Source organism: Streptomyces sp. NPDC025784, assembly GCF_055558435.1.
The window spans coordinates 112,616-169,613 of sequence record NZ_JBVHMN010000003.1 but is presented as its reverse complement, the minus strand read 5'-3'; the positions used below and the strand labels follow the sequence as shown (position 1 = coordinate 169,613).

Annotated in this window: 47 protein-coding genes, 4 tRNA genes and 2 pseudogenes (2 of these 53 cut by a window edge); 33 read left to right on the top strand and 20 right to left on the bottom strand. The window is 72.2% G+C overall.

Annotated features, from left to right (window positions below):
• The 6 genes from ACZ4IF_RS10315 to ACZ4IF_RS10290 form a co-directional block, all read left to right on the top strand.
• Positions 1-555, top strand: partial view of an ABC transporter ATP-binding protein gene (locus ACZ4IF_RS10315; RefSeq protein WP_359495029.1) — the 3' portion only. The gene continues 408 nt to the left of window position 1, outside the view; only the last 555 of its 963 coding nucleotides appear in the window; the start codon falls outside the window, past its left edge; its stop codon occupies positions 553-555.
• Positions 545-1,450 (top strand): ABC transporter permease subunit, encoded by a 906-nt coding sequence (locus ACZ4IF_RS10310; RefSeq protein WP_467561351.1) that lies wholly within the window; start codon positions 545-547, stop codon positions 1,448-1,450. Before ACZ4IF_RS10315 ends, ACZ4IF_RS10310 begins: the two co-directional genes overlap by 11 nt.
• Positions 1,447-2,358, top strand: coding sequence for an ABC transporter ATP-binding protein (locus ACZ4IF_RS10305; protein ID WP_028804041.1), 912 nt, complete (start codon positions 1,447-1,449; stop codon positions 2,356-2,358). Before ACZ4IF_RS10310 ends, ACZ4IF_RS10305 begins: the two co-directional genes overlap by 4 nt.
• A gap of 10 nt (positions 2,359-2,368) precedes the next feature.
• On the top strand, positions 2,369-3,088 hold the full coding sequence (locus ACZ4IF_RS10300; RefSeq protein ID WP_467561349.1) for an ABC transporter permease: 720 nt from the start codon (positions 2,369-2,371) through the stop codon (positions 3,086-3,088).
• Between the two features lie 153 nt (positions 3,089-3,241).
• Positions 3,242-3,475, top strand: a complete 234-nt coding sequence (locus ACZ4IF_RS10295) for an SGM_3592 family protein (protein WP_467561347.1) — start codon at positions 3,242-3,244, stop codon at positions 3,473-3,475.
• Positions 3,476-3,798: 323 nt separating this feature from the next.
• Positions 3,799-3,883: transfer RNA gene (locus ACZ4IF_RS10290), tRNA-Ser, on the top strand.
• A 205-nt stretch (positions 3,884-4,088) separates the two neighbouring features.
• On the opposite strand, the gene ACZ4IF_RS10285 is transcribed toward ACZ4IF_RS10290, so the two are convergent.
• The 9 genes from ACZ4IF_RS10285 to ACZ4IF_RS10245 all read right to left on the bottom strand — a co-directional run bounded on the left by ACZ4IF_RS10285 (position 4,089) and on the right by ACZ4IF_RS10245 (position 14,370).
• On the bottom strand, positions 4,089-4,868 hold the full coding sequence (locus ACZ4IF_RS10285) for an HAD family hydrolase (RefSeq protein WP_467561772.1): 780 nt from the start codon (positions 4,866-4,868) through the stop codon (positions 4,089-4,091).
• 104 nt (positions 4,869-4,972) lie between these two features.
• Complete coding sequence (gene serS, locus ACZ4IF_RS10280) at positions 4,973-6,250, bottom strand: serine--tRNA ligase (RefSeq protein WP_359494955.1); 1,278 nt, start codon at positions 6,248-6,250, stop codon at positions 4,973-4,975.
• 780 nt (positions 6,251-7,030) lie between these two features.
• Positions 7,031-7,963, bottom strand: a complete 933-nt coding sequence (gene pheA, locus ACZ4IF_RS10275) for a prephenate dehydratase (protein ID WP_345640347.1) — start codon at positions 7,961-7,963, stop codon at positions 7,031-7,033.
• A gap of 160 nt (positions 7,964-8,123) precedes the next feature.
• A complete protein-coding gene (gene efeB / locus ACZ4IF_RS10270; RefSeq protein ID WP_467561344.1) occupies positions 8,124-9,404 on the bottom strand; it encodes an iron uptake transporter deferrochelatase/peroxidase subunit in 1,281 nt (426 codons plus the stop codon).
• Between the two features lie 8 nt (positions 9,405-9,412).
• Positions 9,413-11,419 carry a copper resistance CopC/CopD family protein gene (locus ACZ4IF_RS10265; protein ID WP_467561342.1) on the bottom strand — a complete coding sequence of 669 codons (2,007 nt, stop codon included), beginning with the start codon at positions 11,417-11,419 and terminating at the stop codon, positions 9,413-9,415.
• A 13-nt stretch (positions 11,420-11,432) separates the two neighbouring features.
• The gene (locus ACZ4IF_RS10260; protein WP_467561340.1) at positions 11,433-11,915 is read right to left on the bottom strand and encodes a copper chaperone PCu(A)C; all 483 of its coding nucleotides are present in this window, start codon (positions 11,913-11,915) and stop codon (positions 11,433-11,435) included.
• Complete coding sequence (locus tag ACZ4IF_RS10255; protein WP_467561338.1) at positions 11,912-12,565, bottom strand: SCO family protein; 654 nt, start codon at positions 12,563-12,565, stop codon at positions 11,912-11,914. The genes ACZ4IF_RS10260 and ACZ4IF_RS10255 overlap by 4 nt, the downstream gene beginning before the upstream one ends.
• Positions 12,566-12,686: 121 nt before the next feature.
• Positions 12,687-13,430 (bottom strand): YcnI family copper-binding membrane protein, encoded by a 744-nt coding sequence (locus ACZ4IF_RS10250; RefSeq protein ID WP_467561336.1) that lies wholly within the window; start codon positions 13,428-13,430, stop codon positions 12,687-12,689.
• Positions 13,431-13,539: 109 nt separating this feature from the next.
• Positions 13,540-14,370, bottom strand: a complete 831-nt coding sequence (locus tag ACZ4IF_RS10245) for a hypothetical protein (protein WP_467561334.1) — start codon at positions 14,368-14,370, stop codon at positions 13,540-13,542.
• A 223-nt stretch (positions 14,371-14,593) separates the two neighbouring features.
• Here ACZ4IF_RS10245 and ACZ4IF_RS10240 point away from each other — a divergent pair, with 223 nt between their 5' ends.
• Both ACZ4IF_RS10240 and ACZ4IF_RS10235 read left to right on the top strand, forming a co-directional pair.
• Positions 14,594-15,049, top strand: coding sequence for an ATP-binding protein (locus ACZ4IF_RS10240; RefSeq protein ID WP_345640366.1), 456 nt, complete (start codon positions 14,594-14,596; stop codon positions 15,047-15,049).
• A 452-nt stretch (positions 15,050-15,501) separates the two neighbouring features.
• Positions 15,502-16,329, top strand: a complete 828-nt coding sequence (locus ACZ4IF_RS10235; protein ID WP_467561332.1) for a triphosphoribosyl-dephospho-CoA synthase — start codon at positions 15,502-15,504, stop codon at positions 16,327-16,329.
• Here the strand turns inward: ACZ4IF_RS10235 and ACZ4IF_RS10230 are convergent.
• The 4 genes from ACZ4IF_RS10230 to ACZ4IF_RS10215 all read right to left on the bottom strand — a co-directional run bounded on the left by ACZ4IF_RS10230 (position 16,319) and on the right by ACZ4IF_RS10215 (position 22,591).
• Positions 16,319-17,602, bottom strand: coding sequence for an MFS transporter (locus ACZ4IF_RS10230; RefSeq protein WP_467561330.1), 1,284 nt, complete (start codon positions 17,600-17,602; stop codon positions 16,319-16,321). The two genes, ACZ4IF_RS10235 and ACZ4IF_RS10230, sit on opposite strands and share 11 nt — an antisense overlap.
• 318 nt (positions 17,603-17,920) lie before the next feature.
• On the bottom strand, positions 17,921-19,300 hold the full coding sequence (gene pdxR / locus ACZ4IF_RS10225) for a MocR-like pyridoxine biosynthesis transcription factor PdxR (protein WP_467561328.1): 1,380 nt from the start codon (positions 19,298-19,300) through the stop codon (positions 17,921-17,923).
• A gap of 125 nt (positions 19,301-19,425) precedes the next feature.
• Positions 19,426-20,913 (bottom strand): aminopeptidase P family protein, encoded by a 1,488-nt coding sequence (locus tag ACZ4IF_RS10220; RefSeq protein ID WP_467561326.1) that lies wholly within the window; start codon positions 20,911-20,913, stop codon positions 19,426-19,428.
• A gap of 166 nt (positions 20,914-21,079) precedes the next feature.
• Entirely contained in the window at positions 21,080-22,591 is a 1,512-nt protein-coding gene (locus ACZ4IF_RS10215; RefSeq protein WP_467561324.1) for a PP2C family protein-serine/threonine phosphatase, read from the bottom strand.
• 483 nt (positions 22,592-23,074) lie between these two features.
• Between ACZ4IF_RS10215 and ACZ4IF_RS10210 the strand changes: the two genes are divergently transcribed.
• Positions 23,075-23,740 carry a bifunctional DNA primase/polymerase gene (locus ACZ4IF_RS10210; protein WP_359494924.1) on the top strand — a complete coding sequence of 222 codons (666 nt, stop codon included), beginning with the start codon at positions 23,075-23,077 and terminating at the stop codon, positions 23,738-23,740.
• A 56-nt stretch (positions 23,741-23,796) separates the two neighbouring features.
• Complete coding sequence (locus ACZ4IF_RS10205; protein WP_467561322.1) at positions 23,797-24,339, top strand: hypothetical protein; 543 nt, start codon at positions 23,797-23,799, stop codon at positions 24,337-24,339.
• Positions 24,340-24,573: 234 nt separating this feature from the next.
• On the opposite strand, the gene ACZ4IF_RS10200 is transcribed toward ACZ4IF_RS10205, so the two are convergent.
• The 3 genes from ACZ4IF_RS10200 to ACZ4IF_RS10190 all read right to left on the bottom strand — a co-directional run bounded on the left by ACZ4IF_RS10200 (position 24,574) and on the right by ACZ4IF_RS10190 (position 27,415).
• Positions 24,574-25,563 carry a DUF5926 family protein gene (locus tag ACZ4IF_RS10200; protein ID WP_359494919.1) on the bottom strand — a complete coding sequence of 330 codons (990 nt, stop codon included), beginning with the start codon at positions 25,561-25,563 and terminating at the stop codon, positions 24,574-24,576.
• A gap of 292 nt (positions 25,564-25,855) precedes the next feature.
• A complete protein-coding gene (locus tag ACZ4IF_RS10195; RefSeq protein WP_345640389.1) occupies positions 25,856-26,488 on the bottom strand; it encodes an ATP-binding protein in 633 nt (210 codons plus the stop codon).
• A gap of 117 nt (positions 26,489-26,605) precedes the next feature.
• A complete protein-coding gene (locus tag ACZ4IF_RS10190) occupies positions 26,606-27,415 on the bottom strand; it encodes a glycerophosphodiester phosphodiesterase (protein ID WP_359494917.1) in 810 nt (269 codons plus the stop codon).
• Positions 27,416-27,671: 256 nt separating this feature from the next.
• On the opposite strand from ACZ4IF_RS10190, the gene ACZ4IF_RS10185 reads away from it, so the two are divergent.
• From ACZ4IF_RS10185 to ACZ4IF_RS10175, 3 genes are all read left to right on the top strand, one after another.
• Entirely contained in the window at positions 27,672-29,168 is a 1,497-nt protein-coding gene (locus ACZ4IF_RS10185) for a S1C family serine protease (RefSeq protein WP_467561319.1), read from the top strand.
• Positions 29,169-29,214: 46 nt separating this feature from the next.
• Positions 29,215-29,301, top strand: a tRNA-Ser gene (locus ACZ4IF_RS10180).
• Positions 29,302-30,213: 912 nt separating this feature from the next.
• A complete protein-coding gene (locus ACZ4IF_RS10175) occupies positions 30,214-30,426 on the top strand; it encodes a DUF4287 domain-containing protein (protein WP_467561317.1) in 213 nt (70 codons plus the stop codon).
• 20 nt (positions 30,427-30,446) lie between these two features.
• Here the strand turns inward: ACZ4IF_RS10175 and ACZ4IF_RS10170 are convergent, their stop codons facing one another.
• Positions 30,447-31,328, bottom strand: coding sequence for a bifunctional DNA primase/polymerase (locus ACZ4IF_RS10170; protein ID WP_467561315.1), 882 nt, complete (start codon positions 31,326-31,328; stop codon positions 30,447-30,449).
• Positions 31,329-31,700: 372 nt separating this feature from the next.
• Here ACZ4IF_RS10170 and ACZ4IF_RS10165 point away from each other — a divergent pair, with 372 nt between their 5' ends.
• From ACZ4IF_RS10165 to ACZ4IF_RS10130, 8 genes and pseudogenes are all read left to right on the top strand, one after another.
• Positions 31,701-32,006: a hypothetical protein gene (locus ACZ4IF_RS10165; RefSeq protein WP_345640417.1), complete on the top strand. Its 306-nt coding sequence runs from the start codon at positions 31,701-31,703 to the stop codon at positions 32,004-32,006.
• 212 nt (positions 32,007-32,218) lie between these two features.
• Entirely contained in the window at positions 32,219-33,463 is a 1,245-nt protein-coding gene (locus ACZ4IF_RS10160) for an acyl-CoA dehydrogenase family protein (protein ID WP_467561313.1), read from the top strand.
• Entirely contained in the window at positions 33,460-34,464 is a 1,005-nt protein-coding gene (locus ACZ4IF_RS10155; RefSeq protein ID WP_467561311.1) for a bifunctional MaoC family dehydratase N-terminal/OB-fold nucleic acid binding domain-containing protein, read from the top strand. The genes ACZ4IF_RS10160 and ACZ4IF_RS10155 overlap by 4 nt, the downstream gene beginning before the upstream one ends.
• 1 nt (position 34,465) lies before the next feature.
• Complete coding sequence (locus ACZ4IF_RS10150) at positions 34,466-35,527, top strand: acyl-CoA dehydrogenase family protein (protein ID WP_467561309.1); 1,062 nt, start codon at positions 34,466-34,468, stop codon at positions 35,525-35,527.
• A pseudogene (locus ACZ4IF_RS10145) lies at positions 35,524-35,904 on the top strand (MaoC family dehydratase); the annotation flags it as partial. The gene ACZ4IF_RS10150 and the pseudogene ACZ4IF_RS10145, both read left to right, overlap by 4 nt.
• 158 nt (positions 35,905-36,062) lie before the next feature.
• On the top strand, positions 36,063-37,229 hold the full coding sequence (locus tag ACZ4IF_RS10140; protein ID WP_467561307.1) for a lipid-transfer protein: 1,167 nt from the start codon (positions 36,063-36,065) through the stop codon (positions 37,227-37,229).
• 427 nt (positions 37,230-37,656) lie between these two features.
• A complete protein-coding gene (locus tag ACZ4IF_RS10135; protein WP_467561305.1) occupies positions 37,657-38,220 on the top strand; it encodes a SigE family RNA polymerase sigma factor in 564 nt (187 codons plus the stop codon).
• Between the two features lie 162 nt (positions 38,221-38,382).
• On the top strand, positions 38,383-40,038 hold the full coding sequence (locus ACZ4IF_RS10130; RefSeq protein WP_467561303.1) for a long-chain fatty acid--CoA ligase: 1,656 nt from the start codon (positions 38,383-38,385) through the stop codon (positions 40,036-40,038).
• Positions 40,039-40,150: 112 nt separating this feature from the next.
• Here ACZ4IF_RS10130 and ACZ4IF_RS10125 read toward each other — a convergent pair whose 3' ends face one another.
• Positions 40,151-44,275 (bottom strand): hybrid sensor histidine kinase/response regulator, encoded by a 4,125-nt coding sequence (locus ACZ4IF_RS10125; protein WP_467561301.1) that lies wholly within the window; start codon positions 44,273-44,275, stop codon positions 40,151-40,153.
• A gap of 279 nt (positions 44,276-44,554) precedes the next feature.
• A complete protein-coding gene (locus tag ACZ4IF_RS10120) occupies positions 44,555-45,091 on the bottom strand; it encodes an SSI family serine proteinase inhibitor (RefSeq protein ID WP_467561299.1) in 537 nt (178 codons plus the stop codon).
• A 254-nt stretch (positions 45,092-45,345) separates the two neighbouring features.
• Here ACZ4IF_RS10120 and ACZ4IF_RS10115 point away from each other — a divergent pair.
• The 3 genes from ACZ4IF_RS10115 to ACZ4IF_RS10105 all read left to right on the top strand — a co-directional run bounded on the left by ACZ4IF_RS10115 (position 45,346) and on the right by ACZ4IF_RS10105 (position 47,075).
• A tRNA-Ser gene (locus ACZ4IF_RS10115) sits at positions 45,346-45,436 on the top strand.
• Positions 45,437-45,662: 226 nt separating this feature from the next.
• Positions 45,663-45,735, top strand: a tRNA-Arg gene (locus ACZ4IF_RS10110).
• Between the two features lie 251 nt (positions 45,736-45,986).
• A complete protein-coding gene (locus ACZ4IF_RS10105; RefSeq protein ID WP_467561297.1) occupies positions 45,987-47,075 on the top strand; it encodes a DUF1152 domain-containing protein in 1,089 nt (362 codons plus the stop codon).
• A gap of 6 nt (positions 47,076-47,081) precedes the next feature.
• Here ACZ4IF_RS10105 and ACZ4IF_RS10100 read toward each other — a convergent pair whose 3' ends face one another.
• A complete protein-coding gene (locus tag ACZ4IF_RS10100) occupies positions 47,082-47,564 on the bottom strand; it encodes a MarR family winged helix-turn-helix transcriptional regulator (RefSeq protein ID WP_467561295.1) in 483 nt (160 codons plus the stop codon).
• A gap of 95 nt (positions 47,565-47,659) precedes the next feature.
• On the opposite strand from ACZ4IF_RS10100, the gene ACZ4IF_RS10095 reads away from it, so the two are divergent.
• From ACZ4IF_RS10095 to ACZ4IF_RS10055, 9 genes and pseudogenes are all read left to right on the top strand, one after another.
• Positions 47,660-48,040, top strand: coding sequence for an HGxxPAAW family protein (locus ACZ4IF_RS10095; protein ID WP_467561293.1), 381 nt, complete (start codon positions 47,660-47,662; stop codon positions 48,038-48,040).
• A 47-nt stretch (positions 48,041-48,087) separates the two neighbouring features.
• Positions 48,088-48,960, top strand: coding sequence for a DUF2797 domain-containing protein (locus ACZ4IF_RS10090; RefSeq protein ID WP_467561291.1), 873 nt, complete (start codon positions 48,088-48,090; stop codon positions 48,958-48,960).
• A 240-nt stretch (positions 48,961-49,200) separates the two neighbouring features.
• On the top strand, positions 49,201-49,551 hold the full coding sequence (locus tag ACZ4IF_RS10085) for an antibiotic biosynthesis monooxygenase family protein (protein ID WP_426677152.1): 351 nt from the start codon (positions 49,201-49,203) through the stop codon (positions 49,549-49,551).
• Between the two features lie 136 nt (positions 49,552-49,687).
• A complete protein-coding gene (locus ACZ4IF_RS10080) occupies positions 49,688-50,524 on the top strand; it encodes an amidohydrolase family protein (protein WP_467561770.1) in 837 nt (278 codons plus the stop codon).
• A 124-nt stretch (positions 50,525-50,648) separates the two neighbouring features.
• On the top strand, positions 50,649-51,389 hold the full coding sequence (locus ACZ4IF_RS10075; protein ID WP_179332490.1) for a response regulator transcription factor: 741 nt from the start codon (positions 50,649-50,651) through the stop codon (positions 51,387-51,389).
• A complete protein-coding gene (locus ACZ4IF_RS10070; protein ID WP_467561289.1) occupies positions 51,386-52,984 on the top strand; it encodes a sensor histidine kinase in 1,599 nt (532 codons plus the stop codon). The genes ACZ4IF_RS10075 and ACZ4IF_RS10070 overlap by 4 nt, the downstream gene beginning before the upstream one ends.
• Positions 52,985-52,998: 14 nt before the next feature.
• Entirely contained in the window at positions 52,999-54,489 is a 1,491-nt protein-coding gene (locus ACZ4IF_RS10065) for a bifunctional glycosyltransferase family 2/GtrA family protein (protein ID WP_467561287.1), read from the top strand.
• Positions 54,486-56,795 (top strand): ArnT family glycosyltransferase, encoded by a 2,310-nt coding sequence (locus ACZ4IF_RS10060; RefSeq protein WP_467561285.1) that lies wholly within the window; start codon positions 54,486-54,488, stop codon positions 56,793-56,795. The genes ACZ4IF_RS10065 and ACZ4IF_RS10060 overlap by 4 nt, the downstream gene beginning before the upstream one ends.
• A gap of 99 nt (positions 56,796-56,894) precedes the next feature.
• Positions 56,895-56,998 (top strand): annotated as a pseudogene (locus ACZ4IF_RS10055) (MFS transporter); its annotated part runs 616 nt beyond the window's last position; the annotation flags it as partial.

Here is a 56,998-nt window from a genome sequence, read left to right as displayed (position 1 = left end):
AAGCAGCGCGTGAAGCTCGCGCAGGCCCTCGTCCACGACCCCCAGCTGGTCTTCCTCGACGAGCCGACCAACGGCCTCGACCCGGTCGGCCGCGACGACATGCTCGGGCTGATCCGCCGGATCCACACCGACTTCGGCATCTCGGTCCTGGTCACCTCGCACCTCCTGGGCGAGCTGGAGCGCACCTGCGACCACGTCGTCGTCATCGACGGCGGCCAGCTGCTGCGGTCCAGCTCCACCACGGACTTCACCCAGACCACCACGACCCTCGCCATCGAGGTCACCGACACCGACGAGCACCCGGACGGCACCCGCGCGGTGCGCGACGCGCTGCACGCGCGCGGGATCGAGACCCACGACGGCAGCGGCTTGCCGGGCGCCGGGCACATCCTGCTGCTGACCGCCGAGGGCGAGGAGACGTACGACCTCGTCCGCGACGTCGTCGCCGACCTCGGCCTCGGCCTGGTCCGCATGGAGCAGCGCCGGCACCACATCGCGGAGGTCTTCAAGGACAGCGACGAGCAGCGGAAGGAGGCGGTCGGCCATGGCGGTTGAGCAGCCCACGGCCCGGGAGGCCGAGCAGACCCGGATCCACAACATCGGCTACCGCAATTACGACGGACCGCGCCTGGGCCGCGCCTACGCCCGTCGCTCGCTGTACTCGCAGTCCCTGCGAGGCGCCTACGGACTCGGCCGCTCGGTCAAGTCCAAGGTGCTGCCGATGCTGCTGTTCGTCGTGATGTGCGTCCCCGCCCTGATCATGGTGGCGGTCGCGGTCGCCACCAAGGCGAAGGACCTGCCCGTCGACTACACGCGATACGCGATCATCATGCAGGCCGTGATCGGTCTGTACGTGGCCTCGCAGGGACCGCAGGCCGTCTCCCGCGACCTGCGTTTCAAGACCGTCCCGCTGTACTTCTCGCGCCCCATCGAGACCGCGGACTACGTGCGGGCCAAGTACGCGGCGCTGGCCTCGGCGCTGTTCGTCCTCACCGCCGCGCCGCTGATCGTGCTCTACGTGGGAGCGCTGCTGGCGAAGCTGGACTTCGCCGACCAGACCAAGGGATTCGCACAGGGGCTGGTCTCCGTGACACTGCTGTCGCTGCTCTTCGCCGGCATCGGCCTGGTGATCTCCGCGGCCACACCGCGCCGCGGCTTCGGCATCGCGGCCGTCATCGCCGCCCTGACCATCTCCTACGGGGCGGTGTCCACCGTCCAGGCCATCGCCTACGAGCAGTCCAGCACCGGAGCCGTCCCGTGGCTCGGCCTCTTCTCGCCGATCACGCTGATCGACGGGGTGCAGACCGCCTTCCTGGGCGCCACCTCCGCGTTCCCCGGAGGGGAAGGACCCTCGTCCGGGCAGGGCCTCGTCCACCTCATCGTCGTCCTGGGGCTCATCGCCGGCTGCTACGGCCTCCTGATGCGCCGCTACCGAAAGGTCGGGCTGTGACCACGCTCAACATCGACCATGTCTCACGCTGGTTCGGCAACGTGGTGGCGGTCAACGACATCACGATGACGATCGGCCCCGGAGTCACCGGCCTGCTCGGCCCGAACGGCGCGGGGAAGTCCACCCTCATCAACATGATGGGCGGCTTCCTGGCCCCCTCCACGGGCACCGTCACCCTCGACGGCGAGCAGGTCTGGCGCAACGAACAGATCTACCGGCACATCGGCATCGTCCCCGAGCGCGAGGCGATGTACGACTTCCTCACCGGCCGCGAATTCGTCGTCGCCAACGCCGAGTTGCACGGCCTCGGCGACAAGGCCGCCCAGCGCGCGCTCGCCACGGTCGAGATGGAGTACGCGCAGGACCGCAAGATCTCGACGTACTCCAAGGGCATGCGACAGCGCGTGAAGATGGCGTCCGCCCTCGTCCACGACCCGTCGCTGCTGCTGCTCGACGAGCCGTTCAACGGCATGGACCCGCGTCAGCGCATGCAGCTCATGGACCTGCTGCGGCGCATGGGCGACGAGGGCCGAACGGTCCTGTTCTCGTCCCACATCCTCGAAGAGGTCGAGCAGCTCGCCGCGCACATCGAGGTGATCGTCGCCGGACGGCACGCGGCGAGCGGCGACTTCCGGCGCATCCGCCGCCTGATGACCGACCGCCCGCACCGCTATCTGATCCGGTCCAGCGACGACCGGGCGCTCGCCGCGGCGCTGATCGCCGACCCGTCGACGTCGGGCATCGAAGTCGACCTGGCCGAGGGCGCGTTGCGCATCCAGGCGGTCGACTTCGGCCGGTTCACCGCCCTGCTCCCGCGCGTCGCGCGCGAGCACGGCATCCGGCTGCTCACGGTCTCGCCGTCGGACGAGTCCCTCGAGTCCGTCTTCTCGTATCTCGTCGCGGCGTAGGAGGCCGAAGATGTACGACCCCACAGTCGCCCGGCTCACCTACCGTGGCCTGCTCGGCCGGCGCAGGGCCCTGATCCTGTGCGCCCTGCCCGTCCTGCTCATCGTGATCTCCGCCGCCGTGCGCGGCTTCACCGGCGCCGACGACCAGGTGGCCTCGGACGTGCTCGGCGGTTTCGCGCTCGCGACGATGGTGCCGATCATCGGCGTCATCGCGGGCACCGGCGCGATCGGCCCCGAGATCGACGACGGCTCGGTGGTGTATCTGCTGGCCAAGCCCCTCAAGCGGCCCACGATCATCTTCACGAAGCTGATCGTCGCGGTCGCCGTCACCATGGCGTTCTCGGCGGTGCCGACGTTCATCGCGGGCCTGATCCTGAACGGCAACGGCCAGCAGATCGCCGTCGCCTACACCGTCGCCGCGCTGGTCGCCTCGATCGCGTACGCCGCCCTGTTCCTGCTCCTGGGGACCGTGACCCGGCACGCGGTGGTCTTCGGGCTCGTCTACGCCCTCGTCTGGGAGGCCCTCTTCGGGTCGCTGGTGTCCGGCGCACGCACGCTGAGCATCCAGCAGTGGGCACTCGCCGTGGGCCACAAGGTCACCGGCGGCGACCTCGTCACCTCCGACGTGGGCCTGCCGACCGCGACGGTGCTGCTGATCGCGGTCACCGTGCTGGCCACCTGGTACGCGGGGCAGCGGCTGCGGTCGCTGACGCTGGCCGGCGAGGAGTGAGCGGGTTCCACGCGCGCGTGCCTGCCGTCGCGGTGCACGCGCGCGTGGAACCCCGCCGGGGCCGCCCCTTCACCGGGCGGCCTCTTCTTGACATCGGCTTCACCTGTGCCCGGGCACACTGGGCCGAGGGGATGCGTTGCTAGGAGGACGGGGATGTCCGCTGAGGAACTGAAAGGCGACGGGGAATCCGGGGACGTCTGGGACGACCTCGTCCTGGACGAGGACTTCATACGGTCCGCGGAAACGGCCGAGCCCTCGGCCCGCGCCCGTATGCTGGCCGCCCGCTGGCGCCAGGGAGGGCCCGACCCGCAGCCCTGGCGGTCCGACGAGCCGCCCGCGGGATGGTTCTTCAGCAAAGCGCGACGGCGCAGGTGGCGCCGCCGCTGACCGCGGCTTCCGAGGGCCGCCGAGTACGGGGCGCCGCCGGGGCGGGTGGCCCTGACCCGGCACCGCGTGCGGGCCTCGCATTTATTCGGTGGCGTCCAAATCGGCTCCGGGGCACAGTAGTTGTGTCCACGCCGCCGCATCGAGCCGGCGCCATGTTCTGGGAGAGGAGCGCGACGATGTTCATCAGGAGCAGTTCGTCGAGCTCCCGGCAGGGCAGCCCGCGGCGGGTTCCGGAGTAGTTACCCCTCCGTCGAACCCACCCCGCACGGGGGGCTGCCCGGGGCGGCCGCTTCGAGCGCGCGTCACGCGCGGGCCGCCCACCCGGAGGATTGGCCGAGAGGTAAGGCACCGGCTTGCTAAGCCGTGGTCGGGGTCGTCCCCGCGCGCGTTCGATCCGCGCATCCTCCGCAAGAACGCACCGGCCGACGGCTGCTGCCGTCGTCCCCCGGCCGACCGGCCGACCGGCCGACCGGCCGACGTCCGTCAGCGCTCGCCCGGCCGTGCAGCCGCGGCGCGGACCCCGCCCCACCGTGCTCGGCGGGAGCCGGGACGGACCGAGGCCGGACCAGGGGGTTTCGTTCGGCTCGGATCGGGCCGATCCGAACGGAACCCCCTAGCCCAGCAGGCGTTCCAGGACCACCGCGATGCCGTCCTCCTCGTTCGAGGACGTCACCTCGTCCGCGACGGCCTTGAGATCGTCGTGGGCGTTGGACATGGCCACCCCGTGCGCCGCCCAGGCGAACATCGGAATGTCGTTGGGCATGTCGCCGAAGGCGATCGTGTCGGCCGCCTTCATGCCGAGCCGGCGGGCCGCCAGGGACAGTCCGGTCGCCTTGGAGAGACCGAGGGGCAGCAGCTCCACTATCCCCGCACCCGCCATCGTGACGCCCACCAGGCCGCCCGCGACCTCCGTGCCGACGGCGGCGAGCTCGTCGTCGGAGAGCGTCGGATGCTGGATGTAGACCTTGTTCAGGGGAGCCGACCAGAGGTCCGCCGCGTCCCTGATCGGCATGGTCGTCAGCGGGCCGTCCTGCACCCGGTAGCCGGGGCCCACGACGACCTCGCCGTCGAGCCCGTCGCGGCTCGCCGCCAGCAGGAGCGGCCCGACCTCCGCCTCGATCTTGGCGAGCGCCAGACCGGCCAGCTGCCGGTCCAGCGTCACCGACGTGAGCAGCCGGTGCTCCCCCGCGTCGTACACCTGGGCGCCCTGGCCGCACACCGCGAGGCCCTCGTAGCCGAGGTCGTCGAGGATGTGCCGGGTCCAGGGCACCGCACGTCCGGTGACGACGATGTGGGCCGCGCCCGCCGCGGTCACCGCGGCGAGCGCCTCACGCGTGCGCCGGGAGACCGTCTCGTCGGCACGCAGCAGCGTGCCGTCGAGGTCGGTCGCCACGAGTTTGTACGGGAACGACCCGCTCGGTCCGTCCTGCTCGTGCGACGCCCGCGGCGCGGTCGAGCCGTGCGGCGCGGTCGAACCGGTCGCTCCAGATGTGCCGGTCACTTGGAGATCGGCTCCAGGACCTCACGGCCGCCCAGGTACGGACGCAGCACCTCCGGCACCCGGACGGAGCCGTCGGCGAGCTGGTGGTTCTCCAGGATCGCGACGATCGTGCGGGGGACGGCGCACAGCGTGCCGTTGAGCGTGGCGAGCGGCTGGACCTTCTTGCCGTCGCGCATGCGGACGGACAGGCGGCGGGCCTGGAAGCCGTCGCAGTTCGACGCCGAGGTCAGCTCGCGGTACTTGCCCTGCGTGGGGATCCACGCCTCGCAGTCGAACTTGCGCGACGCGGACGCGCCCAGGTCGCCCGACGCCACGTCGATGACCTGGAACGGCAGCTCAAGACCGGTCAGCCACTGCTTCTCCCAGTCCAGGAGGCGCTTGTGCTCGTTCTCCGCGTCCTCCGGGGCGACGTACGAGAACATCTCGACCTTGTCGAACTGGTGCACGCGGAAGATGCCGCGGGTGTCCTTGCCGTAGGTGCCGGCCTCGCGGCGGAAGCACGGCGAGAAGCCGGCGTAGCGCAGCGGCAGCTTGTCGGCGTCGAGGATCTCGTCCATGTGGTACGCCGCGAGCGGGACCTCGGAGGTGCCGACCAGGTAGTAGTCGTCCTTCTCCAGGTGGTACACGTTCTCCGCGGCCTGGCCGAGGAAGCCGGTGCCCTCCATGGCGCGCGGGCGGACCAGCGCGGGCGTCAGCATCGGGGTGAAGCCGGCCTCGGTGGCCTGTGCGATCGCCGCGTTGACGAGGGCGAGCTCCAGGAGCGCGCCGACGCCGGTCAGGTAGTAGAAGCGCGAGCCGGACACCTTGGCGCCGCGTTCGACGTCGATGGCGCCCAGCGCCTCGCCGAGCTCCAGGTGGTCCTTGGGTTCGAAGCCCTCGGCGCCGAAGTCGCGGATGGTGCCGTGCGTCTCCAGGACGACGAAGTCCTCCTCGCCGCCGACCGGTACGTCGGGGTGCACCAGGTTGCCCAGCTGGAGGAGGAGCCGCTTGGTCTCCTCGTCCGCCTCGTGCTGCTCGGCGTCGGCCGTCTTGACGTCGGCGGCGAGCTGACCCGCCTTCTTCAGCAGCTCGGCCTTCTCGTCGCCCGAGGCCTTGGGGATCAGCTTGCCGAGCGCCTTCTGCTCGGAACGCAGCTCGTCGAAGCGGACGCCGGACGACCTGCGCCGCTCGTCGGCGGAGAGGAGGGAGTCGACGAGGGCGACGTCCTCTCCACGGGCGCGCTGGGAGGCGCGAACACGGTCGGGGTCCTCACGGAGCAGGCGAAGGTCAATCACCCCTCAAGGCTACCGGTGCGCGGTTCCGGCCAACGACTCGATATTCCGGTCCGCCGGTTCTGTCACGTTATAAGGGGAATGCCGGACTGAATCTTTTGATCATGGGTCGACGTCAAGGAAAAGGGTCGTACTCCCTGAAAGGGGGCAGGCGGCGACTCGTCGGTTGACCGGATTTCCTTGTGGTGACAGGGACTTGGTGCCTGGTTGTCCACAGGGATCCACAGCCCTCCAGAGTTATCCACAGGCTGTGCGGAAGATCTGTGGACTTCGGAAATGATCATTCCGAGGGGTGGGCGCGGGGTGAGGAATTCCCGGCTCAAACCCTGCGTACACGCACTTTCGGGTGTAAATGATTCGCCCCATAGAGTTGATCAAGGGAAAAGGGTGGACGAAGGGTGACGTGCGGGGCTGTGGAAGAAGTTGGGGCCTGTAGGCCGATTTGTCGACGATGCAGTATTTCGTTGTCGACTTGTCCCCAGGTCGAGAAGCGCGCCTGTGGATAACATCTGTGGATGACGAAAATCTGCAGGTAGGACCAGTGATCAAGGGTGCGCAGGCCGGTGGACAGGGATGACGCCGGGACCGTTCGGGCCCTCGGGCACGAGCCGCCGGCCAGGCGTGTTCGGCTCCCGCGCACCGAACCGGTGGAAATGAGTCGCACGGACTGTTCATGGCGTGTTCGGGAACGGTCCGTCCATTCGATTTCCGGCATCGGCCCACTGCCTTTGGCCGCCCTGGCCCGAACCGGCGCTCTCCGCCCCGCCCGCGGAACGGCCCCTTTCAGAAGCGGCCGTCCTGGCAGCGCGCCAGCCAGTCGGATGCGGCCGAGAATTCGCTGTCAGAGGTCCCGGCCCGTGGTGCGCGTACGTCCTTGGGGTCGACTTCCGCCCGGGGGTACGAGCCGAGGAAGCGCACCTGCGGGCAGACCCGCTTGAGCCCCATCAGCGCCTCGCCCACCCGCCGGTCGGAGATGTGACCTTCGGCGTCGATGGCGAAGCAGTAGTTGCCGATGCCCTCGCCGGTCGGCCGGGACTGCAGCAGCATCAGGTTCACGCCGCGCACCGCGAACTCCTGGAGGAGCTCCAGCAGGGCGCCGGGGTGGTCGTCGCGCTGCCAGATGACCACGGACGTCTTGTCCGCGCCGGTCGGTGCGGCGGGCCGGGCGGGCCTGCCCACCAGCACGAAGCGTGTCTGCGCGTTCTCCGCGTCGTGGATGCCGGTCTCCAGCGGCTCCAGGCCGTACTTGGCTGCCGCGAACTCGCCCGCGAAGGCCGCGTCGTACCGGCCTTCCTGGACCAGGCGCGCGCCGTCGGCGTTCGACGCGGCGGACTCCCACAGGGCGTCGGGCAGGTGCGTCCTGAGCCAGTTGCGCACCTGTGGCTGTGCGGCGGGGTGCGCGGTGACCGTCTTGATCTCCGACAGCTTCGTGCCGGGCCTGACCAGCAGTGCGAAGGTGATCGACAGCAGCACCTCGCGGTAGATCATCAGCGGGGCGCCCGCGACCAGCTCGTCGAGGGTCGTGGTGATGCCGCCCTCCACCGAGTTCTCGATGGGGACGAAGGCGGCCTCGGCCTCGCCGTTGCGGACGGCGTCCAGTGCGGCCGGAACCGACACCACCGGGACCAGTTCCCGGGTGGCAGCCTCCGGGAGCGTGCGCAGGGCGACTTCGGTGAAGGTGCCTTCGGGACCGAGATACGCGTAACTGGCTGGCATGACCTCACCCTAATGGGCCTCGAACAACCAGGACGACGTGTGGGGAAACGGGACCCCCAGGGGTGATCGGCTACGAGGCGATCAGCCGTCCCCAGGGGGACCGGCCACCCCCAGAGGTGATCCGGGACCCCCAGGGGCGATCCGGGGCCGGCCCGGTCGGTCAGCCTTCCAGCAGGCGCTGCCCCACGTACTCGCCCGTCGCCGCCCCGCCGGGCACCGCGAACAGGCCGCTCGACTCGTGGCGGACGAAGGTGGAGAGCGCGTCACCGCGGTCGAGCTTGCGCTGGACGGGCACGAAGCCGCGCAGCGGATCGGCCTGCCAGCAGACGAAGAGCAGGCCCGCGTCGGGCACCCCGTCCGTGTCGATGCCGTCGTGGAAGGAGAACGGGCGGCGCAGCATCGCGGCACCGCCGTTCTGGTCGGGCCGGGTGATCCTGGCGTGCGCGTTGATCGGCACGACGAGATTGCCGTCGGTGTCGGTCTTGTCCAGGTCCATCGGCGTGGTCTCGGTGCCGCCGCCGAGCGGGGCGCCGGTGGCCTTCTTCCGCCCGATGACGTCCTCCTGGGCCGTGGGAGAGAGCTTCTCCCAGTCGTCGAGGAGCATGCGGATACGGCGGACGACGGCATAGGAGCCGTTCGCCATCCAGGCCGGCTCGCCCGCGGCGGGCACGAAGACGCGCCGGTCGAAGTCGGACTCGGACGGCTTCGGGTTGCGGGTGCCGTCGATCTGCCCCATCAGGTTGCGAGCCGTCATGGGCCGGCCGGTCGCGCCGGGCGAGCGGTTGAAGCCGTTCATCTGCCAGCGCACCCGGGCCGCGCTGCCCGCGTCCTTCTGGACGGCGCGCAGGGCGTGAAAGGCGACCAGGGCGTCGTTCGCTCCGATCTGCACCCACAGGTCGCCGTTGCTGCGCGCCTTGTCGAGGTGGTCGGAGGAGAAGTCGGGCAGCGGGTCGAGCGCCACCGGACGCTGCTTCTCCAGGCCCGTACGCGCGAAGAAGCTGTGCCCGAAGCCGAAGGTGACCGTCAGGGAGGAAGGGCCGGCGTCGCGTGCGACATCCGTGTCGTCCTGGGCGGCGGGCTCGCCCGCCATCAGCCGCTGGGCGGTCGCCGACCAGCGGCGGAGCAGCGCGGCGGCCTCCTTGCGGCCCGCGCCCGCCGCCAGGTCGAAGGCGACGAGGTGGCCGCGTGCCTGGAGGGCGGTCGTGATGCCCGGCTGATGTTTCCCGTGAAACATCACCGCGTCCGAGCCGACCGAGGTCAGCGGCGCGGCCGGCGCGCCGTTCTCGTCGTTCGGAGCGGCCGCGTATCCGGCGGCGCCCCCGGCCGCGCCCAGGGCGAGACCGGTGGCGCCGGCGGTGCCGAGCAGCCGGCGCCGCGAGAAGCCGCCCTTGGCGGCGGCCTCGGGGGAGGAGACGGCGTCGGGAGTGGACTGGTCGGGCATGGTGGGGTTCAGCCGATCTGCGCGTTCTTGTTCACGGTCGCCTGGTCGATGTCGGAGGTGCGCACGGTCACCGCGATCTTCCAGTCGCCCGCCATGGGGATCTGCACTCCGCTCGCCGACCAGTGTCCGGTGGCGATGCGGTCGGGGGTCACGGGCAGCGGGCCGATGTCCTTCGCGGCGAGGGTGAAGGCGACCTTCACCTCGGGGACGTCGAAGGCCTTGCCGTTGGGCCGCTCCACGAAGACGTGCATCTCGTTGCCGCCGACGCGGGCCGGGTCGAGGGTGAGCTCCACGGTGCCCTTGCCGTCCTCGCCGCCGGTGTCGAACGGGATCTTCAGGGACAGCGGGCCCGAGCGCTGGGACGCGGAAGCGGTGGCCTGCTGGGCCGCCTCCTCCGTACGCCCGGGCTCGGTGGAGGTCAGCACGGTCGTGACCGCGAGCAGGACGACGGCGACACCCGCCTCCGCGAGCACCGAGCGACGCAGACCCGAGCGGTGCGGATCGGCGTCACGGAGGCGCTTGTCGCGCGCGGTGGCCACGGCCGCCCGCTGCCGGGCGAGCTGCGCGGCACGCCGGGAGTCCGCCGGGACCGTCTCCCGGGTCTCCTCGCGCTGTTCGGCCACGTCCTCGGCCGCGGAGCCTCGTTCCTCCGAGGCCGGCGCCTCGGACAGCCGGCCGGTCCAGCGGCGTGAGATCCATGCGATGCCGACGAGGACCGCGACCAGAGCGATTTTGACGAGCAGCAGTTGTCCGTACCGCGTGCCGGTGAACGCGGACCAGGAACCGAGCTGGCGCCACGACTGATAGATCCCGGTGGCGACCAGGGTCACGACGGCGCCGAACGCGAGGCGGGAGAAGCGGCGCACGGCCGCCGTGTCGATCGCGTCCTCGGCCGGAGCCCTGAACAGTGCCGTCAGCAGGGCCGACAGCCCGCCGAGCCATGCGGCGACGGCCAGCAGGTGCAGTACGTCGACGGGCATCGCGACACCGGGCTGGAGGCCGGTCGAGGCGTGCTCGGCCATCGCCCAGGTCGCGGCCAGGCCCGCCGCGACGACGGTGCCGCCGATCGCGAGGCCGAAGGTGAGGTCCTTCTTCTCGGCGGCTCTGTCCGCGGCCTCGGCGGCCCGGGCGGCCGCCACGGTGGCCTCGTCGTCGCCTCCGCTGCTCCCGTCGGTCCCGCCGGTCGCGTCGGTCGGATCGGACGTGTCGGACGCCTGGGCCTCGGGCTCGTCCCGCTTGACGTACGCGCCGAAGAGCACCGCGATGAACAGCGCCGCGGCGGCGAGCAGCAGCAGCCGGGACACCAGAGCGGCGCCCGACTTGGTCTGGAGCACCTGACCCAGCAGGCTCAGGTCGAAGACGTCGCCGATCTTGCCGGAGCCGACGTACGAGCCGCGCAGGAGCAGCAGCGCGAGGGTGGCGCCGGTGAGGGCGAGCCAGCCGGTGACGACGAGCCGCTGGACCGGCCGGACGCCGGCACCGCGCTGCCAGCAGATCAGCACGAAGGCGGCTCCGCCGACCAGGAGGACGAAGCCCGCGTAGGAGACGTAGCGCGCGACGCCGTAGAGCACGCCGACGGTTCCGCCGCCCGCGCCCTGGTCGGACAGGGCGACGGAGGTCTGCGAGGGCGCTCCGACGGAGAAGGTGAAGGCGCCGGAGACGGGGTGGCTGTCCTCGGACACCACCTGGTAGGTGACGGTGAAGGTGCCGTCGGGCAGTCCCGAGTGCAGCTTCACGCCGTACGTGGTGCCGCTCAGGTTGGCGGCCCGGCCGGTGTCGACCCGCTTGCCCTTGGGGTCGAGCACGCGGAGCGAACCGTCGGACAGCGCGACCTTCTCGGAGAAGGTGAGCGACACCTGGGTGGGCGCCTGGTCGACCACCGACCCCTGCTTCGGGTCGCTCCCGGTCAGCGCGGCGTGCGCGGAGGCGGGAGCGGCCCCGGCCAGGAGCGCGCCGGTGACGGCGAGGAACAGCAGCAGGAGGGTCCGGAAACGGGGGGCGATGGTCTGCGTCAAGGTGGTCGCTCCCTCAGTGCCCGGTCTTCGGTGTGTACGTCGCGGACTTCACCGGCATGGATATCTTCACTGTGCCGGATTTGGCGAAGTGGAGTTCCACGGCCACGCTCTCGCCCTGCTCCGGCTTGCGGGTGAGCTTCTCGAACATGAGGTGGTTGCCGCCGCTCGCGAAGTTCAGCGTGCCCTTCGCGGGCACGGCGAACGACTTCTCCTCCGCCATCGCCCCGCCCTGGGTGGAGTGCAGCGTGACGTCGGCCGACAGGCTGCTGGTGACCGAGGTCAGGGTGTCGGCGCCGCCGGTGTTGCTGACGGTGAAGAAGCCGGCCGCCATGGTCGCCATGCTCGGGGCGGGCATGTAGGCGCCGGTGACCTTCAGAGCGGGCCTGCCCGCCGAGGAACCGCCGTCGTCCGAGCCGCAGCCCGCGAGCGTGGCCGCGGTGGCCGCGAGGACCGCGCACGCGGCGAGCGGACGCGGGGCCCGGCCGGGACGGCTCACGGGTTCTCCCCCTTGATGAGCTCGGGCAGGTCCTTGGTGTAGTCGTCGACGGTGGCGTCCTCGCCGTACAGCACATAGCCGCCGTCGGTCTTCGGCGAGAACGCGACGACCTGGGTGCCGTGCACGGAGACGAGCTTGCCGTTCTTGTCCTTCGACGTCGGCTCGATGGAGATGCCCAGGGTGCGCGCGCCGGCCTGGACCGTGGCGAAGTCGCCGGTGAGGCCGACGAAGTCGGAGTCGATGCCCTTGAGCCACGCACCGAGGGCGGCGGGGGTGTCGCGGCCGGGGTCGGTGGTGACGAACACGACGCGGAGCTTGTCCTGTTCGGCCTTGGGCAGCTGCTTCTTGGCGACGGCCAGGTTGTTCATCGTCAGCGGGCAGACGTCGGGGCAGTGCGTGTAGCCGAAGTACACGAGCGTCGGCCGGCCCTTGGTCTGCGCGCGCAGGTCGTACTTCTTGCCGTGCGTGTCGGTGAGCACGAGGTCCGGCTTCTCGAACGGCTTGTCGAGGATCGTCGCCGCCTTGGCGGAGCCGGTCTCGGCGGACACGTCGGCGACGGGCTTGTTGCCGTCGTCGCCGCTGCCGCAGGCGGAGAGGGTCAGGGTGGCGGCGGCGAACAGGGCGGCCACGGCATACGTCTTCTTGCGCATAGAAAAATGTCCCAGATGTGTGCGCTCCGGCGCGCACCGGGGGTCGTACCGGGCCCGAAGCCCAGGTCGTACGACGTCCCGGTGCGCACCGAAGGGATGAGCCTCGGTACCGCGTGCTGCCTCAGGCGGCGCGGCGGCGGCCGGCGAGCACGCCGTACGCCACGCCTGCCACACCGACGACGATGCCGACGATGCCGAGCACGCGTGCGGTGGTGTCGCTGCTGTCGGACGACGCCTCGGTGGTCTTCTCGGACTCCGCCTTCGCGTCGGACGAGTGCGACGCGTCGGAGGCGTCCTCGGCGTCGGCGGAGCCGTGGTGACCGCCCTCGGACGCGGCGGAGAGCGCGAGCACCGGAGCCGGGTTCTCGGGCTCCTCCTGGCCTTCCTGCTGCGGCTCGATCCAGCGCACGACCTCCTTGTCGGAGTACGTCTGGACGGCCTTGAAGACCAGTTCGTCGGTGTCCTCGGGCAGCGCGCCGATGGAGAGCGGGAACTTCTGGAAGAAGCCCGGCTCGACGCCCTTGCCGGTGGCGGTCCAGGTGACCTTGGTGACGGCCTCGTCGATCTTTTGGCCGTGCACGGTCAGCGGCTTGTCCAGCTTGGACTTGGTGACCTTCACGTCCCAGCCGTCCAGCTTCTGCGGCATGACGGAGGCGAGCGGGTGGTCGGCCGGGAAGCTGACCTCGAGCTTGGTGGTCGAGGCGTTGTCGCGCTCGTTGGGGACCTTGAAGTTCACGACCGCGTAGTCGCCCTTGGCGGCCGTGCCCTCGGGCTGAACGCTGACATGCGCGAAGGCGGGGACCGACAGGGTGAGGACGGCCGAGGCGGCGACGGCAGCGGCGGCGGCGATACGGGAAGGCTTCATAGCAGGGGACACTCCACTTTCAGTCCGTTGGCAAGGGGATGCGCGTGCGCGACGGGCACGCGCGCGTGCCGCACGACGGCGTGGCCCCTTGGCGGAGTGACGCGTCGTGTCAGGCGGCGAGGACGAGTGCGGTGGAGGACGGCGGTCCGCGCCGGACGACGGTGTGCTGGAGTGTGCTCGCCTGCGGCTTCAGGGGCGCGAGCAGCGCGGTGCGCGGTGCGCGGACCGCGTCGGGCGCTCCCGGAAGACCCGCGCGCAGGGCGCGTACGAGCGCGAACGCGGAGCGCAGGGACCGTACGAGCGCCGTCTCGGCGACCCCGTGGGCGGACAGCCGCATGAGACGCAGCAGCGCCAGGTCCCCGCGGCGCAGCACCCATCCCGCGGCGACGGCCGCGAGGACGTGGCCGAGGAGCATCGGCAGGGAGGGCAGGACCGACATCGATGAGCCGGCCGCGGCCGCCATGGCGTCCGCCGGGTGGTGCATGGACGGGCTCATGCCGGTCGTCGTGCCCGTGTCGATCCGCGCCTCGGCGAGGATCCGCTGGGCCTGTGCCGGACTGATCGCCGCCGCGGCCGTGCCGCACACGAGGCGCGCGGCCCGCTCGACGAGCGAGGCGTCCGACATCGGCATGCCCGACATGGCGTCCGTGGACGTCGCGACGGTGTGCTGGCCGAGTCCGAACAGCGTGTGCAGCGCGGTCTGTCCGGCCGCGAGGACCGCGGCGATGCCCGGGAGCGACCGCTCGCGTCCGGCCAGTGCGGCGGCGACCGCGAAGACCGCGAGGAAGCCGGTCCCGAGTGTCCACAGGGGAACCGAGGCGCAGGAGGCGAGACCATGACCGGCCGCGGCCAGCGCGACGCAGACCGCGGCGAACACCGCGGCCCTGAGCATCCGGAGGTCGAGTCCGGAGCGTGCCGAGCGCTTGTGGGGGGCAGTCATGGCGGGCTCATCATCCCACTGGCCCGACGCGTCCGGTACGGCAGGTCCGCTAGGTGGTGTTCGACCGGTAGGTCACCGTATGCGGGTTCTTGGGTGCACATACACCGACCCTGGGCACCCGCGCATCCGCCGTATGGGCGGCATCACCTCGGGCAGGCGATTGCGTGCGCGTGCTTGCGGCAATACGTAACGGTATGTCGAGCCGCGGCCGGGAGGCTGGAGCATGAGCATCTGGTGGTCACTCCATCTGCGGCGCGAAGCTGCGAGCGTTCCGCTCGCGAGACGCCTGCTGCTCGGCACGATGGAGAGCGCGGGAGTCGACCCGGACATCTCGTACGACCTCTCCGTCGCCCTCACCGAGGCCTGCGCCAATGCCGTCGAGCACGGTGGCGGCACGGCGAACGGCCCCTCCTCCGAGGCCTACCGGGTGACCGCCTACCTCGACGGCGAGCGGTGCCGCATCGAAGTCGCCGACTCGGGCCCGGGTTTCCCCGGCGGCCGTGCGCGACCTCCGATCCGTCCGGCGCGCGGTGACAGCGAGCACGGGCGGGGGCTGTGCCTGATCCATGAACTCGCGGACCACGTCCAGATCGACAGCAGCCCCGGCAGAGGCGGCGCCGTGGTCAGCTTCGACAAGATCCTCAAGTGGAAGAAGGACCCCTCTTTGCTGACGGCTTAGCGCCGCGCGCGACGGATCGGGGCGTCCGGGCGATCGGTCCGACGCGGAAGCAGGCGCCCGACCGCCCCGAGGGGGCCGACGTGCCGACCGCCCCGAGGGGGCCGACGTGCGCGCCGCGACGCGGGTGCCGTCGGGGAAACCGAGCTGCCACGGCTGCTGGGCGACCAGGACGTTCGTGCTGTCCTCGTCGGCGCAGACCTTCACGTCGAGCACCGCCCACACGGGGTGCGGAAAGTGGGAGACCCCCCGAGGGGGCCGACGTGCCGACCGACCCGAGGGGACCGACGTGCCGTCCGAGTCGCCGGGTGCGCCGCGTGCCCGCCCCGGACTCATGACGCGTTCCCCCGGCCGGGCTTCTCGCGGGCACGTCCGGCGCGCGAGATCCCGGAGTCCACAGCGCGGTCACAGCGCTTCCCCAGGTCCCTGACGGCCGGCGTTCCTAGATTCCCGGCATGAGGGGAAGCCGTCAGGACGAGACGCTCGCCGAGGCCGCGGTGGCGGCGCTGACGCGACAGTTGGAGCTGGCACCCAAGCCGGGACTGCCCGACCCGCGCGATCTGCGCGCCCGAGCCACCCGGCAGGACCACCGCTCCCTGCGCTGGTCGGCGAAGGCCCTGGCACCCGGCCTCGCGGCGATGGCGGCGGCCGCACGCCGTACCGGCCGTGCCACCCCCGCACTTCGCGCGGAACTGGGCGCGATCGGCCGGTCCACGGAGCACTCGGTGGCTCTGGCCGGCGGCGGACACCGGGGCGCCCTGTGGGCGCTCGGGCTGCTCGTCGCGGCAGCCGCCCTGGAACCCGGCGCCACCGGGACGGAGGTCACGGCGGCGGCCAAGCGGATCGCGGCGCACACCGACCGGCGGGCACCGCGGCGGCCCTCCCGGGGATCGACCGTCTCCGCGACGTACGGGGCGGCCGGCGCCCGGGGCGAGGCACGCGCCGGATTCCCCCACGTCCGCCGGGCGTTGGACGCGCTCGCCGCCGCACGTTCGGCCGGTGCGCCGGAATCCTGCGCCCGGCTCGACGCCCTCCTCACCGTCATGGGCACGCTCCAGGACACGGAGCTGCTGCACACCGCCGGCCCCCACGGCCTGCGGCACGTCCAGGCGGGTGCCCGCGCGGTGCTGGACGCGGGCGGTTCGTCCACGGAAGCGGGCCGTGCGGCCCTGGCCTCCTTCGACGGCGACCTCCACACGCGCGTGTGGAGCCCGCGAGGTAGTGGAGCGCTCCTCGCGGGTGCCCTGTTCGTGGACTCGCTGCCCGTGGCCGTCAGGTCGTGACCGGGACGCCGCACCGACCCGCGGCCGGATCGGAGCGTGGGTCCGACGCCGGGTCCTGCACGCGTCGGGAGCGTGTCGCGGGCCCCATCGCGTACGACGCCCCGGCGATCAGTGCGCCGAGCAGCAGCCATCCGGGCGTTCCCCAGCCCACCAGCAGTGCCGTCAGGACGAGCGGGCCCATCGTGCGGGCCACCGTGACACCGGTGCCGAAGAAGCCCTGGTACTCGCCCATGCGGTCGGCCGGGGCGAGGTCGAAGGCCAGTTGCCAGGAGCCCGCCGACTGCTGCATCTCGGCGACGACCTGAAGGAGCGCGCCCGCCACGAGGATCCCGGCCGCGACCCACGGGGAGGCCCCGGACGACAGGGCGAACACCGCGCAGGACGCCAGCATCACGAGTCCGGACCGGCGGATGGCGCGCGTGGCCGCCGTGAGGCCCGTGACGTCCCGCGCCATCCGTACCTGGAAGACCATCACCGCGCCCGTGTTGAGCACGAACAGCGCGGAGACCAGCCAGGCGGGCGCCTCGGTGCGCTCGGTGATCCACAGCGGCACGCCGAGGCTGAGCAGCGGCATCCGCAGCAGCAGCACGGTGTTGAGGAACGTCACCAGCACATAGGGGCGGTCGCGCAGGACACCGAGCCGGTGACCGCGCCGCGCGGTCACCGGCCGCACCGGCGGCAGGCGCAGCAGCAGCCCGGCGCACAGCAGGAAGCTCGTCGCGTCCAGAGCGAACACCGCGGAGTATGCGGCCCGCGTCCCGGCGTGCAGCGCGAGTCCGCCGAGGCCCGCGCCCACCGCCAGACCGGCGTTCAGCGTCGACTGGAGGTGCGCGAGCAGTCCGGTGCGCCGCCCGGCCGGCACCAGCCCCGCGAGCAGCGCCTGCCGGGCCGCCGCGAGCCCCGACTGCGCGGACGCGTACGCGCACGCCGCGAGGACGAAGGGGGCGAAGCCGCGGACGACCAGGAAGGACGCCACCGCCGTCGCCGTCGCCAGGGCCAGCAGCGCCGCCGTGCCGCGCGGCCCGCGCCGGTCGGCGAGCCGGCCGAGCGGCACGCCCACCAGTGAGCCGACGGCCCAGGCGACGGTCAGCCCCAGTCCCACGTGTGTGGGCGCGAGACCGACGACGTGCGTGAAGTACAGGGCGGAGGTCACGTAATAGGCGCCGTCGCCCACGGAGTTGGCCAGCTGGGCGAGGGCGAGCACGCGCTGCGGGCCCACGGGAGGGAGGAGACGGTGTGACGTCGCGTGCGCCGCGGCTGCCTGGTTCGTCATGCCACTGACGCTACGGACGTATTGGCTCCCCGGGCAGCTCCAATCAGCACGCTTCTTGTTGGCCCAATTCGACGACCCGTCACCGGCACCGCCCAGGCCGGAGGCCTCTGCCGCCGGGGCGGACCGGCCGCAGCCGACGACCGGCACGGCCCACGCGGGCGGCCTCCGTCAGTGGTGGGGCCGGTCCGCCGCCCACCACGGGCCCGGCCCACGTGCGCGGCCTGCGCCGCCGGGGCGGACCGGTCGCACCTCACCACGGGCGCGGCCCGGGCGAGCGCTCTCCGCCGCCGGGGCGGACCGATCCGCACCGGTGGCCCCTCAGCCCGCCCTCCGCACCGCGTCCAACACCCGTCCCAGCGCCTCCAGGGCATCCGGATACGCGCGTTCCCGGGGTGTCCCGTACCCGACGACGAGTCCCTGCGGGCGGTCCGCGGCCGGTGCGTGCCAGTGATCTCCCAGGTGGCCGATCGCCAGCCCCTCCTGCGCGGCCCGCGCCAGCACCTCCGCCTCGTCGGCCACCTCCACCAGGGCATGCAGCCCCGCGGCGATCCCCCGGACGTTCCTGCGCGTCCCCAGCCGGCCCAGCAGTTGGTCCCTGCGGCGCCGGTAGCGCAGCCGGCACGCGCGCACATGACGGTCGTACGCGTGGCTGTCGATCATCTCGGCGAGCGCCAACTGGCCGATGGACTCGGTGTGGTGGTCGCTGTGCAGCTTGATGTCGGCGACCGCGTCGACGAGGTGCGGCGGCAGCACCATCCAGCCGAGCCGCAGGGCGGGCCCGAGCGTCTTGGAGGCCGTGCCCAGGTAGACGACCTGGCCGGGTGCCATCCCCTGGAGCGCGCCGACCGGCTGCCGGTCGTAACGGAACTCCCCGTCGTAGTCGTCCTCGACGATCAGTCCGTCACGCGCGCGTGCCCAGTCGGTGAGGGCGCGCCGCCGCTCCGGGTGCAGGGTGACGCCGGTCGGGTACTGGTGGGCGGGCGTGACGACGACCGCGTCCGCCTCCGCCGCGGCCTCCGCGCGGGCGCCGCGTTCGTCGACGGGCAGCGGCACGACGGTTCCGCCGCTCTTGCGCACCACCTCGCGGTGGAACGCCAGGCCGGGGTCCTCCATGGCCACCGTGCCACCGTCCAGCACACGGGTGAGGAGCGCGAGACCCTGCACATAGCCCGAAGTGATGACGATCCGTTCGGGCGGCGCGATCACTCCCCGCGCCCGCCCCAGGTAACCCGACAACGCGGTCCGCAGCTCGATACGGCCGCGCGGGTCCCCGTAGTCGTACGCCATGGACGGTGCCGTCGCGATCGCGCGGCGCAGCGCCCGCAGCCATGCCGCCGCCGGGAAGGCGCCGACGTCCGGGCTGCCCGGACGCAGGTCGAAACGGGGTGCACGCGCGTGTGGCGCGTGTACGGCCGCCGCCGCGCCGTCCGTGGGCAGTGGTGCCACCTCGGTGCCGGAACCCTGCCGGGCCGTCAGATAGCCCTCCGCGACCAACTGGTCGTACGCGGCCTTCGCCGTGCCGCGGGAGATGCCCAGTTCGGCCGCGAGCCGGCGGGTCGCCGGCAGCCGTGTGCCGGGCGAGAGCCGTCCCTCGCGCACGGCGTCCCGCAGGGCCCGTTCGAGCCCCGCCCTGCGCCCCGCCCCGGCGTCCGGCTCCAGATGCAGGTCCACCCCGACACCGGACCAGAAGTCGTCCACGAAAAGCCCCCCTAGGCACACCGGAAAGCCCGGGAGCGCCGAAGTCCCCCGGGCATGCCGATGGCCGGGCACCCAGGAGGGCACCCGGCCATCAGTCTCGTCATCAGCCCTCGCGGGGCACTATGTCAGCCCTTCAGGGACGCCATCCAGGCCTCGACCTCGTCCGAGCGGCGCGGAAGGCCCGCGGACAGGTTCCGGTTGCCGTCCTCGGTGACGAGGATGTCGTCCTCGATGCGGACGCCGATGCCGCGGTACTCCTCCGGGACGGCCAGGTCGTCCGCCTGGAAGTACAGGCCGGGCTCGACGGTCAGGCACATGCCCGGCTCCAGCGTGCCCTCGACGTACGTCTCGGTCCGCGCGGCCGCGCAGTCGTGCACGTCCATGCCGAGCATGTGGCCGGTGCCGTGCAGGGTCCAGCGGCGCTGCAGGCCCAGCTCCAGGACGCGCTCCACGGGGCCCTCGACCAGGCCCCACTCGACGAGCTTCTCGGCGAGCACGCGCTGCGCGGCGTCGTGGAAGTCGCGGTACTTGGCGCCCGGCTTCACGGCCGCGATACCGGCCTCCTGGGCCTCGTACACGGCGTCGTAGATCTTCTTCTGGAGCTCCGTGTACGTGCCGTTGATCGGCAGCGTGCGCGTCACGTCGGCGGTGTAGAGCGTGTGGGTCTCGACACCCGCGTCCAGCAGGAGCAGGTCGCCGGAGCGGACCGGGCCGTCGTTGCGCACCCAGTGCAGCGTGCAGGCGTGCGGGCCGGCGGCGCAGATCGAGCCGTAGCCGATGTCGTTGCCCTCGACGCGTGCGCGCAGGAAGAACGTGCCCTCGATGTAGCGCTCGCTGGTCGCCTCGGCCTTGTCCAGGACCCGGACGACGTCCTCGAAGCCGCGCACGGTCGAGTCGACGGCCTTCTTCAGCTCGCCGACCTCGAAGTCGTCCTTGAGGAGCCGCGCCTCGGAGAGGAAGACCCGCAGCTCCTCGTCGCGCTCGGCGGTGACCTTGTCGGTCAGGGCGGACTCGATGCCGGCGTCGTAGCCGCGCACGACACGGACCGGGCCGGTGGCTTCACGCAGCGCGGCGGCCAGCTCGCGCACGTCCGAGGCCGGGATGCCGTACAGCGCCTCGGACTCGGTGAGGGAGTGGCGGCGGCCGACCCACAGCTCGCCCTGGCCGGACAGCCAGAACTCGCCGTTCTCGCGGTCGGAGCGCGGCAGCAGGTAGATCGTCGCCTTGTGGCCGCCGGACACCGGCTCCAGGACGAGGACGCCGTCCTCGGTCAGGTTGCCGGTCAGGTACGCGTACTCGACCGAGGCGCGGAAGGGGTACTCGGTGTCGTTCGAGCGGGTCTTCAGATTGCCCGCGGGGATCACCAGGCGCTCGCCCGGGAAGCGCGCGGAGAGCGCGGCGCGGCGGGCGGCCGTGTGCTCGGCCTGGGCGATGGGCTTCAGGCCGCGCAGCTCGGTGTCGGCCCACCCCGACTTCATGCTCTCGGCCAGCTCGTCGGACACGCCCGGGTACAGGCCGTTCTTGCGCTGCTTGATCGGCTCCTCTTCGCCCGCTTCGTCAGCGGCATCGTCAAGCACGGCTTCCGGGGTCTCCGGGGTGAGCGCCTCCGACACGGTCTGCCTCCTAGATACGACATTGGACCTCCCCCATCGTACGGTCGTACTGAAGGGGGCCCAGGGCCGGAAGACCTGTTACGTACGGCTCACCGTGAACGGCGACCGCGGGCACCGCGGATCGGCCGTCCGAGCCGGGCGCCCGGGACGGCGGCGCTCGGGGCGCTCACTCGAAGCGCGCCGCCAGAAGGACGACGTCCTCCTTGCTGTCGGCCTCGTCGAGTCCGTCCGGCAGCACCGTGCGCAGCACGTGGTCGGCGACCGCGTCGGCGTTGGCGCGGACCGCCCGGGGGACGCTCGCCGCCGCCGCGTGCAGCCGGGTGAAGGCCCGGTCCATGGGGTCGCCGGTGCGGTGCAGCAGACCGTCGGTGTACAGCAGCACGGTCTCGCCCGGCTCCGTGGTCAGCTCGACGCTCGGCGCCTCCCAGCACGCGAGCATGCCCAGGGGGGCCGACAGGGAGGTCTCCACGAACTCCGTGCGCCGCGGCCCGATCACCAGGGGCGGGCTGTGGCCGGCTCCCGCCAGCGTGAGCTTGCGCAGCGCGGGCTCGCAGTAGGCGAACAGCGCGGTCGCGGAGCGGGCGGGCTCGGTCAGCCGCAGCAGCAGTTCGAGGTCGGACAGGACCGCGACGGGGTCCTCGCCCTCCATGACGGCGTACGCCCTCAGGGACGCCCTCAGACGGCCCATCGCGGCGACCGCGCTGGGCCCGCACCCGGTGACGGAGCCGACCGCGAGGCCGAGCGCGGCGTCGGGCAGCGGCAGCGCGTCGTACCAGTCACCGCCGCCGCGCGCACTCGTGCGGTGCCGTGCGGCGAGCTGGACGCCGGCGACCCGGGGGAGCCGCGGGGGCAGCAGCTCCTCGGAGATCGTCGTCATGCAGGCGCGCGTGCGCTCCAGTTCCACGAGGCGGGCCAGGTGCTCGGTGGCGTAGCGGGCGTAGAGGCCGACGAGATGGCGCTGGCGCTCGACCGGTTCGGCGGGTTCGTCGTAGAGCCAGACGGCGGCGCCCAGTCGGCCCGCCGCGCCGGTGGACAGGGGGAGTGCGTAGCTCGCGGCGTAGCCGAGCCGGGCGGCCACCTCGCGGTGGCGGGGGTCGAGCCCGTCGTCGGAGAAGAGGTCCGGCTGGGCGATCTCGCCCTCACCGCCCGGAAGTCCGTCCAGGATCTTCCCGTACGACATGGCGCTGCGCGGGACGGTCTCGATATGGCCGAGATCAGCGCGGGCCAGCCCCAGCCCGATCGTCGTGTCGGGCCCGAGTCCGTCGCCCGGCTCCAGGACGAGGAGACCGCGTCGGGCGCCCACGAGGGCGGCTCCGGCGCGCAGCGTCTCCTGCAGGGCGTCGTCGAGTGCTGAGGTGCGTGCCAGGCGCTCGGTGAGCTCGTGGAGCGTGGTGAGATCCGAGACCCAGCCCGCCAGACGATCTTGAAGAACGGCGCCGGGACCGATGGGGGAGGTGGCCGAAGGGGCACCCGTGGGGGCAGGCGTCGGCGCGACAGTGTGTGTGGGCGAAGGAACCGTTGAATCGATTCCAGCCACTTTCGGAATGTGAGGGGCGTTCATGGCGTCCGGCTTTCCGACCGGTGCGTATTGCTCAATAGCATCGCAAACCCCCATGTCGTTCTGCGCCGCTAGCGGTGTCTCCACATGTACACGCACTCGTGAGGGGATGTCCAGCATTGTCCTGCTGGGATTCCTGGTGTCCGTGAGACTGTCGGTAACCCTTGCGGGAAAGCAAAGTTGGCTTAAAACTGACTCGGGCAACGGCTTATTGAGGTCGACTGGCCTCGTTCGACGGAGCGTCACAGCGGTCGTGATGGGTACGTACTCGGTGAAGGCCAGGGGTGGTTGAGATCCGCCCGGAACCTGGCGACGGACCCGGGCGTCTTAGCCACCGACGACCGTGCCCCATCCTCCCGTGGCGGAGGCGGCAAGAAATACACGGGACGGCAAATCGCCAGGCGCCGCCACCCCACGCCATGCCCATGCTTTTGATAGACGCAGTATGGACGCGGACGCAGCCAAACGCTCGGCCCATAGGGGTTCCCCTTGTCTCCAGCAGGGGTGTGATGCGCCAGTAGGTACGCACAGTGAAGTGATCGACACATGGTGTGATGTGGTCCACGGTGTTGCCAGGCGTGCAACGGAAAGGAACGAGCGCTCATGCGCGAGATCCTCGGAAGGCGACGCAGGCTCCTGTCCAGGCGGAACAACGGGAGGCCTGAGATGCTCAGCGCGGCCCTGACCTTCGCGACCGAATGGCAGTGGCCCGTACTCCCGGGAGTGGCGGCGGACCCGCAGGGGCGTGCCCGCTGCGCGTGCCCCGACCCGGAGTGCACGGTGCCCGGTGCCCACCCCTTCGACCCCGGCCTCCTCGCGGCCACCACCGACGAGCGCATGGTGCGCTGGTGGTGGACCAACCGGCCGTCGGCACCCGTCGTGCTGGCCACCGGCGGCAAGGCCCCGTGCGCGGTGAGCCTGCCGGCTCTCGCGGCGGCCCGTGCCCTCGACGCCCTCGACCGCAAGGGCATGCGCCTCGGCCCGGTCGTCGCGTCCCCGACGCGCTGGTCGATCCTCGTCGCGCCCTACTCCATGGAGCAGCTCGGCGAGCTTCTCTACGCGAAGGACTTCGTCCCCGGTTCCCTGCGCTTCCACGGCGAGGGCGGCTATCTCGCACTGCCGCCGTCCGAGACGGGTGGGGGCCAGATCCGCTGGGAGCGTGCCCCGCTGCCCGGCTCCGCCGCCCCCTGGGTGCCCGATGTGGAGGCGGTCGTGGACGCCGTCGTGGAGGCACTCACTCGTACGGGTGTGAGCGCGCCCGAGTTGTAGGAGCGCACGGCGCGCGGTTGACCGCGCGCCCGCCCGCGCTCGTTATCTTCCCCTTCATGAACCTTCGCCTGCTCGCACTCGCGGGCGTAGTGGCGGTCACGGTGGCCCTTCCGCTCGCCGTGGCATCCGCGGGGCCCGTCGCGGACGCCGGGGATCCCGGCCGCGACGGCGCCTCGGCCGCAAGGGCCCCGGGGCGCGACGGCAAGGGGACGGCGGCTCCCGTCCCCACCCGGTCGCCCCGGCTGCTGGGACTCGGCCTCGCCACCGCCGCCCGGTGCGGTCCCGAACTCTCCTCCCCCGACGGCATCGAGGCGCAGACCTGTGTCCTCACGCAGGGTGAGGACACATGGGCGCGCACGTACTACCGCAACGCGACCGGCGACGAGCTGCACTCCGTGCTGACGTTGATGGGGCCCGGCGGGCGCACCGTGCAGATGAACTGCGCGGTGGGCGCGGAGGACGACCCCGGGGTCTGTGAGACCCCGAGGGAACGCACCGACGGCGACGTGGGGGGCTATGCGGCGGTCGCGGAGTTCGCGGAACGGACCGCGGCCGGAGGGCCGCTGTTGCTGCGCTCGGGCAGCAACTCGGGGCAGTAGCAAGGTGGTTGATGCCGCACGCGGTTGCGGACATGGAAAGACCCGGTTGCTGGCGACGGGGGATGCACCAGCAACCGGGCTACTCGAACGGTAACAAGAGATCGGCGGTTCGCAAATTCGATCTCGGCTATTCGGACACGGATTTACCTGTCGCAACGGGGAGTTGTGACAGGAGTCACCCGTTCTGTGGGGCTCTGCCCAGCTGACCGGTCGGTCAGTTCGGCTTCCTGTGGGTCAGCTGAGCGTGACCTGTCGGTTGGTGAGGCCGCCGCGCGCCCTGCGCTCCTCCGCGGTGAGCGGTGCGTCGGTGGCCAGGGCGGTGGCGAGGCGCTCGGCGAACTCGGCCGCGGGCTTCTCGATGTCGTCCGCCGTGACGCTCGTCGGCAGGTCCCAGACCGGCACCGTGAGCCCGTGGGCACGGAAGGAACCGACCAGACGGGTGCCTTCGCCGAGGTTCGAGCGGCCGGCGGCGTGCAGCCGGGCCAGCGCGTCCAGAAGCTGCTCCTCCGGGTGCGGCATGACCCAGCGCAGGTGGTTCTTGTCGGGGGTCTCGCACCAGTAGGCGGCGTCGACCCCGGCGAGCTTCACGGTCGGGATGGCGGCGGCGTTGGCCCGCTCCAGCGAGGCGGTCACGTCCGCCGTCGCGTTCTCCGCGTCCGGGACCCAGAATTCGAAGCCGCTGTGCACAACTGGCTCGAACGCGCCTTCGGGGGCGAGCAGGTCCTGGAGTCGCGGGCCGTCGGCGGGGGCGCGCCGGCCCTCGACCGGAGAGCCCGGCTTCGCGGTGAGCGCGCGCTGGAGGGTGTCGGCGAGGTCGCGGCTGATGTCGCCGGACGCCGTGTCGTTCTGCAGGCCCAGGAGCACCGAGCCGTCCTCGCGGCGCAGCGCGGGCCAGGCCATCGGCAGGACCGTGGCGAGCGTGACCGACGGGACGCCCTCGGGGAGGCTCTCCTTGAGGTTCAGTTCGACCGTGGCGGCGGGCACCAGCTCGCGCAGCGCGACCCAGTCGCACTCGCCGGGCAGTCCCTCGAAGGGGCGCTGCACCAGCTCGGTCACGGCGTGCGCGGCGGCCCGGCCGTGGCAGGCCTTGTAGCGGCGGCCGCTGCCGCAGGGGCAGGGCTCGCGAGCGCCCACAACCGGGACGTGCCCATCGGCGCCTGCGGCGCGGGCCCCGGCTTTCGAGGTGGGCTGCTTGGCCTTGGTGTGGGGTCGCTTCTTGGCCATCGTGGGTGTCTCCCGATCACGGCTCGTCTCGTACGGGCGCGAGCCTAGCCGTTCCTACGTGGGCTGACGGGACCCTGTGGACAACGCACCGGGTCGTCCCGGAGCCGGTGATTCGGCCCGCCTGCGCCACGACCGGCACGTCCCGCTCCGTCCGTTCCCCGCCCCGCGGTGTCGCCGGGTCGGCGTGTCCCCTTCGGTGACTCCGAAGACGTGATCCCCGGCGGTGCCCCCGATGAGCGCGCTGCGGTCCCGGCGGCCCGCTTCCCGGGCGCCCAGACGTGTGCCGGTGTCCTCAGCCCAGTTCGTCGAAGGCGTCCGCGAAGTCCAGCTCCGGTATCCCCGCCGACACGTTCGGTGACGCGACGCGCGTAGCGAAATCATCATGCCGACGCGCGGATTCGACATCGTCCTGGACGACGACCCACACCGTGACCTCGCCGCGGACGTCGTCGCGCACGCCCCAGTCCTTGGCCAGTGCCGAGATGATGTTCAGCCCACGGCCGCCGCGCGCGGTGACCGAGGGCGTTGCCGGGACGGGCCGGGTCGGACCACCGCCGTCCGTCACCTCGACGACGAGCCGCCCGGACGTATCGACGCGCCACGCCGCACGGACGTCTCCGTCACCTGTCAGGGCGTCACCCAGTGGCCTGCCGTGCCGGCAGGCATTGCTGAGCAGTTCGGAAAGGATCAGTACGGCATCGTCGATGACCGAGTCCGCCACGCCACCGGTACGCAATTGATCACGCATGCGGTGTCTTGCTTCCCCCACGCCCGCAGGACCATGGGGTACGGCCATGCTCGACGACGTGGGCACCTCCTGTGCCACCACCAACGCCACCCCCGAGACCTCCTTTGCCCCACGCCACGTTGTGGATGCCCCTTTGGACTGGACCGGAAACCGGCCAATCAACGTCTGCTGACGCACTCGTAACGATCGAATACGGAGCGAACGCGCCGGTGCACTCCCTGTAATCGCGTGACTGGATCTCGGTGGTGATGTCCGGTGTCCGTGGAGTTCCCTGCCTGGGGGAACGTGGTGGGATCAGCGGCCCAACTGGCGCAGGACGGCACGCGGACGGTTGGTGATGATGGCGTCGATGCCCAGCTCAACGCAGAGATCGACGTCCTCGGGCTCGTTCACCGTCCAGACGTGCACCTGGTGTCCGGCTCGTTTCAGCCGTTCGATGTAACCGGGGTGACTGCGTACGATCCGCATCGAGGGGCCCGCGATCCGGACACCGGCGGGCAGTCGCCCGTCGCGCAGACGCGGGGAGATGAACTGCAGCAGATAGACCGTGGGCATGTTGGGCGAGGCGGCCCGGACGCGATGCAGCGAGCGCGCGGAGAAGCTCATGACGCGTACCGGTGACTGGGCGGGAGTCTCGGGCGCGTCCAAGCCGAAACGCTTCAGCAGGACCAGCAGCCGCTCCTCGACCTGGCCGGCCCAGCGGGTCGGGTGCTTCGTCTCGATGGCCAGCTCGACGCGGCGGCCCGCGTCGGCGACGAGTTCGAGCAGCCGCTCCAGGGTGAGGACGGAGGTGTCCTCCGGGTCCCCGGGACCGTGCTCCCAGTCGGGGGCCTCGTCACCGTTCTTCCAGGAGCCGAAGTCCAGGGCGGCGAGGTCGGCGAGCTCCAGGGCCGAGACCGCTCCGCGGCCGTTGGACGTACGGTTGATCCGGCGGTCGTGCACGCAGACGAGATGGCCGTCGGCGGTCAGGCGCACATCGCACTCAAGGGCGTCCGCACCGTCCTCGATCGCCTTCCTGTACGCGGCCAGCGTGTGCTCGGGGGCCTCTTCGGAGGCTCCGCGATGGGCGACGACCTGGATGGGGTGCTGTCGTGCGAGGGTCACCGCGTCATGGTGCCACCGTCGTGCAGCAGGCGTGAGGTCGAGGAGGCGGGGATCCGCCCGTTTCGCCAGACTGGTCCGATATAAAGGATGGTCGCGGACCCACAGCCACCGCTTATGGTGCTCTGACGGCCGGTGGGAAAAGCTGTCGTCGTACAAAAGCGCATGCACAGCTGAATCGCGCCGGACCGTCGACAAGCGTGAGTGAGCGTGACCGAGTGCGACCGAGAACAACAGCCGTGGATCTAGGAGTAGAGCTGTGAGCACCGAGAACGAGGGCACCGCAGTACCCCCGGCCCCGTCCGCACCTCCCGTGCCGGTGGAAACTCCCGCTGCCTCCGCGCAGGCCACTGCGCCCGAGGAGGGCGCGCCGACCGCTCCGATCCCGGTGGTGCCTCCGAGCGCCCCCGGCGCGCCGGAGCAGGCACCGGCGCCCGCGCAGCAGCCGGCGTACGCGCACGCCGGAGTCGGGCACGGCGCCGCCCCGCACGGGCAGGGCGCCGGATTCCCCGGATCCGCCGCCGAGGCGGGCTGGCCGCCTCCGCCGCCGCCCACCCCGTCGTACGCGGACGGTGGCGGCTCGGGCCACGGCGGCTGGGGCTCCTCCTACCAGCAGCCCGCACCGAAGCCGAAGAACGGACGCGGCGGCCTGGTCGCCGCCCTCCTGGTGGCCGCCCTGGTCGCCGGCGGCGTCGGCGGCGGCATCGGCTACTCGCTCGCGAAGAACAACGACGACTCCACCGACTCGACGACGGTCTCCGCCCCGAGCAACAGCGGTGACGTCAAGCGCGCCTCGGGCACCGTCGCCAACGTGGCGGCCAAGGCGCTGCCGAGCACCGTGACGATAGAGGCGCAGAGCTCGAGCGGTGAGGGCGGCACCGGTACCGGCTTCGTCTTCGACACCCAGGGCCACATCCTCACCAACAACCACGTCGTCGCGGACGCGGTCGACGGCGGCAAGCTCACCGCGACCTTCCCCGACGGCAAGAAGTACGACGCCGAGGTGGTCGGTCACGCACAGGGCTACGACGTCGCGGTGATCAAGCTGAAGAACGCGCCGTCGGACCTGAAGCCGCTCGCTCTCGGCAACTCCGACAAGGTGGCCGTCGGCGACTCCACGATCGCGATCGGCGCGCCCTTCGGCCTGTCGAACACGGTGACCACCGGAATCATCAGCGCCAAGGACCGCCCGGTGGCGTCCAGCGACGGCAGCTCCGGCAGCAAGGCCTCCTACATGAGCGCCCTGCAGACGGACGCCTCGATCAACCCGGGCAACTCCGGCGGCCCGCTCCTGGACGCGCAGGGCGCGGTCATCGGCATCAACTCGGCGATCCAGTCGAGCAGCGGAGGCGGCCTCGGCGGCAGCAGCCAGTCCGGCTCCATCGGCCTGGGCTTCGCGATCCCGATCAACCAGGCGAAGAACGTCGCGCAGCAGCTGATCAAGACCGGCGAGCCGGTCTACCCGGTGATCGGTGCCTCGGTCTCCCTGGAAGAGGGCACCGGCGGCGCGAAGATCACCGAGCAGGGTGCGAGCGGCTCCGACGCGGTCACCTCGGGCGGCCCCGCGGACAAGGCCGGCCTCAAGCCCGGCGACGTCATCACCAAGCTCGACGACCACGTGATCGACAGCGGACCGACCTTGATCGGCGAGATCTGGACCCACCGCCCCGGCGACACGGTCGAGCTCACCTACACCCGGGACGGAAAGACCCACACGGTCGACGTCACCCTGGGACAGCGCGAGGGCGACAGCTGAGCGGTTAGTCTTGTCCCCGCGCCGTCGACGATCGTGGACGGCGCGGGGTGGGTTGCCCGAGCGGCCTAAGGGAACGGTCTTGAAAACCGTCGTGGCAGCGATGTCACCGTGGGTTCAAATCCCACACCCACCGCACGTGAACGGCCCCTGATCAGGTAAATCGGTCAGGGGCCGTTCTCGTGAGCGTTGTCCGCCAGCGACCGCTGTTCCCCGCTGCTCTCCGACGGAACGGGCACGGGAGGGGCACGTCGACTGGCCATCCCTAGACTGCGAGCAGCCCGGCGAGCGTCAAAGCCGCCACCGCAGAGAAGACCCGCCGCTTCCTCCAGCCCGGTCCCGAAGCCTGGCGGGTCAGCTCCCAGACGGCCACCAGACCGCCACCAAGGCCCAGCGCGCTCCGCAGCAAGAAAACGGTGGTGTGCACAGGGAGCCTCCAGGGACCTTCGAACGGACGGGAAGGCTACCCCTGGTGGTGGTCGCGTGGATGGCCAGCCCCAGTTTGGAAGATCGCGTATGCGGATCCGGGCTGAGCTGGCGGTTCGCTGACCTGCGGTCTCTCCGTCGGCTCTCCGGTGTTCCCCGCTGCTCCCCGCCGGTCGCCGCTTGATCGGGCACGCAGGGGGCACGCACAGGCGTTCTGCCGCCTCCAGGAGGGAATGCCGTGGGTGTAGTTCGCGGAATTGCAACGAAACGAACAAAGCGGACTAGCCAACGGCGCTCCGTTCGGCCAGTTCGCGCCTTGTCTGTCAGGCGAGTTGGGCGACGATCGCGCCGGCAAGGTCCTCCGGGATCCCCAGGAAAACCGTCGTGGCAGCGATGTCACCGTGGGTTCAAATCCCACACCCACCGCGGCAGTTCGGCACGTGTGCCGATCCGAAGGGGTGTCTCTCATCGAGAGGCACCCCTTCGGCCTGTGCGGGGCGGTTCCGCGGCGCGCAGCGATGAGTTCTCCCCGCTCGCGCGGTCGTATGGGCAACCAGTCGGAGTACGGCGGCGTGCCGGTGCTCCGAGACCGCTTCTCGCACAGGGATGGGACACCGCCGACATGACCGAAGCCGTGAAGGGCCCCGCCGGCTACTTCCCCTCGATCGAGAAGAAGTACGGGCGGCCCGTCGCCGAATGGAAGGACCTCATCCGGTCCTCGCCGCTGACCAGGCACATGGAGCTCGTGTCCTGGCTCAAGGCCGAGCACGGGCTCGGGCACGGCCACGCCAACGCCCTGGTCGCCCACACCCTCGCCGAGGACAGCGGCACGTAGACCCTCCGGCGGCGCCGCCGTCAGCCTCGCCGCGGCGGTGCCGGAGCCGTCATCCGTGCCGCCGAGGCGATCGTCGAGCGGGCCTCGTGTTCGGTGAGCCCCGTGCGGACGGCGGCCTCCACGAGAGGGTCGGTCAGCTCGGTACCGATGCCGTTCTCGTACGCGCGGCAGGCGGCCCAGAACAGGCGGGTGTTGCGCTGGCCCTCGTGGGCGGCGAGCACGAACTGGACGAGCCCCTGGCCCTGCCTGCCGGTCGCCGGGGACGCGGGAGGGTGCTGCCGCCGGGGCGGGGGTGTGAGCAGGCGCAGCAGCTCGCTCGGGCAGGGCGCGGGCGCCAGATGGGCGGTGCCCGGTGCGGTGCCGTAGACGCCGTGGTCGGTGCGTGAGCCGGGGCCGACGAGGTAGCCGCCGGCGCCGCGGATGTCGATGCCCGGAGCCAGGCGGCCGGCGGAGTTGGGGACGACGAGGTCGGGCGGTCCGCTCAGCCAGAGGTGACGACCGCCGCTGGGGGTCAGCACGACGACGGTCTCCGGGATCGTGAAGAGGTGGCGCAGGGCCAGTTCACGCAGGGCGGCCGACGAGTCCGTGCCGGATTTGGTGTCCAGGTCGATGCCGATGAGGTGATGGGGGTGCAGCCCGCAGGCTATGCCGTAGCCGGTGGCCCAGGGGGCGGCGGCGAACAGTTCGCGGATGCGCCGGGGGTCGGTCGACGCGTCGTACACGCCGTGCCCGAAGCGGCCGCATTCGCCGTGGCAGGGGGCGGGGTCGGGGTCGTCACGGTGGGGGGAGCGCAGGGCCGGGAGCTTTGTCCGGGACAGCGGGATCACCGCCAGCCCGCGCTCGGCTGCGGACAGGGCGTGGGCCAGGGCCAGGGTCGTGGCCTGCCGGTCGATGGTGGCCATGCCTCCATGTTCGTACGAGTGTTCGAAAAAAGGAAGGGCTTCCCGGACACGCGCGGGTGCGGGGTGGCCGACGGGTGTGATTGGCCGAAAACGTGCCGGAACGCTTCGCCTCGTGCGGCGTCCGGGATTGGGCGGCCAGTCACGGGCTGAGCAGGGACTTCTCGGGCGGGAAGGGGGTTTATAGACATGTCCTCACGCTTGAGGGGGAATCGGGGCTTCCGGGGTGGTTCGCCGGGGATCCGCTGGGCAACTCTGGAGTCGCGACGTCGTGCACAGCGCCGAGGCGGTCGGCCAACTGCCTTGGATCAAGCCGAATTTCACGTACATCCCGGTTCATCGCCGGTGCGTACAACCGGTTCTGGAGGAACTCACATGGCAAGCATCCGTACCGCCCGCGTTCTCGCCGCCGTCGCCGCCCTGCCTCTCGCGGCCGCCCTCTTCACGGGCGTCGCGGCAGCGGACAACGGCGCCTTCGCGGACGACGGATCGAACGCGGGCGTGGCGACCATCGGCCGCAGCGGAGTCGGTCACGACAACTTCGGCAACTCCTCCACCACCCAGCAGCAGGCGGTCGGCTCCGGAGCGTCGAACCAGAGCAATACCGCCCAGGTGAACGGCTCGGCCTTCACCGCCATCGACCAGTCCACCGCCGTCATCAACTTCACCAACCTCTGGTGAGCCGGGGGCCGATGCGCTCCCGTCGGCCCGGAACATCCAGCGTGTGGTTGTGCTCTGTGGGGTGGTAGCGCGTCTGCGCGGCGGTGCTTCGGCACCGCCGCGCAGACGTTTTCCGCGTCTCCCGGACGCCCTGCTCCCGGCCTTGACACTCCGCAGCATCTGACGGACAGTCAGAAACCCTTGTCCGTGCGAGGCCCGGGAGGGCAGCCGCCGTGCACCTCGCCCCCACCGAGCGCCAGCAGCGGCTGCGCGCCGAACTCCGTACGTATTTCAGGGATCTGATGCCCGAAGGGCCACCGCCCGCCGACGACCCCGGACGGCAGCGGGCGGTCCTGCGCCGCATCGGCGCGGACGGACTGCTCGGGCTCGGCTGGCCGGCCGCGTACGGGGGGCAGGGGCGGGGCGCCGACGAGCAGTTCGTGTTCTTCGACGAGGCCTACCGTGCCGGCGCGCCCGTGTCGATGGTCACCCTGAACACGGTCGGGCCGACGCTCATGAAGTACGGGAGCGAGGAGCAGAAGGCCTACTTCCTTCCGCGCATCCTGAGCGGCGACCTCGTCTTCGCCATCGGCTACTCGGAGCCCTCGGCGGGGACGGACCTCGCCTCCCTGCGCACGCGGGCCGTGCGGGTGGACGGGGCCGCGAGCCCCGGACCGGGAGACGGCGGTGTCCGTGCGGTCGGGGAAGGCGGCGTGCACGGGCGCGGGGAGGCCGGCGGCGACTGGATCGTCGACGGCCAGAAGATCTTCACCTCCAACGCCCAGAACGCCGACTGGATCTGGCTCGCCTGCCGGACCGACCCGGACGCCCCCAAGCACCGGGGCATCTCGATCCTCCTCGTGCCGACGGACGCGCCCGGCTTCTCCTGGACCCCGATCGAGACGGTGGGCGGACAGACGACCACCGCCACGTACTACGACGGCATCCGCGTGCCTGCCGCACACCTCGTCGGCGAGGAGAACGGCGGCTGGGCGCTGATCACCAGCCAGCTCAACCACGAACGCGTCGCGCTCGCCGCGATCGGGATGCAGGCCGAGGACTTCTACACGGCGGCGCTGGAGGCGGCGCGTACACCCGATCCGGTGACCGGTCGGCGCCGGATTGACGAGCCGTGGGTGCGGTCGAGGCTGGCCGAGGCGCATGTCCGGCTGGCCGCGACACGCCTGCTCAACTGGCGTTTGGTGGGGGATGCGGGGGCCGGCGGACCGGCTCCCGGCGACGCGAGCGGCGTGAAGGTGATGGGAACCGAATCCGCAGTGGCGGTGTACCGAATGTGTCAGGAGATCGTCGGAGAGCGAGCGCTCGTGCGCTCCGGCTCGCCAGGAGCCTTCGAGGGCGGCGGGCTGGAGCGGATGAACAGGGCGGCGCAGATCAACACGTTCGGGGGCGGGGTGAGCGAGGTGCAGCGGGAGATCGTGGCGACGATGCGGCTCGGGATGAAGAGGGGGCGGCGGTGAGCGGGGAGCAGGGGAAGCGGGCCGAGTCGCGGGCAGGGGACCGGTCGGACGGTCCGGACGAGCTGTACGGGCGGCTCAAGGCGTACGAGGGCCGGGTGGCCGCCGTCGCGGCCGTCGGCAAGGACCGGGTCAACGAGGCGATGATCCGCCACTGGTGCGAGGCGATGGGCGACACCAACCCGGCGTACGAAGGGCCGGACGCCGTCGCGCCGCCCACCATGCTCCAGGCGTGGACGATGGGCGGCCTGTCCGGGCACACGGGCCGCTCGGAAGCGTTCGACGAGCTGCTCGGACTGCTCGACGACGCCGGGTACACCTCGGTGGTCGCCACCGACTGCGAGCAGGAGTATCTGCGTCCGCTGCGCCCCGGGGACGAGATCACCTTCGACGCGGTGATCGAGTCGGTCTCCGAGCGCAAGACGACCAGGCTGGGGACGGGCCACTTCGTCACGACCCGGATGGATGTGAAGGCGGGCGGCGACCCCGCCGGGACACACCGGTTCCGCATCCTGAAGTACGCGCCCGCCCACCGCACACCGAGGGGCAGGCGCCCCCGACCGGTGGTGAACCGGGACAACGCCGGGTTCTGGGAGGGCGTCGGGCGCCACCGCCTGCTGATCCAGCGGTGCACGGGCTGCCGAGCGCTGCGCTTCCCCTGGCTGCCGGGATGCAACGCGTGCGGCTGCCCGGAGTGGGACACGGTCGAGGCGAGCGGAGAGGGGACCGTGTATTCGTACGTCGTCATGCACCATCCGCCCTTCCCCGCCTTCGACCCTCCCTATGCGGTCGGCCTGATCGAGCTCGCCGAGGGAGTGCGGATCGTCAGCAATGTGGTGGGCGTGCCGCACGACAAGGTGCGGATCGGAATGCCCGTGCGGCTCGAGTTCCAGCGCTGTGACGAGGAGCTGGAGCTGCCGGTCTTCCGGGCCGGCGTGGTCGACGGCGCCGTGGCCGGCGACGGGTCGGCCCGTGGCGCTGTGACCGCGAGCGGGGCGAGCTGACATGGACTTCGCACCCACCGAGGAGCAGACGGCCGCCCGTGACCTGGCCGCCCGGATCTTCACCGACCTGTCCACCCCCGAGCGGCTCGCCGCGGCCGGGACCGGAAGCGATCCCGAACTGTGGAAGGAGCTGTGCGCGGCCGGACTGGTGGCGGCCGTCGGGGAGACGGGGCTGCTCGGCCTGGTGCTCCTGCTGGAGGAGCAGGGACGCACCACGGCCCAGGTGCCGTTCGCGGCGAGCTGCGTCCACGGGCTCCTCGCGATCTCGGCGCACGGTTCGAGGGAGCAGCGCGACCGTCTGCTGCCGGCCGTCGCCGACGGGACGGTGGTGGTGACCGGCGCGCTCTTCGGGCCCTCGGCCGTGCGGGAGACAGCAGGGCGGCCGGCCGGGGTCGTCCCGGTCGTGCCCTGGCTGCGGGATGCCACCCATGTCCTGGTCGCCGACGACCGGCGCCGGCTGTGGCTGGTGCGCACCGCAGACGCCCGGTGCCGCCCCGTGGAGCTGACGGCGCCCTGGTCGGCGGGGCGGCTGACCCTGGACGGCACCCCGGGCGAGCGACTGGGCGGCGAGGGCGCGTACGACGACGTGCTCGCCACCGCCCGCACCGCCTTCGCCGGTCTCCAGGCCGGGGTCTGCGCGGGGTCGCTGGCGCGTGCCGTGGAGCACACCAACGCGCGCGAGCAGTTCGGCCGCCCGCTCGCCGCCAGGCAGGGAGTGCAACTCCGCGCGGCCGACGCCCACATGGACACCGAGGCGATACGGGTGACGGCGTACGAGGCGGCCTGGCGACGGGACGCGGGGCTGGCGTACGCCACGCACGCCCTGACCGCCGCATGGTGGGCGTCCGAGGCGGGCCACCGGGTCGTGCACACGGGCCAGCATCTGCACGGCGGGGCGGGGGCCGACGTGGAGCACCCCGTGCACCGGCACTTCCTGTGGGGGCGCCAGCTGGACGCATATCTGGGATGCGGCGGCGAAGTGCTCCAGGAACTGGGCGAGTTGATCGCCGCCGAGGGAGTACAGGCCGCGCGGGCCGTGGGAGACGGGGAGGGAGAGGGATGAAAGGCGGCGACCGACTGCCACCGTTGGAGATCGACATCACGCGCACGCTGATCGTCGCGGGCGCCATCGCGTCCCGCGACTACCAGGACGTGCACCACGACGCGGAGCTGGCGAGGGCGAAGGGCTCGCCGGACATCTTCATGAACATCCTGACGACCAACGGCCTGGTCGGACGGTACGTCACGGATCACTTCGGCCCGTCCGCCGTCCTGCGCAAGGTGGTCATACGGCTCGGCGCACCCAACTACCCGGGGGACACCATGGTGCTGACCGGCACGGTCGAGGAGGTCGACGGCGACACCGCCACGGTCAAGGTCGTCGGAGCCAACGGCATCGGCAAGCACGTCACCGGCACGGTGACCGTGGCGCTTCCCGAGACGGGCCGTCCGGGCAGCGCCACGGCCTCGGGCACCGGCACCGCCCTGGGCGCCGGCATCCGCCCGGGCACCGGCACCGCCTCGGACGCCGGACCCGGCCCTGGCCCGGACGTCGGCCCCGGATCCGCCGGTGCCCCGGTCTCCGAGGGAGGCGTGTCGTGAGCGTGCGCGGACGGGACGCTCTCGGCGGCCGGGCGGCGATCGTCGGGATCGGGGCCACCGAGTTCTCCAAGGACTCGGGGCGCAGTGAGCTGAGGCTCGCGGTGGAGGCGGTGCGGGTCGCGCTCGACGACGCCGGCCTGACGCCGGGCGACGTGGACGGCCTGGTCACGTTCACCATGGACACCAGCCCGGAGATCACCGTCGCCCAGGCGGCCGGCATGGGAGAGCTGTCCTTCTTCTCGCGGATCCACTACGGCGGCGGGGCGGCCTGCGCGACCGTCCAGCAGGCGGCGCTCGCCGTGGCGTCCGGGGTGGCCGAGGTGGTGGTCTGCTACCGGGCGTTCAACGAGCGGTCGGGCAGGCGGTTCGGGTCCGGGGTGCAGCAGCGGGAGCCCTCCGCGGAGGGGGCCGCGCTGGGCTGGTCCCTCCCGTTCGGACTGCTCACACCCGCCTCCTGGGTGGCGATGGCGGCCCAGCGGTACCTGCACGCGTACGGGCTGACGCCCGAGGCGTTCGGACATGTCGCCGTGATGGACCGCAAGTACGCGGCGACTAACCCCGCGGCGTACTTCCACGGCAGACCGATCACCCTCGCCGAGCACGCTGCCTCGCGGTGGATCGTCGAGCCACTGCGACTGCTGGACTGCTGTCAGGAGACGGACGGCGGCCAGGCGCTGGTGATCACCTCCGTGGAGCGGGCCCGTGACCTGCCACGCCCCCCGGCGGTGATCTCGGCCGCCGCCCAGGGCGCGGGCCGGGCCCAGGAGCAGATGACCAGCTTCTATCGGGACGACCTGACGGGGCTGCCGGAGATGGGCGTGGTGGCCCGGCAGTTGTGGCGGACGGCCGGGCTGAGTCCCGCGGACATCGACGTGGGGATCCTGTACGACCACTTCACGCCGTTCGTGCTGATGCAGCTGGAGGAGTTCGGGTTCTGCAAACCGGGCGAGGCGGCGGATCTCGTCGCCGAGGAGCGGCTCCCGCTGAATACGCACGGGGGCCAGCTCGGTGAGGCGTATCTGCACGGGATGAACGGAGTGGCGGAGGCGGTCCGGCAGGTGCGGGGCTCGTCGGTGAACCAGATACCGGGGGCGGGCCGTGTCCTGGTCACCGCCGGGACCGGGGTCCCGACCTCGGGGCTGATCCTGAGTACGGACACCTGAGGGGTTCCGCCGGGGTGCGCCCCGCGGTCGGGGGTGCGCCGGCCTGGGGCGGTGCCGGGGGACGCCCGTGTCGGGTCAGGTCCGCTCCGAGGTGGGCCCAGGGCTCGGAGCCGGGCGGCGTCGGAGCGGGTACTTCCAGGGGCGGGCCGGGGGTTCGGCGCGGAATGGCGTCGGGGCAGGCCCCGGGACCGGTGCGAGGCGGCATCGGGGCAGGTCCGGGGCCCGGCGCACGGCCCACGGGCGCAGGCGCGTACCGCGCTCCCCTACTGCGGCCGGAGGCGTCCCTCAGGGATGAACCCTCAGGGGACGTGCCCGCTCGTCCACCTTCAGGAGGTGAGGTCAGCCCCACTCCTACAACCTGAGGCGGACACGGCTTCGGGACCTCCGGCCGATCCGCGGGAGTAGGGGGCGAACCTAGCGTGGAGCCATGACCACACCCGTCTGCACCAGCGCTTCGGACGCCGCCACACCGGCGAGGCAGACCCGTCCGTACGCGCCGTACCCGTCGTTCGCGTCGTACGTGAAGGCCCGCCAGCCGGTGCTCCTGCGTACCGCCCGCTCGCTGACCGCGAACCCGAGCGACGCGGAGGACCTGCTGCAGACCGCCCTGACGAAGACATACGTCGCCTGGGACCGGATCGAGGACCATCGGGCGCTGGACGGCTATGTGCGGCGCGCGCTGCTGAACACGCGGACGTCGCAGTGGCGCAAGCGCAAGGTCGACGAGTTCGCCTGCGACGAACTGCCGGAGCCGGAGGTGCTGTCCACGGGGGACCCGGCCGAACAGCAGGCGCTGCACGACGCGATGTGGCGGGCGATCACCAAGCTGCCGGCGCGGCAGCGGGCGATGGTCGTCCTGCGGTACTACGAGGACCTGAGCGAGGCCCAGACGGCGGAGGTGCTCGGGGTCTCCGTCGGGACGGTCAAGTCGGCGGTGTCGCGTGCGCTGGGCAAGCTCCGTGAGGACCCCGAGCTCAGCCCGGTGCGCTGAGCGGAGGCGCGCGACCCATACGTGACGTGCGCTGAGAGGAAGCGTGCGACCAATACGTGACGCGATCGATCGCCCGGACCTAGTGACATACCGCGCGGTATGTGCGCAGAATCAGCGCAACCCTTACTGCCGCGTAGGCAATGTCGCCCCCGGGAGGACGCCGTGCTGAGCACGATGCAGGACGTACCGCTGACCGTGACCCGCATTCTCGTGCACGGAGTGCTCGTGCACGGGACGTCGCAGATCACGACCTGGACGGGGGAGGGCGAACCCCAGCGGCGCAGTTTCCGTGAGGCCGGTACGCGTGCCGTCCAGCTCGCCAACGCCCTGCGTGACGACCTCGGTGTGACGGGCGACGAGCGGGTCGCGACGCTGATGTGGAACAACGCCGAGCACGTCGAGGCGTACTTCGCGATCCCCTCGATGGGCGCGGTCCTGCACACGCTGAACCTCCGTCTCCCCGCCGAGCAGCTCGTCTTCATCGTCAACCACGCCGCCGACCGCGTGGTCATCGTCAACGGCTCGCTGCTTCCGCTCCTCGCCCCGCTCCTCCCCCACCTGCCGACCGTCGAGCACGTGGTCGTCTCGGGCCCCGGTGACCGCTCGCTGCTCGACGGCGCGAACGTGCGGGTGCACGAGTACGAGGAGCTGATCGCCGGGAAGCCGACCACGTACGACTGGCCGGAGATCGACGAGCGGCAGGCCGCGGCGATGTGTTACACCTCCGGCACCACCGGGGACCCGAAGGGCGTCGTCTACTCCCACCGTTCGATCTACCTGCACTCCATGCAGGTCAACATGGCCCAGTCGATGGGGCTCACCGACCGCGACACCTCGCTCGTCGTGGTCCCGCAGTTCCACGTCAACGCCTGGGGTCTGCCGCACGCCACCTTCATGACCGGCATCAACATGCTGATGCCGGACCGCTTCCTCCAGCCGGGGCCGCTCGCCGAGATGATCGAGAGCGAGAAGCCGACGCACGCCGCGGCCGTCCCCACCATCTGGCAGGGCCTGCTCACGGAACTCCGGACCAAGCCCCGTGACGTCTCCTCGCTCACCCAGGTCACGATCGGCGGCTCGGCCTGCCCGCCCTCCCTCATGGAGGCCTTCGACGACCTCGGCATGCGGGTCTGCCACGCCTGGGGCATGACCGAGACCTCGCCGCTCGGCACGATCGCCCGGCCTCCGGCGCACGCCGTGGGCACGGACGAGGAGTTCGGCTACCGGCTCACCCAGGGCCGCTTCCCCGCCGGCGTCGAGGCCCGCCTCACCGGCCCCGGTGGCGAACGGCTCCCCTGGGACGGCGAGTCCGCCGGCGAGCTGGAGGTGCGGGGCCCCTGGATCGCGGGCGCGTACTACGGCGGACAGGGCGCCGAACCGCTGCGTCCCGCCGACAAGTTCAGCGAGGACGGGTGGCTCAAGACCGGTGACGTCGGCACGATCAGCGCGGACGGCTTCCTGACGCTCACCGACCGGGCCAAGGACGTCATCAAGTCGGGCGGCGAGTGGATCTCCTCGGTGGACCTGGAGAACGCCCTCATGTCCCACCCGGACGTCGCCGAGGCCGCCGTCGTCGCCGTCCCCGACGAGAAGTGGGGCGAGCGGCCGCTGGCCACCGTCGTCCTGAGGGCGGGTTCCACCGCCGACTTCGAGACCCTGCGCGGCTTCCTCGCCGAGGAGGGGAAGATCGCCAAGTGGCAGCTCCCGGAGCGCTGGACGATCATCGAGTCGGTCCCGAAGACCAGCGTCGGCAAGTTCGACAAGAAGGTGCTCCGCAGGCAGTACGCGGAGGGTGAGCTGGACGTGACCCAGCTCTGACACACACGCAGGCCGGGCCGGGAGTCACGACTCCCGGCCCGGCCTGCGTCGTGTCCCGGCCCGGGTCTGTCCTGGCCGGCGCGGCGGCCCGTCGGTGCGGGCCGCCGGAAGGTCAGTTGGTGCCGATCTTCGCGAGGAGCTCGACGATCCGGTCCTGCACCTCCGCGCTCGTCGAGCGCTCGGCGAGGAACAGCACCGTCTCGCCCGCGGCCAGGCGCGGCAGTTCGGCCTGGTCGAAGGCGGCGGTGTAGACGACGAGCGGAGTGCGGTTCAACTGGCCGTTGGCGCGCAGCCAGTCGATGATCCCGGCGCGTCGCCGCTGTACCTGCATCAGGTCCATCACCACGAGGTTCGGCCGCATCTGCGAGGCCAGCGTGACGGCGTCCGCGTCCGTCGACGCCCGGGCGACCTGCATGCCGCGCCGCTCCAGCGTCGCGGTCAGCGCCAGCGCTATCTCCGCGTGCTCCTCGATCAGCAGCACGCGCGGCGGGTGCTGATCGGAGTCCCGGGGGGCCAACGCCTTGAGGAGCACGGCGGGATCGGCGCCGTAGGCCGCCTCGCGCGTCGCCTGGCCGAGCCCGGCCGTCACGAGGACGGGCACCTCGGCGGCGACGGCCGCCTGACGCAGCGACTGCAACGCCGTCCGCGTGATCGGTCCGGTCAGCGGGTCCACGAAGAGCGCGGCCGGGAAGGCGGCGATCTGCGCGTCGACCTCCTCCCGGGAGTGCACGACGACGGGCCGGTAGCCGCGGTCGCTCAGCGCCTGCTGCGTGGTGACGTCGGGTGCGGGCCACACGAGCAGCCGGCGCGGGTTGTCCAGCGGCTCCGGGGGCAGTTCGTCGTCCATCGGCCGCGGCTGCGGCGGGTCGGCGATCTCGACCGCACCGCCCGGGCCGTCGAGCGGCTCGGGGCCCTCGTCGGCGTTCTCGTCCGGTGCTCCTATGGCGTACGACCGTCCGGCACCCTCGGTGGCTCCCGGCCGTCGGGCCGCCGGGCCCTGGCCGCCCTGCGGGTGCGGCCGTGCGCCCGTCTCCGGACGCTCCGCGGCGGGCTCGGGCGGTGTGCCGAGCTTGCGGCGGCGACCCGAGCCGTTGGTCTGGTGCGGGGGCGGCGTGGCCGTCTGGGACGGCGCCGGCGCCTGGGCGCCCGGCCGGCTCGGGGCGGGCTGCCGGGTGAACGGGACGCCCTGACCGAGCGTGCGCACGCTTATGGCGCGGCCCTGCGTCGAGTTGGGGTCGACCGGTGCCGCGGCCTCGGCGGGCAGCGGCTGGGCGGCGCGCGGCTGGACCGGGCGCTCAGGAGGCAGCGGGGTACCCGCGGCGGGGGTCGCACGGGCCGCGTCCGGCGCGGGGAGCGCCTCGGACGCGGGCGGCACCGGGGTGCCGCCGGCCGGAGTGCCCGCGGCGTCGTCGGAGTGCGCGTCGGGCCACGCCGGCGGGGCAGCGGCCTGCACCGCGGTGGCGGGCTGCGGCCGCGCTGCGGTACCCCCGGCCGGAGTGCCCGCGGCGGGAGTGGCCTGGGCGGCAGCGGTCTGCGGCATCTGTGCGGGAACCGGCTGCCCGGCGGCGTCGGCAGCCACCGCCCCGGGAACGCCCTGCGCGGGAACACCCGGCACCGGCACGGCCTGCCCGGGAGCCACCTGGGCCGGACCTCCCTGCGCCGGGGTCCCCGTCGGCTCCGGCCGGTCACCGGCCGAACGGGCCCGACGCCGGCCGGTGGGCGCGGAGACGGGGTGCGGCTGCGGCGGCGTGTGATCGTCGGCAGGGTCGTGCGCCATCACGTCATGACGGCCGTCGTCGGCCTGTGCGCGGCCGGCGGCGACGCTCGCGGCGTACTGCGCCTGCGCCTGGGCCTCGGCCTGGACGTACTCGGGAGAGCGGTCCGCCTCCGCGGGCGGCAGCGCGAACACCGTACGGGCGCCCGCGTCCTGGGTCGCGGCACGCTCGGCCGCGGCGGCCAGCGCACGACGGCGCCGCCCGGTCGGCTGCGCCGCGTCCGCGGCCGTGGCGGCCGGCTCCTGCGCGGCCGCAGCGTCGGGCGCGCTCGGTGCCGCGGGCAACGCCGCGGGAAGCGCGTGCTGTTCGCCGTCCCGGCGCGCGCGCCGCCCTGAGGGCACGGGCACACCCTGCGGAGGCACCGTCCCGCCCAGCCCCGTGCCCGCGGCGGCGGTCCCCGCCGCGTGCTCGGCAGCGGTCACGACCGCGCCCTCCGAGACGTCGTCCGTGGCGCCCGGGCCCGTGCCCTCGACGGGACTCGGCCGGCCGCGTCGCCGGCCGGTGCCGCCGGAACCGGCCGCACCGGCGTCACCGGGGCCCTCGACCGCCGTCCCCTGCGCGGGAACGGACACCTCGCCGGCCTCCTGCTCCTCGGCCGTACGCCGGCGGCGACGACCGGTGGGCGCGGAATCACCGGCCTCGGCCGCGGGTGCGGACCCCGCCGCCACCTCGCTCTCCAGGAAGGCGTCCACGGAGGACCGCCGGGCCCGCCGCCTGCCACCGCCCTGGGGCGCTGCCTGCTCGGGAATGGCGACCTCGGCGCCGGGCGCGTCCGCGGCCCGCCCGGCCGGAACCGCCCCCGCGCCACCGCCGATCGGCACCTCCAGGACGAACGCGCTGCCGCTCATCCCCGGCACCTCGTGCGTCTGGAGCACGCCACCGTGGGCGCGGACGATGCCGCGGACGATCGGCTCGTGCACCGGGTCTCCCCCGGCGTACGGGCCGCGCACCTCGATGCGGACGACCTCACCACGCTGCGCCGCCGCGACCACGACGGTGTTGTCCATGTAACCGCCCGCCGACACGGGCGCGTTGCCCGTCGCGTCGACCCCGGCCACGTCGGCGATGAGGTGCGCGAGGGCGTTCGCCAGCCGGGTCGGGTCGACCTCCGCCTCGATGGGCGGCGCGTGCACGGCGAACTGGACGCGGCCGGGCCCGATCAGGTCCACGGCACCCTCGACCCCGGCCGCGACGACCGCGTCGAGCATCACCTTCGTACGGGCGACCTCCTCGGCCCCGGAGTCGAGCCGCTGGTAGCCGAGCACGTTGTCGACGAGCGTCGTGATCCGCGAGTAGCCCGCGGCGAGGTGGTGCAGGACCTGGTTGGCCTCCGGCCACAATTGGCCGGCGTCGTCGGCGGCGAGCTTGGACAGTTCGCCGCGCAGCTGGTCCAGGGGGCCGCGCAGGGACTGGCCGAGCACGGCGAGCAGCTGCTCGTGGCGGGCGGCCAGCGCCTCGTACCGGTCCTTCTCGCGCTCGCCGAGCGCGGCGTAGCGCTCGTCGCCCGCGGCCAGTTCCTCCGCGTGCCGCTCCTGCTGCTCGGCCAGCTCGGCGGCGTGCTGCTCGCGCAGTGCCCCGAGCTCCTCGGCGTGCTCCTCGGCGTGCCGCCCGAGCTCCTCGGCGTGCCGGGTGGCCTCGGCGTCCTTCTCCTCGGCGAGCGTGTCGTACGGCCGCCGGTCGGTGAAGGTCATGACGGCGCCGACAAGCTGGTCGCCGTCGCGCACCGGAGCGGTCGTCAGGTCGACGGGCACCTTGTCCCCGGACTTCGACCACAGCACCTGCCCGCGCACCCGGTGCTTGCGCCCGGAGCGCAGGGTGTCGGCGAGCGGGGACTCCTCGTACGGGAAGCTCTCGCCGTCGGCGCGCGAGTGGAGGATGAGGGCGTGCAGGTCCTGGCCGCCGAGGTCGCTGGCCCGGTATCCGAGGATCTGGGCGGCGGCCGGGTTGACGAGGACGACCCGGCCGTCGGTGTCGGTGCCGACCACGCCCTCGGCCGCGGCCCGCAGGATCATCTCGGTCTGCCGTTGCGAACGCGCGAGTTCGGCCTCGGTGTCGACCGTGCCGGACAGATCGCGGACCACCAGCATGAGCAGCTCGTCGGCGGTGTAGCCGTAGCTGTCGTAGGCCTGCTGGCCGTTCTCCAGATTCGCACTGGTGACTTCGACCGGGAACTCGCTCCCGTCGGTCCGCCGCGCGATCATCCTGGTCGGCTTGGTCCGCCCGCTCTGGTCGATGGTGTCGGGCCGCCGCATCGAGCCGGGGATCAGCCGGGAGTCGAACTGCGGCAGCAGGTCGAGGAGTCCGCGGCCCACCAGAGCCGTGCCCGGGGCCTCGAAGGCCTCCAGGGCGATGGTGTTGGCGTTGACGACGGTCCCATTTGCGTTGACCAGCACCAACGCATCGGGCAGCGCGTCCAGTATGGCTGCGAGGCGAGCAGCGCCTCGGGATGGCCTGCTGCTCACGAGACGCTTCCTCCCTGTTACCGCACCTTGCCGACCGCGGATGCCATCTTGCCAACCGGCCCGCAGCGTGTCACGCGAGGGAGTCTACGGGCAGTGGTTGCGCTCGCGACGCCGGATGAGAGGGAGGTCGCACGCAGAACGGACGCAGAAGAGACGTAGAACCTGTGACCACGCATTTCGTCCCACTCCACCGGCGCTCCCGCTCCGGTTCGGGGTCCGGTCGTCCCTCGCCCGCCCGGACCGGCCGTGGGTCCGGCGGACGCCGGACCGTGGTTCCGGCTAGGGCCCCAGGCTGGGCAGCAACGGTACGAGACCGTCCCAGCGCCCGATCTCGCAGCCGTCCGTGCGGTCGAAGCGCGCGTCCACGGGGCGCCCGGCCCAGGTCCCGGTGACATGCGCGGTGGCGGGACCGCCGTACAGCATCGTGCACATCGTCCCGGGCCGCACGGGGGCGAAGGGGTCCTTGCCCCACGTGGTGTTCCGGTCCAGCTCGGCGCAGGCCTCGGCCGCGTCCGGGTGGCTGCCGCCGTTGGGGTGGCACCGCAGTTCGTACCTGCCGTCCGCGTCGCCGCCGGCGCCGTGGACGGTCACGGTCAGCCGGTCCCCGGAGTCCTCCTCCCGGGCGGGCGGGGGCATGAGGACCGGCCGCGCGTGGACCGGCGTGCCGTGCGAGGCCGGGCCCGGCGCGGACGTGGCGGCCGGCACGGCGGACACGGTGAGCACCGTGGGCACGGCCGGCACGGCGGCGGAAGCGGCCGGTGCGGTGGAGAGCGCGGCGGCGGACGCGGCGGCGGTGAGAACGATTCGGTGGAGCATGCACTGTCTAACGCGGGGCGCCCCGCACGGTTGCGCGCCGATCCGGTCATGCGGCCGACAGACGTCCGCGGCCGCCCCTCCCGGGTGTCCGTTCCCGGCCCCGCCGGGTTCTTCGCCGCGACACCCGTGTCCACGTCATACGGGCTTTGCTCTGCGGCCTGCCTGCCTAGTACCGTGGGGGGCGATTGGTGACACCGCGCTCGACTGTGTCATCATCTGCACGCACCACTCGCGCTCGCGCGGGCGGCTGTGCGGGAGGCGTCGCCTAGTCCGGTCTATGGCGCCGCACTGCTAATGCGGTTTGGGCCTTAAAGCCCATCGAGGGTTCAAATCCCTCCGCCTCCGCCTCAAGATCCGAAGCCCCGGTCCAGTTGGACCGGGGCTTCGGCGTTCATGCGTCCCGGACCATGGCCCCGGCGTGCCGGCGAAACGGCCCGGAAGGGCATTTGCCCAGCTCACAAGGGGTGCGGCAAACGGATTTCACATGGCGGCGGCAGTCATGTAATGTTCTTCCTGTCGCCGCGAGCGGGCCGAAAGGCCGGGGAGCGGAGGCGAAAGCACAACAGAACAAGCACTCGTAGCTTAACGGATAGAGCATCTGACTACGGATCAGAAGGTTGCAGGTTCGAATCCTGCCGAGTGCACATGAGCAAGAGGCCCCGGAGAGATCCGGGGCCTCTTGCGTTTCGGTGATCCGTCGCGCGGCGGGCCGGCCGGAAAGCGCGCGGACCGGCAGGAGAGCGCGACGGGAACCGCCGAGACCGCGGCGCCCGGAATACGGAGCGCGGGTACGGACCCGGCAGCGCCGGTGTGCCCCGGGGAGTGCCGGTGTGGGTCCCCGGACGGGGGGCGCCGAGCCGTGGAGGCCGGGCCGCACTGCTCGTAGGCTGAAGTCATGACGAGGCTGATCGTCGCAGCGGGAGGCGGGGGTGACGCCGTGGCCGCCGCGATGCTCGACGGCGCTCTGCACGGCGACGGGGACCGGGCGGTGATCCTCACGTACGCCTGGGACCGCCTGCTGAGCGACGCGGTGCCGGGCCCCCGCGGGCCGGACCGCTTCACCGGCCTCGAACGGCTCACCCCGGCGGTCCGGACCGTGCCGGGCGGGGCCCGCCCGATCGCCCCGGCGGGTTCCACGCTGCCGCGCCTGGCGGCCGCGCTCCCGCAGACGTTCGCGCTGATCGACCCGGAGCACGGCGCCGAGGGCATCACCCGCCAAGTCGAAGAGCTGATCAGCCATTTGGAGCCGGCCTCGATCGACCTTCTGGACGTCGGCGGGGACATCCTCGCCCGTGGCGACGAGCCGACGCTGCAGAGTCCCCTCGCCGACGCGCTGACCCTCGCGGCGTGCTGCCAGGTGAACGCGTCCGTACGGCTCCTGGTGGCGGGCCCCGGGCTGGACGGCGAACTTCCGCCCGATGAGCTGCGCGACCTGCTCGGTCCTGTCGTCCATACCTTCACGGCCGAGGACGTCGAGGCGGTCGGCACGGTCCTGGAATGGCACCCCTCCGAAGCGGCCGCGATGCTCGCGGCGACCGCCCGCGGAGTGCGCGGCGTCTGCGAGGCGGCGGGAGCCGGGCGCGCCGTGCCCCTCACCGACGAGGGCCCGACGGTCCATGAGGTGGACCTGGACGCCGCCCTCGCCCGCAGCCGGCTGGGCAGCGCGATCATGGAGACGGAGACCCTGCGCGAGGTCGAGGCGAGCAGCCGGGAGATCTGCGGTTTCTCGGAGATCGACCGTGAGCGGGAGAACGCCGCACGGCTCGGCGAGGAGCCGGCGGGGGAGCTCGATGCGCGCGTCCTGCTCGACCGGCTGGACCGGTTCGAGGAGCAGGCGCGTGACCGGGGGGTCACGCACGCGACGTTCGGCCGTCTCGCCGAGGTTCTGGGCCTCGGCGGCGCGCGGCACGACGAGCTCCGGCGGCTCCTGGCCGAGGAGCGCCCCGGGCGGTACGGACCGCCGCTGTGGCCGCTGTCGTCGTAGAAGCCGTCAGCCGTTCGGCTCGCGCAGCTCTTCCAGGTAGTCGCTCATCAGCGCGCCGGTGCGGGTGAACAGGTCGTCGAGCAGGGACAGTTCGTCGGGGGTGTACTCGGCGAGGAGCGCGTTCAGGCGGGTGTAGTACGGCTCGTAGAGCGCCGTGACGCGGGCGACGGCGTCGGGCTGTGCGGCGATGCGGACGCGGCGGCGGTCGGCGGGGTCGGGGCGGCGGGCGACGTAGCCGGCACGTTCGAGGCGGTTGAGGATGCCGGTGACGGCGCCGGTGGTGACATGGGCGCGTTCCGCGAGGTCGCCCGCCGTGAGCAGGTCGTCGCCCGCCTCCAGGACGAACCCGAAGCACGTGAGGTCGGTGACGTTCAGGTTCAGCCGCTGGGCCATCTCCTGCTGGCCGAACATGCTCGTCGCGATCAGGTGGTCCATCGCGGAGAGGGCCCGGGCCGGTGTCGCGGGCGGGCGCGGCGTGCCCTGAGCCATCGATATTCCCTTACGTCGTGAGAGGTTTAGGCGCTAAATTGCTTAGGTAGTGAGGTAGGTGTGAGTTTAGTCGTCACGGCATGAGGGGGTTGCGGATGAGCCAGTGGGACGAGGGGCACACGCTCGCGGGATGGACCGGGTTCGCCATCGCCACCGTCGGCGCGACGGGCAGCGGGCTGGGCCTCTGCACCGGCAGTGCCCTGGGGCTGTGGGGCGGGCTGGGGGCCGTACTGATCGGCGTGCTGACCACGTGGGCGCTGCATCTGGCCGGCTGGGGCAAGCCGCCCGGCCGTCGGCCCGTCGACGAGTGGGGCTGGCGGGTCAGGGACCTCGGCGCGCGGGAGGGACACCCGGGGTGTCTCGGCTGCCGGCTGGCGGGACGGGGGCGGCCCGCGGGGGTCCCCGCGCGGGTGAGCGGCGACGCGGGCCGGGACGGTACGGACACGGGTGAGGCCGTGACCGAGTCCGCTCTCTGACGGGCGGGCCGGGGCCGGTGTCAGTGGCGGCCTCTACTGTCGTTCGTGTGCGGCGGGTGTGGAGATGTTCGGGTCTGCGGTGGTCGGCGGACGGGCCCGTGCTGATGTGGGGCGGTGGGCAGGGGAGCCCGCTGGTCCGCGGTCGGCGGGTGGCGTTCGCCGTGCCGGACGGCGCCGCGCGCACATGCGTGGGGGCCCGGGGCCACGCGTGCCCGGTGCGGGCGGTCGTGCCGGGGCGGAGGACGGACGCCCGGTGCGAGGAGTGCGCCCGGCTGGAGCGGTCGCACTCCGTGGCCGCGGACACGATGGCCGACGACCCGCGGCCGTACCACGTGTATCTGGCGTGGTTCGGCCCCGGACTCGTCAAGGTGGGGATCACCAGGGTCGAGCGGGGCACCGCGCGCCTCCGGGAGCAGGGCGCCGTCACGTTCGGATGGCTGGGGCAGGGGCCCTTGATGGCCGCACGTCGCTCGGAGGAGCTGCTGCGGGCCGCGCTCAGGGTGCCCGACCGGATTCCGTACGCCGAGAAGCGGGCGGTGCGGTCGGCGCTGCCGGGGCCCGAGGAGAGGGTGGCCGAGATCCGCGATCTGCACGAGCGGGCGGGGCGGCTCGACGCCTGGCCCGAGTCGCTCCGGCGTCTGCCGTTCGAGCCCGTCGACCACACCGGCGTGTTCGGGCTCGCGGGGCTGCCGCCCGCGCAAGCCGTCGTGAGCGGGCTGGTCGCCGGGGGTGTGGTGAGCGGTGAGCTGCTCGCCGCCGCCGGCCCCGACCTGCATCTCGCGACCGAGCGCGGGGTCGCCGTGCTGGACACCCGGCTCATGACCGGCTGGGAACTGACCGCCGCCGCCGACGGGGAGACGGGACTGCGCGTTCCCGTAAGGGAGGTGAAGGACGACGGGGTGCAGGACGGTCTGTTCTGACGAGCGGCTGAGCCGGAGCCGGCGAGGGGCGGCGGGGGTCGACGGGGGGTGAAGTCGGCGCCGGAGCGGGAGCCCAGGGGCGGGGCGGGATCCCAGGGGGGGAGGGACTCGGGCGGATCCGGCAGGGGCGGGACGTTCCGGGGCGGACCGGGCGGGGGAATGGTCAAGACTTCGATCCCTTTCGGGTCCCGTACGGAAAGGCGCTGGACGGAGCCGGGCGCCCGACCCGAGAGTGGCGACATGAGCGATCACTTCGTTGCGCCTGTCGCCGCACATGAACCTCCTTACTACGCCGTCGTGTTCACCTCCGTGCGCACGGAGGACAACGACGGCTACGACGAGACCGGCGAGCGGCTGAGCGAGCTGGTGAAGGAGATCCCGGGCTTCCTCGGGGAGGACGCCGCCCGCACGCCCGGCGGACTCGGGGTCACCGTCGCCTACTTCCGCGACGAGGCGGCCATCGACGCGTGGCGGAACCACATGGAGCACCGGGCGGCGAAGAAGCGCGGCCGCGACCACTGGTACACGCGCTACACCCTGCACATCGCCAAGGTCGAGCACAGCCACGGGTTCGAGCGTGCCGGGCGGTAGCGGGCGGCGGGCCGGCGACGGCACACCGGGCGACATCACGGCCGGCGACGGCGGACTCCCGGCAGGCGGCCCCGGCGACGGCGCCGCCGCCCCGGCCGACGCCGCCGACGTCACACGGTTCTGGCGGCGCCTCGGCCTGCCCGGCCTCGTCGACGTGCACACCCACTTCATGCCCGACCGCGTGCTGCGCAAGGTGTGGGACTACTTCGACGGACTCGGCCCGCTGACCGGCGGCGTCGAGTGGCCGATCACCTATCGCGCGGACGAGGACGAACGGCTCGCGGTGATCAGGGCGTTCGGAGTGCGGGCCTTCACGGCCATGCTCTACCCGCACAAGCCCGGCATGGCCGAGTGGCTGAACTCCTGGGCCGTCGGCTTCGCCCGCCGCACCCCCGACTGCCTGCACACGGCGACCCTGTTCCCCGAGCCGGGCGTGGAGAGGTACGTACGGGAGGCGTTGGACGCGGGCGCACGGGTCTTCAAGGCACACGTGCAGGTCGGGGCGTACGACCCGGGCGACCCGCTCCTCGACCCGGCGTGGGGTGCACTGGCCGAGGCGGCCGTGCCCGTCGTGATGCACTGCGGGTCCGGACCCTCGCCCGGCAAGCACACCGGACCCGGCCCGGTCGCGGACGTCCTGGCGCGCCACCCGCGACTGCGGCTCGTCGTCGCGCACATGGGCATGCCGGAGTACGAGGACTTCCTCGACCTGGCCGAGCGGTACGAGGAGGTGCGGCTCGACACGACCATGGCGTTCACCGACTTCGCCGAACGGCTCGCACCCTTCCCGGACCGGGCACGCGACCGCCTCGCCGGCCTCGGCGACAAGGTGCTGCTGGGCAGCGACTTCCCCAACATCCCCTACCCGTACGCCCATCAGCTGCACGCCCTGGACCGGCTCGGACTGGGCGACGCGTGGCTGCGCGCGGTCTGCTGGGAGAACGGCGCACGCCTTTTCGCGATCGACCCGTGAACCGCACCGCCCGGAACAGCCGATGATCTTCCCAGGAGTTCCCTGAGAGACACCTGTGGGTTTCTCAGACAAATCACAGGTTCCCGAAAGGATGCTCTCAGCGGCCCCCAGCAAGGTGTCCGCTATGACCACGACCTCGCCCCAGGGGCGCACCGAACTGCTGAGGCCGGACGGGAGCCCCGTCCGAGTGCTTGTGGTGGACGACGAGTTGTCGATCACCGAGCTGCTGTCCATGGCCCTGCGCTACGAAGGCTGGCAGATCCGCAGCGCGGGCGACGGACAGGGTGCGGTGCAGACCGCGCGCGAGTTCCGGCCCGACGCCGTCGTCCTCGACATGATGCTGCCCGACATGGACGGACTGGCCGTCCTGGGCCGGCTGCGCCGCGAACTGCCCGACGTGCCGGTGCTGTTCCTCACCGCGAAGGACGCGGTCGAGGACCGCATCGCGGGCCTGACCGCCGGCGGGGACGACTACGTCACCAAGCCGTTCAGCCTCGAAGAGGTCGTGGCGCGGCTGCGCGGACTGATCCGCCGCTCCGGCGCGGCCGACCGCCGCTCCGACTCCGTGCTGGTGGTCGGCGACCTCACCCTGGACGAGGACAGCCACGAGGTGTCGCGGGCGGGCGAGAACATCCACCTCACCGCGACCGAGTTCGAACTGCTCCGCTTCCTCATGCGCAATCCGCGCCGGGTGCTCAGCAAGGCGCAGATCCTCGACCGGGTGTGGTCCTACGACTTCGGCGGCCAGGCCAACGTGGTCGAGCTCTACATCTCCTACCTGCGGCGCAAGATAGACGCGGGCCGCGAGCCGATGATCCACACCCGGCGCGGTGCCGGCTATCTGATCAAGCCCGCCGCGTCATGAGCGGACGACGACGGCCGCGTACGCAGAAGAGGCGAGGACAGCCGCGCACCCTGCGGACGCGGCTCGTCGTCGCGTCCGTGACGCTGATCGCCGTCGTGTGCGCGGTCATCGGCACCGTCACCACGATCGCGCTGCGCTCGCACCTGTACGACCAGCTGGACGACCAGCTGAGGGAGACGGCGATGCGGGCAGCCGGAGGCCCGGCCGACGGAAACATGCCCGGGCGCCTCCCGGACGACGTGATCAAGAACCCCCTCGACTTCGTGACCCGCGGCCCTCAGGGCCTGTACACCATCGGTGCGATCGTCGAGAACGGCACCGTCACGCAGGGGATCGTCAGCAAGCCGAAGAAGGTCAACGGGGTCAAGCAGACCAACCCGGTCCCGCTCGACGAGAGTCAACTGGCCGTTCTCGCGGCTGTCACGAAAGACAGGCGCCCCCACACCGTGGACGTCCCCGGCCTGGGCGAGTACCGCGTGCAGTACCAGGACGGCAGGAACGGCGAGTTCTACGTCGCCGTCCCGACCAGCGACGTCACCGGCACCCTCACCACGCTGATCTACGTCGAGATCAGCGTCACCGGTGCCGGTCTGGTGGCCGCCTCCCTCGCCGGTGCCGCCATCGTCACCCTCGCCCTGCGTCCCCTGCGCAAGGTCGCCGCCACCGCCACCCGCGTCTCCGAACTCCCCCTGCACAGCGGCGAGGTCAACCTCAGCGAACGTGTCCCGGAGTCCGAGACCGACCCGCACACCGAGGTCGGCCAGGTCGGTGCCGCGCTCAACCGGATGCTCGACCATGTGCACGGCGCCCTGCACGCCCGCCAGCAGAGCGAGACGCGGGTACGGCAGTTCGTCGCGGACGCGAGCCATGAGCTGCGCACCCCCCTCGCCTCCATCCGGGGCTACGCCGAACTGACCCGGCGCGGCCGGGAGCAGGTCGGGCCCGACACGCGGCACGCGCTCGGCCGGATCGAATCCGAGGCGGGCCGGATGACGCTGCTCGTCGAGGACCTCCTGCTGCTCGCCCGCCTGGACGCGGGCCGCCCCCTCCAGTTCGAGCACACCGACCTCGTCCCGCTCGTGGTGGACACCATCAGCGACTCGCGCGCGGCCGGCATGGACCACAACTGGCGACTCGACCTGCCCGACGAACCGGCCCTGGTGGCCGCGGACGCGGCACGCATCCAGCAGGTGCTGGTCAACCTGCTGGGCAACGCCCGCAAGCACACCCCGCCGGGTACGACGGTCACGGCCCGCGTCCAGCGGCGCGGACCGTGGATGTGCATCGACGTCGAGGACAACGGCCAGGGCATCTCGTCCGAACTGCTGCCGCACGTCTTCGAACGGTTCGCGCGCGGGGACTCCGCGCGGTCCCGGGCCACCGGATCCACCGGTCTGGGGCTCGCCATCGTGCAGGCGGTCGCGACCGCGCACGGCGGTGCCGTGACCGTCGACAGCGTGCCCGGCAGGACCGTGTTCACGCTGCATCTGCCCGCGCTCGGCCCCGCCGTGCCGCGGCCCGCCCCCGAAGCGGCGTGGTCATCGCACTCACAGGCACAGCACAGCACCACCACATGGGCGCAACAGGGCGCTTGACGAGAGTCGTTCGCATGCGAACCGACCCTTCTCCCGGCAATCTGCCGGCGCGGGAGCACCTCCCGGCCACAGACGCCGGTACGCCTGTCCTGGACGTAGTGATCCCCGTCTACAACGAGGAGAAGGACCTCCAGCCATGTGTGCTCAGACTGCACGAGCACCTGGAGCGCACGTTCCCGTACGCGTTCCGCATCACGGTGGCGGACAACGCGTCCACGGACAGCACCCCCCGGGTGGCCGAGCGGCTGGCGGCGGAGATCCCCGAGGTCCGGTCCTTCCGCCTGGAGCAGAAGGGCCGCGGCCGGGCGCTGCGGGCCGTCTGGTCGGCGTCGGACGCGCCGGTCCTCGCCTACATGGACGTGGACCTGTCCACCGACCTCAACGCCCTGCTGCCGCTGGTCGCGCCGCTGATCTCCGGTCACTCGGACCTGGCGATCGGCTCCCGGCTGTCGCGGAGCTCCCGGGTGGTGCGCGGCGCCAAGCGGGAGTTCATCAGCCGCTCGTACAACCTGATCCTGCGCGGTTCGCTGCAGGCCCGCTTCTCGGACGCGCAGTGCGGCTTCAAGGCGATCCGCCGTGATGTCGCACGGGCGCTGCTGCCGCTGGTCGAGGACACCGGATGGTTCTTCGACACGGAGATGCTGGTGCTCGCCGAGCGGGCCGGACTGCGCATCCACGAGGTGCCCGTCGACTGGGTCGACGACCCGGACTCGACCGTGCACATCGTGAAGACCGCGACCGAGGACCTCAAGGGGGTGTGGCGGGTGGGACGCGCCCTCGCCACCGGTTCTCTGCCGCTCGACCGGCTCGCCCGGCCCTTCGGGGACGACCCGCGCGACCGGGACCTCACCGACGTGCCGGGCGGCCTGGCTCGCCAGCTCGTCGGGTTCTGCGTCGTCGGCGGCCTGTCCACCCTGTTCTACCTGCTGCTCTACAGCGCCTTCCGCTCCTTCTCCGGGGCACAGATCGCCAACGCGCTGGCCCTGCTCGTCTCCGCGGTCGCCAACACGGCCGCCAACCGGCGACTGACCTTCGGGGTGCGCGGCCGGGGCGGTGCCGTCCGCCACCAGGCGCAGGGCCTGGTCGTCTTCGGTATCGGCCTCGTCCTCACCAGCGGCTCCCTCGCCGCGCTGAAGGCGGCGAGCAGCGACCCCTCGCACTCCACCGAGCTGGCCGTACTGATCGCCGCCAACCTCGCGGCGACCGTGCTGCGGTTCCTGCTCTTCCGGGCCTGGGTCTTCCCGGACCGGCGCGACGAGCGGACGTCGCACGTCGTGGCCTCGCACCGTCCGGCCGCCGCGTACGGCCCGGTGTCGCAGGTACCGGCCCCGCACGGCCCCGCTCCGCACGACCAAGCCCCGCACGACCAAGCCCCGCACGACCAAGCCCCGTACGACACGACCCAGTTCCGCGCCGGTGAGGCCGCGGACCGCACCTGGGGGGACTCGACCATGCAGTTGCAGGCGGTGCGCCCGCACGATCACGACCCGAGGAACGCACGATGACCACTCAGCCCGACACGACCCGTCCACAGGGTGTGAGTCCCTCGTGGGAGCCGCCCACGGCGACGGCCCCGCAGCAGCCGGGCCTGCCCGCCGGCGCTCCGCCTCCCGCTCCCGGCCCGGGCTTCGCCTCCGGCTCCGGCTCGGGTGAGCCCCGGCAGCCGTTCCACCGTCGCCTCTGGCGCGGCCGGCCCGAGGACCCGCGCTGGGTGCGACCCGCCCTCCTCGGCCTGCTGGCCGCCACCGCGCTCCTCTACCTGTACAACCTGAGCGCCTCCGGATACGCCAACTCGTTCTACTCCGCGGCCGTGCAGGCCGGCAGCCAGAGCTGGAAGGCCTTCTTCTTCGGCTCGCTCGACTCCGCCAACGCCATCACCGTCGACAAGCCCCCGGCCTCGCTGTGGCCGATGGCCCTGTCGGTCCGGATCTTCGGCCTCAGCTCCTGGGCGATCCTCGTGCCCGAGGTCCTCATGGGCGTGGCCACGGTCGGCGTCCTCTACGCGGCCGTGCGCCGTCGCTTCAGCCCGGCCGCCGGCCTGATCGCGGGCGCGGTGCTCGCGCTCACTCCCGTCGCCGCGCTGATGTTCCGGTTCAACAACCCGGACGCGATGCTCGCGCTGCTCATGACCGTCACCGTCTACTGCGTCATCCGCGGTCTCGAGGACGGCCGGACCAAGTGGCTGGTGTGGGCGGGTGCCGCGGTCGGCCTCGCCTTCCTCGTCAAGACCCTCCAGGCCTTCCTGATCCTGCCGCCGCTCGCGCTGGTGTACGCGGTCTGCGCACCCGTCTCCCTGAAGAAGCGGTTCGGGCAGCTCGGTCTGTCCGCGCTCGCCATGGTCGTCTCCGGCGGCTGGTGGGTCGCGATCGTGGAGCTGTGGCCCGCGTCCTCGCGCCCGTACATCGGCGGCTCGCAGAACAACTCCTTCCTGGAGCTGACCTTCGGCTACAACGGCCTCGGCCGTATCAACGGCGACGAGACCGGCAGCGTCGGCGGTGGTGGCGGAGGCGGCGGGACCGGTCAGTGGGGCGAGACCGGCTGGAACCGGATGTTCAACTCCGAGATCGGCGGCCAGATCTCCTGGCTGCTGCCCGCCGCGCTGATCCTGCTGGTCGCCGGGCTCGTGCTCACCCGCTCCCGGTTCCGTCCGGGCGAGAGGACCGCCGCCCGCGCCGGGCGGACCGACCTGGCCCGCGGGTCGTTCCTCGCCTGGGGCGGCGCGCTGCTGATGACCGCGGTCGTCTTCAGCTACATGGCCGGCATCTTCCACCAGTACTACACGGTGGCCCTCGCCCCCTACATCGCCGCCGTCGTCGGCATGGGCGCGACGGTCCTGTGGGAGGAGCGGTCCAGGATCTGGGCCTCGCTCAGCCTGGCCGGCGCGGTCACCTCGACCGCCGCCTGGGGGTACGTCCTCCTCAACCGCACGCCCGACTACCTGCCCTGGCTCAAGTGGCTGGTCCTGGTCGGCGGACTGGCCGGTGCGCTCGGCCTGATCTTCGTCACCCGGATCGGACGCCCGCTCGCCCTCGCGGCGGTGGGGCTGAGCGTGCTGGCCTCGGTCGCGGGTCCGACCGCGTACACGCTCTCCACGGTGGACACCGGGCACACCGGTTCCATCGTGACGGCCGGTCCCGCCGGCGCGAGCATGATGGGCGGTCCCGGTGGCGGCCGTGGCGGCGGTGGCATGCGGGGCGGCTTCGGTGGCGGCATGCCGGGTCGGAACCAGCAGAACGGGAACGGCAACACCCAGCAGGGCGGCGGTACGGGACAGCCTCCGGCCGGCGGCTTCCCCGGCGGCGGCATGCCGGGCCAGAACGGCAACGGCACCACCCAGAACGGCAACGGCGCAGGCGGTCAGGGGCAGAACCAGCAGGGCGGTCCCGGCGCGGGCGGCATGGTCCGGGGCGAGGGCCCGACGGGCGCAGGCGGCGGTGCCGGCGGGCTGCTGAACGGCGCGAACGTCAGCTCCGCGGCCAAGAAGCTGCTGGAGAAGAACGCGGACGACTACACCTGGGCCGCCGCGGCCATCGGCTCCCAGAACTCCGCCAGCTACCAGCTCGCGACCGGCAGGCCCGTGATGGCCATCGGCGGCTTCAACGGCACCGATCCGTCTCCGACCCTGGCCCAGTTCAAGAAGTACGTGGCGGCAGGGAAGATCCACTACTTCATCTCCGGCGGTGGCATGGGTGGCGGAACGGGCGGTGGCTCCGGCTCGTCGTCCCAGATCAGCTCCTGGGTCACGGCCAACTTCAAGAAGGTGACGGTGGGGTCCGCGACGTTCTACGACCTGACGCAGCGGAACGGCTGATCGCGGGCCGATTGCGGGGGTCGGGCGGTGGCCCGGGGTGGTTCTGCTCCGGGCCACCGGTCTGGTTGGGGGGCTTTCCAGTGGGGCGGAGCGGTCGGCCCCATGCTCGACCTGCACTTCTTCCGGGACCGGCGCTTCACCGGCGCCGTCGCGGGCGCCGTGCTCATCACCTTCGGCATGGGCGGTGCGCTGTTCCTGCTCAC

Excerpts from the sequence above, each read along its gene's own strand:
- ACZ4IF_RS10235 (WP_467561332.1), top strand. The coding sequence starts at position 15,502 with ATGAGGGGAAGCCGTCAGGACGAGACGCTCGCCGAGGCCGCGGTGGCG.
- ACZ4IF_RS10210 (WP_359494924.1), top strand. The coding sequence starts at position 23,075 with ATGCGCGAGATCCTCGGAAGGCGACGCAGGCTCCTGTCCAGGCGGAAC.
- ACZ4IF_RS10085 (WP_426677152.1), top strand. The coding sequence starts at position 49,201 with ATGAGCGATCACTTCGTTGCGCCTGTCGCCGCACATGAACCTCCTTAC.
- ACZ4IF_RS10150 (WP_467561309.1), top strand. The coding sequence starts at position 34,466 with ATGGACTTCGCACCCACCGAGGAGCAGACGGCCGCCCGTGACCTGGCC.
- ACZ4IF_RS10095 (WP_467561293.1), top strand. The coding sequence starts at position 47,660 with ATGAGCCAGTGGGACGAGGGGCACACGCTCGCGGGATGGACCGGGTTC.
- ACZ4IF_RS10215 (WP_467561324.1), bottom strand. The coding sequence starts at position 22,591 with ATGCTGGACATCCCCTCACGAGTGCGTGTACATGTGGAGACACCGCTA.
- ACZ4IF_RS10100 (WP_467561295.1), bottom strand. The coding sequence starts at position 47,564 with ATGGCTCAGGGCACGCCGCGCCCGCCCGCGACACCGGCCCGGGCCCTC.
- ACZ4IF_RS10245 (WP_467561334.1), bottom strand. The coding sequence starts at position 14,370 with ATGACTGCCCCCCACAAGCGCTCGGCACGCTCCGGACTCGACCTCCGG.
- ACZ4IF_RS10060 (WP_467561285.1), top strand. The coding sequence starts at position 54,486 with ATGACCACTCAGCCCGACACGACCCGTCCACAGGGTGTGAGTCCCTCG.
- ACZ4IF_RS10250 (WP_467561336.1), bottom strand. The coding sequence starts at position 13,430 with ATGAAGCCTTCCCGTATCGCCGCCGCCGCTGCCGTCGCCGCCTCGGCC.
- ACZ4IF_RS10205 (WP_467561322.1), top strand. The coding sequence starts at position 23,797 with ATGAACCTTCGCCTGCTCGCACTCGCGGGCGTAGTGGCGGTCACGGTG.
- ACZ4IF_RS10200 (WP_359494919.1), bottom strand. The coding sequence starts at position 25,563 with ATGGCCAAGAAGCGACCCCACACCAAGGCCAAGCAGCCCACCTCGAAA.
- ACZ4IF_RS10120 (WP_467561299.1), bottom strand. The coding sequence starts at position 45,091 with ATGCTCCACCGAATCGTTCTCACCGCCGCCGCGTCCGCCGCCGCGCTC.
- ACZ4IF_RS10310 (WP_467561351.1), top strand. The coding sequence starts at position 545 with ATGGCGGTTGAGCAGCCCACGGCCCGGGAGGCCGAGCAGACCCGGATC.
- ACZ4IF_RS10170 (WP_467561315.1), bottom strand. The coding sequence starts at position 31,328 with ATGGCCACCATCGACCGGCAGGCCACGACCCTGGCCCTGGCCCACGCC.
- ACZ4IF_RS10065 (WP_467561287.1), top strand. The coding sequence starts at position 52,999 with ATGCGAACCGACCCTTCTCCCGGCAATCTGCCGGCGCGGGAGCACCTC.
- ACZ4IF_RS10175 (WP_467561317.1), top strand. The coding sequence starts at position 30,214 with ATGACCGAAGCCGTGAAGGGCCCCGCCGGCTACTTCCCCTCGATCGAG.
- ACZ4IF_RS10105 (WP_467561297.1), top strand. The coding sequence starts at position 45,987 with ATGACGAGGCTGATCGTCGCAGCGGGAGGCGGGGGTGACGCCGTGGCC.
- ACZ4IF_RS10230 (WP_467561330.1), bottom strand. The coding sequence starts at position 17,602 with ATGACGAACCAGGCAGCCGCGGCGCACGCGACGTCACACCGTCTCCTC.
- ACZ4IF_RS10255 (WP_467561338.1), bottom strand. The coding sequence starts at position 12,565 with ATGCGCAAGAAGACGTATGCCGTGGCCGCCCTGTTCGCCGCCGCCACC.
- ACZ4IF_RS10300 (WP_467561349.1), top strand. The coding sequence starts at position 2,369 with ATGTACGACCCCACAGTCGCCCGGCTCACCTACCGTGGCCTGCTCGGC.
- ACZ4IF_RS10295 (WP_467561347.1), top strand. The coding sequence starts at position 3,242 with ATGTCCGCTGAGGAACTGAAAGGCGACGGGGAATCCGGGGACGTCTGG.
- ACZ4IF_RS10135 (WP_467561305.1), top strand. The coding sequence starts at position 37,657 with ATGACCACACCCGTCTGCACCAGCGCTTCGGACGCCGCCACACCGGCG.
- efeB (WP_467561344.1), bottom strand. The coding sequence starts at position 9,404 with ATGCCCGACCAGTCCACTCCCGACGCCGTCTCCTCCCCCGAGGCCGCC.
- ACZ4IF_RS10075 (WP_179332490.1), top strand. The coding sequence starts at position 50,649 with ATGACCACGACCTCGCCCCAGGGGCGCACCGAACTGCTGAGGCCGGAC.
- pheA (WP_345640347.1), bottom strand. The coding sequence starts at position 7,963 with ATGCCAGCCAGTTACGCGTATCTCGGTCCCGAAGGCACCTTCACCGAA.
- ACZ4IF_RS10070 (WP_467561289.1), top strand. The coding sequence starts at position 51,386 with ATGAGCGGACGACGACGGCCGCGTACGCAGAAGAGGCGAGGACAGCCG.
- ACZ4IF_RS10165 (WP_345640417.1), top strand. The coding sequence starts at position 31,701 with ATGGCAAGCATCCGTACCGCCCGCGTTCTCGCCGCCGTCGCCGCCCTG.
- ACZ4IF_RS10240 (WP_345640366.1), top strand. The coding sequence starts at position 14,594 with ATGAGCATCTGGTGGTCACTCCATCTGCGGCGCGAAGCTGCGAGCGTT.